Genomic DNA, 56591 nt, shown 5'->3' with positions numbered 1-56591 from the left:
GCGTAATAGAGCCAAATCTTTTCGACTTCCAGATTTCTTTTCACTACCAAGGCGCCTGGCCGCCACCTCCAAAGCCACCCAAGAGGGCGTCTTGATGCAATGAAATCCACACATCAAAAGCCCCTCCTCTACCGCTCAGTCAATACCCGAACCCATGGCGTGTGCCACGGCAGCTATTGCGCCTACCGGTATGAACGACACACCAAAAGCGGAAAAGACAAACTGTCAAAACGCGGGTCGATGCACAGCCATCAACGACACGGCCTTGATTACACCCCGCTCTTCCGGTTTCTTCTATCCAAGGTCGGCCAGCCATGGGATCAGGTTTTCAGCGAAGCCAAAGCCCGATTGGATCGCCCAGAGCCTATATTCTGGATGGTTGCGCTACATGAAAGCGACAAACAGGATTACGTGAGAACGGATGAAAACAGCTACTACAGCGGCCTGTGGGTCGACGAAGCCGGGCTGTTGCAAAAGGTCAATCCACAACTGACACCTGAGCAGATGGAACCCTTTTACGACGGCTACACCCACACTTTCAACGGTGTGGTGTTCACATAGCCTTTACGGCGCAAACGGCTAGTTACAGCGATACAAGCATTAGGGCCTGCCCGGCATACCGAGGTGACCCCATCGCAGCCTCGCTCAGGCTCGGTAGCCCCCCACAGGGGATCGAAAGTGCGGTTTTTCAGGTGTTCTCAAACACCAACCGCGCACATAACCCGCCCCGCTCCCGGTTATGCAGCGCCAACCGACAACCGATCTTGCCGACGATCATCTGCACGATCGCCAACCCCAACCCCGCACCATTGGCATTGCCTCGGCTGTAAAACCGCTCGAACAGGCGTTCCATGTGCGCCTCGTCAATGCCCGGGCCTTGGTCTTTCACGCTCAGGCAATGGGCACCAATCACCACTTTCACTTCACTGCCCGCAGGGGAAAAGTTGAGGGCATTGGTGACCAGGTTCTGGAACGCGATGGCCAACGCCACCGGCTCGGTTGCTACCCAGCAATCCTGATTGCCTTCGAGCACCAGGTCCACGCCTTTTTCCATGGCCAGCGGGGTCAACTCGGCGAGTTCTTCGCGCACCAGTTCGGTCAGTTGCACACGCTCACACACGGGGTTGTTCAGTTGCGGTTCGATCCGCGCCATGGTCAGCAGCTGGCTGCCGATGCGGGTGGCGCGGTCGACGCCGTTGACCAAAAAGTCCAACGCCTCGCGCCGTTGTTCCTCAGTGACGGCGCTCTGCGCGTTCTGGGCGTGAATGCGCAGGATCGCCAACGGTGTGCGCAGTTCATGGGCGGCGTCGGCGATGAAACGCCGTTCACGTCCCAGCAACTCGTCCACTTGGACCAACAGGCGGTTAAGCGCGGTCTGCATGGGTTCCAGGTCGTTGGGCAAGGGCTTGAGGTGAAAGGGTTGCAACGTCTCGGCGGTTTGCCCACGGATGTACAGGGCCATGGTGCGCAAAGGCTTGAAGCCCCAGCCGATCACCAGCCAGATCAACAGCGCCAGCAGCGGCACGCCGATCAGGGTCGGCCAGAGGGTATGGCGCACAATGCGCTGGATCAGGTCCTGGCGAATATCATCGCGCTCGCCCACCCAGATCAACAGGCCTTGTTGCGGGTCGGCCAGGAGGAAAGCGCACCAGTCGTTGCCGTTGTCCAGTAAGTCGTGGGAACCGAGGGTCGTGGGCGGCGCCGCCAGCACCGGGGCTTCAGCGGAACGCACGAGCAACTCACCCGCGCTGTTCCATATCTGGAACGTCAGGCGGGTTTCATAGGGATGGGCCACGCCATCCTCGCCCACTCGGCTCATGGCCTGGTCAAACGCCTGGTAAAGCCGATCCCAATCCGCTTCCCCGGGGTCACGCTGGCGCAACACGCCTTGCAGCAGGCGCGCACTCTGGGCGAGCTGGGCGTCATAGACTTCTTCGATTTCGTGGTGGCTGTCACGCAGCACCAGCCAACTGATCAGCGCGTCACCTGCCAGGATCAGCAGTAAGACGGGGATGAGGATGCGCGCCCGAACCGATGTCATGGTTTGAGCGCCAGCACATAGCCAACACCGCGCACGGTGCGGATCAACTCGGTGGATAACTTTTTGCGCAGGTTGTGGATCAGCACTTCCAAGGTGTTGCTCTCGACCCGATCCTGCCAGCCATACAACGCACGGGACAGGCGCTCGCGGGTCACCACCTTGCCGGGGCGCACCATCAGTTGGTGCAGCAGTTGGTATTCCATCGGGGTGACGATGATGTCGGCCTCCTGATAGCGCACTTGCTGGGTGGCCGGGTCGAGACTGATACCCGCGTGTTCCAACATCGGTTGCGCACGCCCCTGACTGCGGCGCAACAGGGCGCGCACGCGGGCTTTAAGCTCTTCGACATCGAAGGGTTTGACCAGGTAGTCATCCGCGCCGGCATCCAGCCCGGCAATGCGCTCGGCGGTGCCGTCGCGGGCGGTAAGGATCAACACCGGCACGTCATGTTGCTCGGCGCGCAGTTGCTGCAATACGTCAAGGCCATCGAGACGCGGCAGGCCGAGGTCGAGCAGCAACAGGTCGAAGCTCTCCGTGCGCAGGGCATGCAAGGCAGCAAGGCCATCCTGTAACCAATCGAGGGTGTAGCCTTCGGCGCCCAACGCCACGCGAATCCCCTGGCCAAGGGCACGATCATCTTCGACGAGGAGTAGGCGCATAACAAAATCTCTGTAGGAAACGGCGGCATCATGCCGGGTTCTGGCCTTGGCTATTTCGGCAAAGATGTTACGGCGCATTGCCAACTAAGGTTGCGCTAAGGTTGGTTTTGCACTGTGAAACCTCCCACATTCGCTGAGAGCTTTTCCATGCGCAAAATTCTCCTGCTGTCCCTGATTCTTGCCAGCCCACTGGCCGTCGCCGGCCCGCAGTGCACCACCGCCGAGCGCTCGCAGTGGCAAGACGAAAAAGCCTTCCAGGACAAGCTCAAGGCCGAAGGCTACACAATCAGCAAGTTCAAAGTCACCGACGGCAACTGCTACGAGATCTACGGCTTCGACAAAGACAAGCGCAAGGTCGAGATCTACCACGACCCCGTCACCGGCAAAGCCGTGAAGACTGAGATCAAGGGCTGATGCCAGGCGACTCCCTGCGCCTCTGGGACCCGCTGGTCAGGCTGTTTCATCTGTCCATCGCCGGGGTCTTCATCGCCAACTACTTCTTCAATGAAGCCGGCGATGCCTGGCATGTCTGGCTGGGCTATTACGCCATGGCCTGGCTGCTGGTGCGCACGGTGTGGGGATTCGTCGGGCCGCGCAGTGCACGTTGGGTCGACTTTTGGCCTACGCCAAAACGGCTGAATGCCCACGTGCGCTCCCTGCTTAACGGCAAGCCACACCATCGATTGGGCCATTCGCCGCTGGGTGCGCTGGTGATGTTGTTGATGTTGTCGGCCCTGCTGACCATCGGTATCAGCGGCTTCCTGATGCAGGAGGTAGACGCACTATGGGGCGCCGACTGGCCGCTGCAAGTCCACGAGACCGCCGCCAATGTGCTGCTGGCGCTGGTGTGCGTGCATGTGCCGGCAGCCGTGTTTGAAAGTATCCAGGTAAGGGACAACCTGCCGTTATCCATGCTCACCGGCCGCAGGAAGCGCTTGCCGGATGAACGTGCGCAGTAATCCTTTTTCGACAGGTTCTCTATGCGCTCCGCCTTAATCATTTGCAGCCTGCTCGCGGTGTTTTTCGCCGCCTGGCAAAGCCATCCACCCCACACGTTGGCGCCGTTTGCCCAAGCCGGCCAGAGCGGTACGCCAGCCACGACAACCCCGCATTACACCAGCCGGTTTGTGTCCTCGCAGATCACTGATTTTGTGCACTCCTCCTCCGTGACAGCCCTGCCCGGCGGCGATTTGATGGCCGTGTGGTTTGCCGGCTCCCGCGAAGGCGCTGACGATGTGCAGGTGCGCGCCGCGCGGTTTGATGCACGCAGCGGCGAATGGGGCGCCGAGCAGGTAGTGGCCACGCGTGAAAGTACCCGCGATGGCACCCAGCGCTACATTCGCAAGTTGGGAAACCCGGTGATCGCGCTGGGCCCGGACCAACGCCTGTGGATGTTTTACGTGTCGGTGTCGGTCGGCGGCTGGGCTACCAGCGCGATCAACGTGATGGTCTCGGACGATCTGGGCGCGAACTGGTCGGCGCCGCGTCAACTGGTGACCTCGCCCTTCTTCAACATCAGCACCCTGGTGCGCGCCGCGCCGGTATTTCATGCCGACGGCTCCATCGGCCTGCCGGTGTACCACGAGTTCATGGGCAAGTTTGCCGAGTACCTGTACCTGAGCGCCGACGGTGCGGTGATCGATAAATTCCGCATCAGCCGCGGCAAGCACTCCCTGCAACCGACCATCGTGCCGCAGGATGGCCAGCGCGCCGTGGCGATGTTGCGCTATGCCGGTGAAACTCATCACCGGGTACTCGCCAGCCGCACCGAAGATGCCGGGCAAACCTGGAGCGAACCCTACCCACTGGCGCCGGCCAACCCCAATTCCTCACTGGCGGCCGTAGCGACCCAGGACGATGGTTTGCTGGTGGCCCTCAACGACCTGCAGGACGGTCGTTTCAAGCTCAGCCTCTACGGTACCGACGCCCGGCTCAGCCAATGGCGCACCGTGGTCGAGCTGGACCAGTCCCCTGACCCACTGGGCCAGCCGTTCGCTCCCGAGGTGTACAAAGAGATCATCGGCGAAGGCTTTCGCGCTTCCAGCGGGGCCAGGCGCTTGCCGCTGGAACAACGTTTTCTCAGCAACCTGGATTACCGCGTGTGCAAACCCCGTGGCTGTGAATTCGAATACGAGTACCCCTACTTCAGCCGTAGCCCGGACGGCATGTATCACTTGGTGTACTCCTGGAATAACACCTTTATCAAACATGTCAGCTTCAACGAAGCCTGGCTGGCGGAGCGTCTGTGATGATGTCGTTGTGGCAGGCCCATTTGAGTTTTGTACTGCTGGGGTTTGTGTTCTCGAGCCTGTTTGGACTCACCAGGCGATGGCGACCGTGGCTGTTGCCGCTGTGGGCAGTGCTCAGTTTCATCCAGGTGAATGAACTGCCGTTGGCGGCCTATTTGCGCAGCGTGACCGATGACTTGGCCATCAGCACGTTGGTGTTGCTGGGATGGGTCGCGCTCTGTCGCTTGGGGGTGCTGCAGCCGCTTGAGCGTGCGCATCAACTGCAACTGTTGCTGCTGTTCGGTGGGCTGAGCCTGCTGCTGTATCCGGCCACGATGGGGCTGACGTATTTCGATCCCTACCGCTGGGGTTTCAACCCTCGACCGATGATCGTGATGGTGGCAGCCGCCGCATTGTTGATGCTGTGGCTGCGTAATGCCCTGGCCGTATGGATGCTGGTGTTGGGCACGCTGGCGTTCGCCGTGCGACTCAAGGCCTCGGAGAACTACTGGGATTATCTGGTCGATCCGCTTTTGACCGGTTACTGCTTAGTCGCGGGAGTACTGCAACTCAAACCGTGGGAGCGGGCTTACGCGCAATGGCGGCGGGTCAGTCAGCGCCACAGTGGCTGATCCATCGCTAGCGGGAGCTTCCTCCACGTGGAGTTTGCATCGATTTAAAGAATGGGGATGAAAATGGGTGCGTTGCAATCACGCCGCCTGCGCTACGGCGTGGGGGCGATCGGGCTGGTGTTTGTGTTGCTGGCTGCGCTGCGGCTGGTGTTTGTCGTGGGCTTTTCGGGGCTTGATTTGAACACCCCTGGGCTGATGGAAACCCTGGGCATCGGCCTGCGTTTCGACCTGCGCCTGGCGGTGCTGGTCTTGTTGCCACTGGCCGTGCTGGCCTGGCTGCCACGCTGGAACCTCGTCACGCTGCCGGCGCTGCGCTGGCTGGTGCGTGGCTATCTGGTGGTGGTACTGGCGATGGTCGGCCTGGTGTACATCATCGATTTCGGCCACTACGCCTACTTGGGTACACGCATCAACGCGACCGTGTTTCGTTACCTGCAAGACGCGCAGATTTCTCAACAGATGGTGTGGGAAACCTACCCGGTGTTGTGGATAACCGCCTGCTGGCTGGCCGCCGTGGGGCTATGGGTGTGGGCGCTGGTCTGCCTGGAACGGCTGACCCTGGATCGCGCGCCCAAAGCCATCGGCAAACCGGCGCTGGCGTCGGCTTCAGTGATCGGCGTCATCGCGGTGCTGCTGGCTCTGCTCGGCCGCGTCGCCAACCTGAACCTGGAAAACCCGGTGCCCCTGCGCTGGAGCGACGCGTTCTTTTCCGGTAACAACCAGGTGGCCGCCGTGGGCCTGAACCCGGTGCTGTTCTTGTACGACACACTCAAGGTCGGCCAGTCGCAGTTCGATGAAGCCAAGGTGCGCGAGCTGTACCCACACGTCGCTCACTACCTGGGCGTCGACCAACCCGACGCCGCGCAATTGAATTTTACCCGAGAACAAACCGTACAGCCCTATCGCCTGGCCGGCGAACGGGCACCCAACGTGGTCTTCGTGATGCTCGAATCCCTTGGCACCAGCGCCGTGGGCGCCTACGGCAACCCGCTGAACCCCACACCGAACCTGGACAAACTGGCGACACAAAGCTGGTTATTCAAACACTTCTATGTGCCCGTCACCGGCACTGCAAAAACCGTGTGGGCGAGCATCACAGGGGTGCCCGACGTGACCCGGCAGGAGACTGCCACACGCCACCCGCTGCTCACCCGCCAACACACGTTGATCAATGCGTTCGAGGGCTACCAGAAGTTCTACATGATCGGCGGCAACGCCGGTTGGGCAAATATCAACGCACTGATCCGCCAGAGCATCGACGGCGTGCAATTGTTTGAGGAGAGCCACTGGCGCTCGCCCCGCGTGGATGTGTGGGGCATTTCCGATCTGGACTTGTTCAAGGAGAGCGACCGGCTATTGCGCGCCGTGCCCAAAAACCAGCCGTTCTTCGCCTACCTGCAAACCTCCGGCAACCACCGCCCCTTCACCATTCCCAAGCAAAACGATGGTTTCCAGTTAAACGACGTCACGCTGGAACAGGCCCAGGCGGCCGGCTCGCGCAGCGTCGAGCAATACCAGGCGGTGCGGCTGCTGGACTACAACATCGGCCGCCTGATGGAGATCGCCAAGGCCGGTGGTTGGTACGACAACAGCATTTTTGTGTTCTTCGGCGACCACAACACCCGCATCAGCCAGATCCCGCACATGGCCCCGGCTTTCGAGCAACTGGGCCTGGAAAGCAACAACGTGCCCTTGCTGATTCACTCTCCAGGCCTCAAGCCTCGCGTGATCGAAGAGGCGGTGGGCCTGGCCGACCTGCTGCCCACCGTGGCCGGTATGGCCGGCGTGCCGTTTTCCAATCGCGCGATGGGCCGGGATATCCAGCAACCGGCACCGGAAGGCGAACGCATGGTGCCGCTGGTGCTGCAGGAAGGCACGTTCCCGATTATCGGCGGGGTCACCCAGCACTTCCTGCTGCAAATGCAGCACGACGGCAGTTCACCCACGCTGCATGACCTGGCCTCGCCAACGCCCCGGGAAGATGTCGCCAAGCAGCACCCCGAAGCGTTTCAACGCCTGCAGGTGCTGACGCGTGGGCTGCACGAAAGTGCGCGATTGATGCTGTTCAGGAATGTGCGCGAGTGATCACTGGGCCTGGAAGGTTTCCAGGTACGCCAGGATGTCGTCGATTTTTTGCGGGTCACTGATGCCCCAGAAAATCATGCGCGTACCGCTGACGACCTTTTTCGGCGACTCGATATAGGCAGCCAGTTTGTCCCGGGTCCAGACTACCCCGGAGTTTTTCATCGCGTCGGAGTACTGATAGTCAGCGGTGGTGCCGGCCGGCCGGCCGATAATGCCGTTGAGCTCTGGGCCAAAGCCACCCCGTGCGCCTTCGCCGACGCTATGGCAGCCGCCACAGGTCTTGGTGAAGAGCTTGCCGCCCGCCTCGGCATCGCCGGCAGCGAAGGCCGGGCCGGTGGCGAGCATCAGGGCAAACGTCAATAAGGCGTACTTCATGGTCGGCTCCACATCAGGTGTAGCGCACGATTATGCCTGTTTGTCGTCCACCCCTGCCTATCCAGATCAAGGGTGACGGCCTTAAGAGGGCCTGATAGCGGCCCTCCTTGAGCAACCCTGGCATATGACCACTCATCGCTTTGGATAGACTTGATAGAACCTATTCAAGCCTGCCCCACTCCATCTAGTTATCCCCAGATGGTGAAGTAAGAATCATGGCCCAGCCATCAATTTTAGTGTTGGAAGACGACGAAATCATTCGGTCGTTGATGGTGGATGTACTGGAAGATTTCGGTGCATTGGTAACGTCGTTTTCTTCGGCAGATGAAGGAATGATTTACCTGGAGCGCGGCGATGATCCGGTGGACCTGATTGTCAGCGATATCCAAATGCCGGGTTTGCTCAATGGGTATGACCTGAGCAGGGTCGTTGCCCATCGCTGGCCGTCCGTGCCGGTGGTGTTGACTTCCGGCAATACCAAATTGGCGGCTCAATTGGGCAAGTCTGTGCGGTTCCTGCCTAAACCGTGGAGCGTCGAGCATTTGCTCGAGTGCGTGCAAGTGGCGCTGACCCGGCAGGGCTTGTCCATGCATTAATAGCACCGCGACATCATCTGGCGCGAACTTCGTGGTCCGAACTGCGGTCATTAATGAAGCTAGGGGCGATTTTTCTGATCCGCTGGTCAGTGTTTTCGCCTTTCGCGCAGAACCCGGCTACGAGTTGTGTAGAATCGTCGCCCATTTCCGCGCGTCATTCATGGCCGAGAGGCCCACAGTTCGAGCTTATTGAATGCATTCACAGGCCCATGACGTCAGTGCGCCCTCATTGCTGGAAGCGCTGCGCACAGGCACTGGCTTGCTGCATGTCGCGCTGGAAAAGCGCTTGCCCTTTTTTTCCGAACGTTTGGACGCACCGTGGTACCGCCGCCTGCTCCAGGCGTATTACGGATTTTATGCGCCGATGGAAGCCGCACTGTACGCAAGCGGCTTGATCCCCGAGGGCTTTGACTCGGCACGGCGTGTGAAAACGCCAACACTGATAGGCGACCTGAAAGCCCTCGGCTTGAATGACGCGGCCATTCGCGCCTTGCCCTACTGCCGCGAACTCCCGACTTTCGACACGCCCGCCGCCTGCCTCGGCGCCCTCTACGTGCTGGAGGGCGCGACGCTCGGCGGCCAGGTCCTGCGCCGGGAAATGGCCCAGCGCCTGGCGGTGAACGCCGACAGCGGTGGCGCATTTCTTAACGTGTACGGCGCCGAGACCGGTCGACGCTGGAAAGACTTTCTCGATTACCTGGGTTGCCTGCCACTGGACGCTGACGCTAAAGAGCGCGCGGTCATTGCTGCCCGCTCGACATTCAGCGGCTTTGAGCAATGGCTCGAGAGCCAGGAGGTACTGCTATGAAACCCGATGATTTTGAAGAATTGCTTGCCAACTGTGCCAACGAGCCGATCCGCTTCCCTGGCGCGATTCAGCCCCACGGCGTGCTGCTGACCTTGTCGGAACCGGACCTGAATATTATCCAGATCAGTGCCAACGTCGGCAGCCTGTTCGGCCATGCGCCTGAGTCGCTGCTGGGCCAGCCGTTGCAGACTTTGATCGGGATGGAGCACGCCGAGGCCGTACGGTCGATGGCCGAACACAATACGTTTTTCGACGCAGCACCACTGCACATCACCTTCAAGGGCGAGCCATTCGAAGGGCTGCTGCATCGCCACCAGAACGTATTGGTGCTGGAATTCGAACCGCGACTGGAGCATTTCAAACCGCACGCGCTGAACGGCCGCACCAGTGACCTGGGCAAGATGCTGCAACGCCTGCAATCAGCGAAAACCCTGCAAGCGCTGTACGAAATCAGCGTGACCGAAATCCAGGCCATGACCGGCTACGACCGGGTATTGATCTATCGTTTCGAAGAAGAAGGCCATGGCCAGGTGATCGCCGAGGCTTCGGCCCCGTCCATGGAGCTTTTCAACGGGCTGTTTTTCCCGGCGTCCGACATCCCGGAACAAGCCCGCGAACTGTATCGCACAAACTGGCTGCGCATCATCCCGAATGCGGCCTACGAGCCGGTGCCCTTATTGCCCAGGTTGCGCCCGGACACCGACCAGCCGTTGGACCTGAGCTTCGCCACTCTGCGCAGCGTGTCGCCGATTCACTGCCAGTACATGCAGAACATGGGCGTGCTGTCGTCCATGAGCATCTCGCTGATGAAGGGTGACAAGCTTTGGGGACTGATCAGTTGCGGCAATCGCGAGCCGCTGCTGGTACCCAACGAGCTGCGCACTGTCTGCCAGACCATCGGCCAGGTGTTGTCATTACAGATCAGCGCCATGGAAGCGTTGGAACTGAGCCGGCAGCGCGAAGAAAAAATCGCCGCCCTGGCCACCCTCGATAAAGCGATGAGAGCCTGTGAAGGCAACGTCTTCGATGGGCTGGCCCAGCAAGCTCAAGTGCTGATGGACCTGACGCTTTCAGGCGGTGTGGCGATCATCGAAGACAAACAGTTGCACCGTTACGGCAATTGCCCGGAGCCGGCGCAGATCCGAGCACTGCACAAATGGCTGCAAGAGCGTGACGAACCGGTTTTCTCCAGCCATAACCTGATGGCGGTCTACCCACCCGCCGCAGAGTTTCAACAGGTCGCCAGTGGCGTTTTGGCCATGAGCCTGCCCAAGCCTGTGGATAACGGCGTGCTGTGGTTCCGCCCGGAAGTGAAGGAGAACGTCAACTGGAGCGGCAACCCGAACAAGCCTCTCGACCTGGAAAGCGGCGACGCTGGATTGCGCCTGCGCCCGCGCACCTCATTTGAAATATGGAAGGTGGAAATGGCCGGTATCTCCACCAAATGGAGCCACGGCGATCACTTTGCCGCCAACGACCTGCGCCGCTCGGCCCTGGAAAACGATCTGGCGCGCCAGGTACTGCGTGAACAACAGGCCGTGCGGGCCCGTGATGAACTGGTGGCGGTAGTGTCCCACGACCTGCGCAACCCAATGACCGTCATATCCATGCTCTGCGGCATGATGCAAAACGCCTTCAGCTCTGATGGCCCGCACACGTCGCGACGGATATCGTCGGCCATCGATACCATGCAACAAGCCGCCACCCGTATGAATACGTTGCTGGAGGACTTGCTCGACACCTCGAAAATCGAGGCCGGGCGTTACGTAGTCAAGCCGGTTGCACTGGATGTCAGCCAGATGTTCGAGGAAGCCTATTCACTGCTGTCCCCCCTGGCGCTGGAGAAAGGTGTCGACCTGTCGTTCAACACCGAGCCCGGCCTGAAGATAAATGCCGACCCGGAACGTCTCTTCCAGGTCTTGTCGAACCTGATCGGCAACGCCATCAAGTTCACCCCGCGCCAAGGCAATATCGGTATCAGTGCCATGAGCAATGGCGAAGAGATCGTGTTTTCGGTACGCGATTCCGGCGAGGGCATCGGGCCCGAACAACTGCCTCACGTATTCGACCGTTACTGGACCAACACCGAAAACAATCCCACCGGCAGTGGCCTGGGGCTGTATATCACCCAAGGGATTGTCCAGGCTCATGGCGGCAAGATCGTTGCTGAAAGTGAAGTGGGCCGTGGCAGTGAGTTCCGCTTTACGGTGCCAAGAATCAGCGACGACGCTCAGGCCTGACCCAAACGGTCGGGCGCCGCTTGTGCACGCCCACCCTTGGTAATGATGCCGAAGGCATTACGCGTGACCCGGGCGAGCGCATGCTCGCCACGTGCGGCAAGGGAAAAGTGCTCCAACTGCCCCCACAGCTCAATGTCACCCACCAGGTAGGCGCGATGCCTGGCCCGGGTCAGCGCCACATTCAGCAGGTTCGGTTTGGAGGCGGCCCATTGCGCGCCTCCCGCGTGGTCCTTGTCTGCGCCCAGAAGCATGAACACCGTGTCCTGCTCTTTGCCCTGAAACGTATGCACCGTGCCGACGTTACGCTTGACCCATTCTTTAAGGTCCCCACGCCGAGGCGCGGCGCCCGCCCATTCGATTTGCATCAGGTGCTGGCGCAGCGCCTGGCGGACGGCCTTGAATGGCGACACCACGTACAGCTTGGGTAACGCCTGGTCACGCTGGAACAGGCACACGATCACCTTCGCCATGAATTCAATCTGCTCGTACACCACTTGCTTGCGGGTCACGTTGCCGCGTATGTCCACCCAACTGCTGGGCAGGTCGATCAACGGAGTGTCCGGGGCGTTTCGCTGGGCAAGACCAAAGACCATCTTGTCGTCATACGCCATCCGGTTGGCCAGGGAAAACATCGGGTCATGGCAACGCCGATGCACGCGCAATGGGCTGCCGATCCAAAGACGCTTACCCATCATCGGCGCATACGTGCCAAATCGGCTGGCTTGATCAGCCAGCCGTTGCACCGAGACCTGATGGGGGGCATAGCTGTCGTCGTGGGTAAACGGTGACAGTTGCCCCAAGGCCGTGATCAGTTGCCGTGGCAGGGTAAACACCGGTTCAATTTGCAGCGGGTCACCCACCACCACGCAGCGTCGGGCGCGCCATAGCGCACCCACGGCGGCCTGGGGCACTGCCTGGCCGGCTTCGTCGATAAAGACCCAACCCAGCGCAGCGCTTTGCAAGCCACGAAACTGATTGGCAAAGGACGCGAACGTGGTGGAAACCACCGGCACAATCATGAACAGGTTTTGCCAGACAGGCAGGACGTGGCTGGCGTCTTCCGGCTGCTTGTTGTTCAGCAGGTGAGAGATGGCCCAAAGGTTGGAGCGCATTCGGTTTTTTGGCTGCCCGGCCTCATGCAACCAGGCTTGCTGTAATTGCAGGGCTGCCGCGAACAACGCCGAACGCAGTCGAGCAAACTGAGCATCGTGCCACAGGCCTTTGATCTGAAACTGCGGCAACTCCAGGTCAGCCAAGGTGGCAGGCAGCACAGGGACGCCCAGGCGCTGCTCGAGTGCCGCACGCTCTGCCGTTTTGGTTTCCCAGTCGCGCGACCTTTGCGCCAGTTTCCGTTCACAGGCCTGCCGTTGACCTTCAAGCTTCGCGAGCTGGCTGGAAAGAGTCAGCGCTTCGCTTTTGAGGGTTCTGAGCCGAGCATGAGACTCGAGTTGCAGCTTGGCATTCTCGGCACACTGGCGGGTGTAGGCCCTGGCAGCCTGAGTGTGCCAGAACCGCGCCCACCAACCGGGCGATGTGCGATCGATCAGCCGTTGCTGTTCGACGAGCGACAGACACTCCTGCTCCTCCACCTGCTGGCGCCGCAAGTTCTCACGCACCGTCGCGTCAGCGGCCTCCACGCACGTCTGCAGGTGCGTATGCGCTTGCTGCGCCTGCGCCACGTAGCTGGCCTGGGTACCATCGCCCAGTTCTTCGAGCAATTGCGCCAGGCGCTCTCGCTCGGCCAGTGCGGTGCTGACGGCCTTGTCAGCCAGGTTGAAAGCGGCCCGCGCCGACGCAAAACTTGTCGGCTGCTCCTGGTCGAGCCACTTCCAAAGGGTCAGCGGTCGCTCCGTTTTGTCGGACTTGAACGTGTTGAAAAACAGCCCCTCGCGAAAACGGCGCCGATTAGTGGCGTTGCCCAACGCACAACTGACCAGGCCCCAGGGGATGTCCTGGTCCTTGGGAAAAACCGGGCCAGTTTTCTTGACCTTCACGGCCAGGTTATGGGCCACCGGCTGCAGATAACCAACCGATCGCCAGGTGGCATCCAGGGCGTTGCGCTTGGTCAGGTCCACCGAGATGTTTTCCACCGCGGCATTATTCGACGATGCCACGACCATCTCGAAACCGGTCAAGGCCTCGATCAGAGGCCATACCTGCCGCTCCTCATCCTTGAAACGAACGGTCAGCGGCTGCTGGCTGAACGCGTCATTGACGCTCGACAAGCCCGACAATACCCGCGCACGGCGCACGATGTTGTCCGCAAACAGGTCGCGCAACAGCGTTGTCTTGCCGGTACCCGGCGGCCCGTTGACCGCGAACAGGCCGCTGTAATGCAAGTCTGCGCCTGCCTGATTGAGCGCAAACTGTTGCATCAGGCTCATCGGGTGATCAGCGTTGCCCAACCAGTGGCCGATGCTCAAATGGCGCGGCCGCAGCCGCTGATACAGCAGCTCCCGCCCGGCGTCGGAATACAGGTCCAGGCGCTGATCGTCGGCAAGCGGGGTCAGGTACTGGCGCAGTGCTGCGGGCACATTGCCTGTGCGCACGCTGTGCATCGCCCGCTCGAGGTCGCCGATGTAAAAACTGTTGAGGATGTCGAGGTCGTCGACGGGGTCATCCTCGTCCTCTTCTTCCTGGAGTGCCGTGGGTTCCTGATCGCTCGCGACATCAGGCTCCTGGGTGGCCCTGGCCTTGGTCTTGACCTCAAGCACGGCCAGCGGCTGGTCAGCCCCGGGGTAAAAACCCGCCCATTCACACAGCGTCTGGTGCAGCGAAAGCACTTCACCCGCCGTCAGCGGGCCACTGGCATTATCAAGACGGGTGGCGAAAAAGTTGTTGAACAGGTTGATCAGGTAGCCGCTGGCAGACTCGAACTCGGATGCCCCCAGCGCTCCCAATCCTTGGGACAACGTTTGGCCCAAAGCCCAGGGTGCGGTAGAAATAGAGATGGAGTCGGCGAGGGGGCAACCGGACTTATCCAGGCCGATCTTGGCAAAACAGGTCTGCCCCTCGAGGTCGGCACGCGCCTCTTCCTCGAAGCGCGCAATGTCGCTCAACGGTGCAGGAACCGGCAACAGCGTCTCACACACCGTGAGCACTGCAGACTTGTCGAACACCCCCAGAAAGAGGCTGTAGCCGGTGACTTCCTTATCAACGGGCACATCGATGTGGTTCCATTGGGTAGAGCCTGCCTCGAGACAGGCTGCCTGCAGAACCACCTTCGATTGCCAGCCCTCCAACTCATCCAGGCGCTGATCCAGGCCATAGGGCACGAAAAATTCGACCTTGTGCCAATAATCCAATATGGCCAGAAGTCTTTGCTGATCAAAGGGTGCCAACGTCCTGTATCCCGAATATCCATAATCGAGGGGTGAGTGTACACGCCCCTCTTCTCAACGGAGCAGCGCCATGGTCACTCTCGGTCATCTTTTGACGTGAGACGTTTATAGTCCAGTCGCCCAGTGCTCTGTAGGTTTGGTGCGCGTCGACCCCGCTCGACGCTTACCCACCTACGGAGAAAACCATGATTGATGTATTTTTCAGCGTCTCCCCCGACTATTCCTCCCTTCATCAGGATCGCAGTGTCACGCCTGACCGGCAGCCGCCCGCCAAACCGAAGCCCGCGCCCGGCCCATCCATTGATTTCAGCGACCGCCGAAAAAAACCGGGCCGCCCAGGCGATCTGGATAGCCTTGGCGGCGGCGCAGTCCTTTAACCGTGTCAACCGCTGAGGTAGCGCAACTCAACGGCGCCTCAACTGCAGCGGGTTTGCCCTGACGCCAGTCGGCCAGGGCTTGCCCCACAGAATCGGCAGGGTTTCACCTGACAAATAATGGCCTATAGCCACAAGCCTAAAGCAGTATCCTCGCCCTATTCAAAGCCCGCAGCCCCCGAGGTACAGTAGCGCCAACCACGGAGTATCGGCCTCAACCACGACTGGCGTTAAAAGCTGGTCCAAGCAGGGAGCGCGCATATGGGCGATACATCCGACGACAATCCGCTGAGAAATGACTTTTCCGACCTCAACAGCGACATGTTGCATGCGGTCATGGAATTGGTCAGCGATGGGATCTGGGATTGGAATGCCAATACCGGCTTCGTCTACCGCAACCCCGGCTGGTACGAAATGCTCGGCTACCCCCGTCACTCCATGGAGAACACCGTGTTCACCTGGGAGAACGTGATCCACCCCGATGACTACCCGCAAGTCATGACACTGTTCGACGCCTACATTCATCGTCGTGCGCCCCTCTACCGAGCCGAATACCGCTGCCGCAAGGCCGATGGCACTTATCTGTGGATCGAAGACCGTGGCTACATCATTGCGCGCAATGCAGACGGTTCGGTCGCACGCATGGTCGGCGCCCATCGCGATATCCAGATACGCAAATCCTCGATCGAACAGCTTGAGCAACGCAACCAGTCCCTTGAAGCCCTGGTGGCCGAACGCACCCGCGAGCTGTCACGGGTCAACCAGCAACTGCAAGTGCAACTGGACGAAAACCGCTCCCTGGCTGAACGCGATACCTTGACCCACGTGGCTAACCGCTACTGCCTGGAGAAAGTGCTGCTGGAAGAATGCGAGCGCGCCGAACGCTTTCGTTTGCCGCTGGCGCTGGTGGCCATGGATATTGACGACTTCAAGCCGATCAATGATCGACACGGCCACGCCGTCGGTGACCAGGCCCTGGTGCGCGTGGTGGAAAGCCTGTTGGCCTGCGTACGAGAGGACGACCTGTTGGCGCGCTGGGGAGGCGACGAGTTTATGTGGGTCTTGCCCAAAAGCTCGCTGGAGGTTGCCAAGGCGCTGGCCGAGAAGGCTCGTCACGCCATGCACGAAATACCGGCAGCAGGCGACTTCACCCTTTCATTGAGCCTGGGCGTGGTCGAACGTCGTCCGGGTGAGCCCCCAGCCGCCTTGATGGCAAGGGCCGATCAAGCGTTGTATCGGTCCAAGGCGGCGGGGAAGGACAGGGTCTCGGAGTAACGCTCAGCGCACCGGCGGCGCGTACTGGATGCCGCCGTCACTCCACAGTGCATTAAGCCCGCGCTTGATCTTCAATGCGCTGCCCTGGCCGATGTTGCGCTCGAACACTTCGCCATAGTTGCCCACCTGCCTGACGATCTGCACCACCCAATCCTTGCGCAGTTTCAAGTCCTTGCCATACTCGCCGTCGGCGCCGAGCAAGCGTGCGACGTCCGGATTCCGGGTGGTCCTGGCTTGCTCTTCGACGTTCTGCGAAGTGATGCCCATTTCCTCGGCATTGAGCATGGCGAACAGCGTCCACTTGACGATGCTGAACCACTCATCGTCACCCTTGCGCACCAGTGGTCCCAACGGTTCCTTGGAGATCACTTGCGGCAGCACCACGAACTCGTCCGGGTGAGCCATCTTGATGCGCTGGGCGTAGAGGCCCGACTGATCGGTGGTCAGCACATCGCAGCGCCCTGCTTCCAGCCCCTTGGCACTCTCGTCGGCGGTATCGAAGGTGATCGGCGTGTACTTCATGCCATGGGTACGGAAGTAATCGGAGACATTGAGTTCCGTCGTCGTGCCGGCCTGGATGCAAATGGTCGCACCGTCCAGTTGCTTGGCGTCGGTCACGCCCAACTTGTTGTTCACCAGAAAGCCGATCCCGTCGTAGTAGGTCACGCCGGTGAACACCAGGCCCATGCCTGAATCACGGGAGCTGGTCCAGGTGGTGTTACGTGAAATCACGTCGACTTCACCGGATTGCAGCGCGGTGAATCGCTCCTTGGCGGTCAACTGGCTGAACTTCACTTTCGAGGCGTCACCAAATACCGCGGCGGCCACGGCATGGCACACATCCACATCGATACCCGTCATCTTGCCCTGGCTGTCCGGTACGCCGAAACCCGGCAAGCCGTCGCTGACACCGCATTGGATAAAGCCCTTCTTCTGGATCGCGTCCAGTGTTGCACCAGCGTGCGCAGTACCGGCCAGGGCCAATGCTGCGGTGGTGCCGATCACGGCCAAGGTGGTTTTGAATGGGTTCATGCAAGGCGCTCCCTGTCATTCCTTTTTATTCGGCGCTGCACAGCCCGCGCCGGTTTATAGTGATGCCGGGCAGTATCGACAGCTTTCCCGCCTGCCACAAACGACCTTTAGGCAAAGGCTCCTTCCGATTTGGAATGAACTGCATGATTTCAAAACGCTTGACCCCTTCGATGACCGCCTTGCAATGCTTCGAAGCGGCCGCCCGCCACCTGAGTTTCACCCGCGCCGCTGAAGAACTGCACCTGACCCAAAGTGCAGTGAGCAAGCAGGTGGCGCAGCTGGAAGAGATGCTGTGCCACAACCTGTTCGAACGGGTGCGCCAGCGCTTGTACCTGTCACCGGCAGGTTCGCTGTACCTGGCCGAAGTGCACAAGATCCTGACCCAGGTGGACATCTCCAGCCGCTATATCCTCACCTACGGCGGCGAGACCGAAGTGCTGCGCATCGCCACCCAGCCAACGTTCGGTGACCGCTGGCTGGTGCCCAAGCTCAAGGATTTCGCGGCGAAGCATCCCAATATCCACTTGGACGTGCGCAATGAGCTGGAGCCTTTTGACGTGCTGCAGGCCAAGGCCGATATCGCGTTTTTCTTCGGCCAGGGCTCATGGCCGGGGGCGACCTGCATCGAGCTGTTCCGCGAAGCGGTCGTGCCGGTCTGTGCCCCCGGGTTCGTCGCCGAGGGCAGCGACGCCTCTTCGCGTCATACCCTGTTGCAATGCACCTCGCGCCCGGAAGCCTGGCACGAGTGGTTCCTGGAGCAGGGCCTGCATTCGCAGAACAGCTACCACGGGCCGCGTTTCGACACGTTCTACATGTGCATCCGTGCCGCGCAGTCGGGTTATGGCGTGGCGCTGGTGCCGCAGTATCTGGTGGCCGAGGAGTTGGCCAACGGCAGCCTGATGATCCCGTGGAACTACGCGATGCCCAGCGCCGGTGCGCACTTTATCGCCCATGCCGAACACGCCGGCGACATCCCCAAAGTGAAAGCCTTCCTGAACTGGATGGTCGGCTACCTCGCGGCACATCCTGACTTTTAATAATGACCCGGCGACTTTATTTCGTTTGCGGCAGGGCCGGGCGCACGGCTTAGATAAAAAGACGCCCGCCACTGCCGAGTCCGAGAGTCATGAACCACGACACCATCAGCCAGTCGATTTCCATCGTTCACCCTATCAGCCTCAGCCACGGCAAGAACGCCGAGGTATGGGACACCACGGGCAAACGTTATATCGACTTTGTCGGCGGCATCGGTGTGCTCAACCTCGGCCATTGCCACCCTGGCGTGGTCGAAGCGATTCGGGAGCAGGCGACGAAGCTGACGCACTACGCGTTCAACGCCGCGCCCCACGCGCCCTACATCGAATTGATGGAGCGCCTCAGCGCATTCATTCCGGTGAATTACCCGGTGAGCGGCATGCTCACCAACAGCGGCGCGGAGGCCGCTGAAAATGCCTTGAAGATCGTCCGCGGCGCCACCGGCCGTACGGCGGTGATTGCCTTTGACGGCGCCTTCCACGGCCGCACTTTGGCCACCCTCAACCTCAACGGCAAAGTGGCGCCCTACAAGCAAAAGGTCGGGGTACTGCCAGGCCCCGTGTACCACCTGCCCTACCCCAGTGCCGATAATGGCGTCACTTGCGCTGAAGCGCTGAAGGCCATGGACCGCTTGTTCAGCGTGGAAATCGACGTCAACGATGTCGCCTGTTTCATCATCGAACCGGTGCAGGGTGAAGGCGGCTTCCTGGCCCTGGATATCGAATTTGCCCAAGCCTTGCGGCGTTTCTGCGACGCGAAAGGCATCCTGCTGATTGCCGATGAAATCCAGTCCGGCTTTGGCCGTACCGGCCAGCGATTTGCTTTCTCGCGACTAGGCATCGAGCCGGACCTGATCCTGCTCGGTAAAAGCATCGCCGGGGGGGTGCCATTGGGCGCCGTGGTCGGCCGTAAAACCTTGCTCGACAGCCTGCCCAAGGGCGGCCTGGGTGGCACCTATTCCGGCAACCCCATCGCGTGCGCAGGTGCATTGGCCACCCTTGATGCAATGACCGATGCACACCTGAAAACCTGGGGTTCACAGCAGGAAGAAGCCATCGTCAGCCGTTACCACACCTGGCGTGCACAGGGCGTTTGCGCGGTTCTGGGCCGCATGACCGGCGTGGGGGCCATGCGCGGCATCGAGTTGGTCAATGCCGACGGCACGCCTGCTTCCCAGCAACTGACCCAACTGCTGAGCCTGGCCCGGGAGGCGGGCTTGCTGCTGATGCCCAGCGGCAAGTCGCGGCACATCATCCGCCTGTTGGCACCGCTGACCATCGAGCCTGCGGTACTGGAGGAAGGTCTGGATATCCTGGAGGCGTGCCTGCGGCAGTTGGCTTAGTAAGGCGCGTCAACGGGCTTGCCACCGTTCCAAGCGCGATTGCATCAGTCCTTTGATCGCCTGGCGTGGGACAGCCCCTGGGCGCAGGTGCGTCTTTTATGGGTTCGTCAGGCCTCTGTGTTGCAGCGGATTTGAAGAGATGGCGTTTTGATGTGGTTCAGGGTCAATTCGAGTGCTGCCTTGACCTGATCCCCCCGCCCCTTGAAAATGCGCGACGCTTTTTTGTCCCGCTTACTGAAGTAGTGAAATTTCAATGTCCGATTCGCACACCGAAGAATCCGTAGTCACCTTGCAATCCAAAGCTGAATACGAAAACGCCATCAATCTTTCACAGCATGTGCCAGCGGCCAAGATCATCAGCGAGATGGTGCTGGACGCGTTCCACACCTCCAAGGAAAGCGACCAGATCCGCGAACTGCGCACCGCCATCCGCCAGGCCCATGATGCCTTCGACGATGACAAAGCCTACGAACTGATGGGCCAGCTCAAGCAACTGAAGGACGCCGAGGCTGCCGACAACGCCGCTCTGGAAAACCTCAGCAGCCAGTTTTCGATCAGCCGCATCCTGTCCAGTTTCAAGGACGACCCCGAGTTTCAGGAGCTGGTCTACGGCCTGGCCCTCAAAGTGCTGAACCAATCGCACCAGGCCATCAGCAACCCAAGCGCCGCCAAGGGCAAGGCTGCACGCGCCAAGAAAGACACCGAAGTGTTTGTGATCAGCAAAGATGGCATCAGCGTCACCCTGCCGCTGCGCACGCCGCGCTCCAAACTGAACGTTGACCGTGAGGCGCTTGAGTTCCTCGGTTTTGCGTTCGTGGGTGAAGGCAGCGAAGCGGAGCTGGAAAGTGAAACCTTCGTCGACAACAGTGGCGTGGAGCAGCCGATCACGCGCAAAAGCATCGTGACCGCGCTGCAACAGCAAAGCGCCTTCGACGGTTACACCATCGCCGCGCAATAAGGCCCTGAGGCCGGTGAAGTTCATGCCTGTGGCGAGGGAGCTTGCTCCCGCTGGGCTGCGCAGCGGCCCCAGCTTTTGGTTTGAAAAGACTGGGCCTGCTACGCAGTCCAACGGGAGCAAGCTCCCTCGCCACAGCCGCAGCGTTGCGCCTTTGGCCAACTAAGCCTTCATCACCTGCGCCGCGAACACTTCACGAAAGCGTTCCATCTCCCGCTGGGTGCCGACCGTTACCCGCACCCATTGCGGCCAGTTTTTCCAGACCCGCCCGACCATCACGTTCTGTGCGGCGAGCCGCTTGATGGCATGCTCTGCGGGCTGTTTTACGTCGATCATGAAGCAGTTGCTGTGCGACACCGTGCAGGTAAAGCCATGGGTCTTGAACCAGGCTATCGTTTCCTCGCGTAACTGTGCATTGAGTGCCTTGCGTTGTGGCAGCAACGCGACATCTTCCAGGCTCGCCCGCGCGCCGAGCAAAGAGGATGCTGCTGGCACGTTGTCCCCCCCGAACACCGCCAGCCGCTCCAGCAATGCAGGGTGGCCGACCGCCAACCCCAGACGCGCTCCAGCCATGCCGTAGATTTTTGAAAACGTGCGCAGCACCAGCAAGTCGTCGTGCTCCTTGACCCAGCTCACGCAGCTGGGTGCATCGGAGAAATCGATATAAGCCTCATCCACCACCAGCACGCTGCCTCTGGGTTTGTTTGCCAGCGCTTGGCGGATCGCCTCAGTGGGCGTCAGGGTTCCGGTAGGGTTGTTGGGGTTGCACAGATAAAACATACCCGCCTGGGGATCAGCGGCGAGCATGGCAGGCACATCGTGGGCGTGCCCGGCGTCGAGGTTCACTTCGTGCACCGGCGCCTGATTCGACTCGGCCGCCTGGCGTGGGACTTCGTATGACGGCGTAGCCATCACCAGGCCGCGGGTTGGACTGGTGAACGCCAACACCGCGTAACGCAGGGCGGCCATCGAGCCGGCAAACACCGCGACGTTTTCCTCGTTGATGCCTTGCTGCTGGGCAAACAATGCTGCCAACGCGTACATGTCCGGGTAGGGATAACGCCCGGACGTTGCGATCCCACGCTGCATCGCCTCACGGGCCGCGCTTGAAGGGCCGTAGGGGCTTTCGTTGTAGTTGAGCAGCACCTTGTCAGACTTTTTCGGCGGCGGGCCGGCGAGCGCCCAATCCAGGTGTCCCAGAACGGGCAAGGCCGCGCCGAGGGCAAGAAGGGAACGACGACTCACACTGACCATGGTAACGACTCCTCGTATACGGGGGATGGGTTCGCTCAGTTCGTACAGAGGAGTATGACGAGGAGAATGCCGGCTGATTTAACCGGGCAGTTGAGAATCAGCGCTCCAGGTAGTCGGTGATGGGATAGCTCGCGCACAACGTTTGCACCTGCGAACGCAACTGTTCACACACCGCTGGTTCCTGCCGGTAATCCTGCTCGTCCAGCGGCGTCACGCTGTCGAGTATCCGACACACCAGTTCGACAACCTGCCGGCAGCCCTGGGGATCGATCATGCGTTGCGCCATGGAACCGGTGCCCAGGCACAAGCCGCTGGTGACCGATGACGGTCGCGTGTCGCCCGGTACGCGATGCTTGTTCACCACAATACCGCACCCCTCCAGCGCCGACTCCGCGATGGCGCCGGTCATGGCGCCACGCAACCTGATCAGCACCGTGTGGTTTTCGCTCCGTCCACCCACCACTTCGTAACCATGCGCCTGAAAAGCACGGGCCATTTCGTCGGCAAGCGTACGAACCCGCCCCATGCAGGCGTCGAACTGCGGTGACTTCGCGTAACCCAGGGCAGCAGCTTTAGCAGCGATCATATTGACGGCCGGTGCTCCCTGCATGCGTGGGAATACGGCCTGATCGAGGACACGGCTGAAGGTCGACTTCAAACCGGGCACCTTGGTATTGGCATCGCGCCCGGACAGAATCAGCCCACCGCGAGGGCCGCCAAGCTGCTTGTGCGTGCAGGTGATGGTGACATGGGCGGCGTTGATCGGGTTCGGATGGCGTCCTGTCACGACCAGCCCGGCAATGTAGGAAATATCCGCGAGCAGGATCGCGCCCGCCTCATCGGCAATCTCGCGAAACCGCTCGAAATCCACCACCCGCGAGTAAGCCTGCGTACCGCAGATGATGATGCGCGGGCGATGCGCGAGGGCCAGGCTGCGCACCTGCTCGTAATCGATCAGGCCTTCGGCCGTGGTGCCGTAGCGGATGGCTTTGTAGTAGGCCCCTGTGAGAACAGCCGGGCTGCCGAGGGCGATATCACCGTCATGGTCGTGGGCCATACCCAGCAAGGTATCTCCAGGCTCAAGCAACGCTGAGAGGACTTGGGAAATCGCGATGGATGCCGAGTGAGACTGCACGCCGGCGTAGTGAGCGTCGAACAGCTCCCGCGCCCTGCGAATGGCCAAGGCTTCGACCCGATCGACGTTCTCGCAGCCGGGGCGATAGCCTCTGCCCGGCAGGCCTTCAGCCGTGACATTGACCAGTGCCGAGGCACAGGCCATCAGCGTATACGGCTTGACGGCGCAAGACGAAGGGACCAGCGATAAGGTGCGGTGCTGTCGCGTGACTTCCGCGTCGAGGATGCTCGCCAGCTCGGCATCTTCAGCGTGCAGGTCCGCCAGGCCACGACGCAGCAGGTCGGCCTGGTCTTTCAGTAGTGCGGTGTTGAGTGCCATCAGTGCGGTTCCCTTCCAGCGTATCGCGGGCCGATTCGTCCTGAACCGGGCGTTCAATTAAACAGAAATTTAAACGTTTTCCCATTTAAATGTTCATTTTTACCGATCTCGATCACAGGAAACGCCGAGGCAGCGCATTCGCACTTTATTGTTGTGGCCCACGCGTGCAACACTCCCGGCGCCGCTAGCCGGTGGTGTGAAAAGTGGACGTTTATAACTAAAGGGAAGTGGTGAGCACGTGATACACAAACGGGAAAAAACCGAGCACTTGAAGAGCAACATCAAGTACTTGATCAAAAGCCGTGGCGAAACCCAGCTTTCGTTAAGCAACGCCGCCGGCCTGACCAGGACCACGATCTACAACATCCTGGAAGGCAAGGTCGTCAATGTGCAGCAGTCGACCATTCGCAAGATTTCCGATTTCTTCGGCATCTCCTACGACGAAATCGAAACTGTCGATTTCGAAGCCAAGGAAATCCTCGAGAGCAGTGTTTCCCCCCAGGGCAACATGAACCCGGCGGCGGTGCCGATCCTCAAGGAAAGCCTGGTCATCCAGAACCTGGACAAGCGCATCGGCGAGCTGGCCACGGTGTATCCGCTGACCTACTACTTCGGTACGTGCTGCAACCTGATTGGCGTGCGCCTGGAGCACGGCATTCCCGGCATCAACGAAGCGGGTGACTTGTTGATCGTGCAAAAAGGCACGTCGAGCCCCGGCAAGGAAAAGTTGGTGTACGACAGGGCTACCCGCAAGATGTTCATCACCCTTGAAGCCTGTAGCAACTCAGAGCGCCTTTGCGTGGTCGGTGACATCGTCGAGGAGCGCTTCAATGACAACGTATGAAGCGGCCGTCGAAAACAGCAAATACAAACTGCTGGGGTTTGAGAATGACAAGAGCCTGGCGATCATCATGGTGATTGCCACCGGCAAGGTCATCAAGATGAAGCTGAGCGAAGTCATCAGCAGCGAAATAATGGACAACCTGAACAAAATGGAAGTTAAGAACATGTACAAGAAGTTCTATTCACAGGGAGGAACACTGACCGCCTATGACCTGAATGACCGTAACGAAAGCTCCTGGATGATCTACATCATCCTCAACCTGCTGTTGTTCACGTTCTATATTTTCACCAGTATCGCCGCGACCAAACCCATTTACCTGGAGTCGCTGGGCATCATCGTGACGCCGGGGACCTTCCTGTACCCCCTGACCTTCTTGATCGTCGACCTGTTGAACGAGCAGTTCGGCCTGCGACTGGCCAGAAGGGCCATTCTGTTTGCGTTTGCCAGTAACGCGATGATCATCATCCTGCTCTACGGCTCGACCTTCCTGCCGGGGCTGCCGGGCTGGAAACTGGATGGGCCGTATAACGACGTGATCATTCAAGTGTCCTCGGTGCTGGTCGCCTCCTCGGTGTCGTTCCTGGTGTCCGAGAATATAAACTCGTACTTGCTGTGCAAGATCAAAGAGCTGACCAACTCCAGGTACCTGTACCTGCGCATCTTCCTCAGCACGTTCTTCGCGGTCATCATCGACAGCTTCCTGTTTTGCTTCATTGCCTTCTACGGCGCGATGCAAACCAGCGACATCCTAAGCATGATCTACGTGCAGATCGCGATCAAAGTCGGCTTTGCGTTCTTCAATATCCTGCCGGCCTACGGTGCGCGGGCGCTGTTCAAGCGCTGGATCACCGGCACCACGGCAACACTCTAACCTGTGGCGAGGGAGCTTGCTCCCGCTGGGTCGCGTAGCGGCCCCAGCTTTTGGTTTGAAAAGACTGGGCCTGCTACGCAGTCCAGCGGGAGCAAGCTCCCTCGCCACGGGTGAGCGGTTGCTCGCGGGAATGACTTAATTCAGCTGCAACTTCTGCTTGAGGCTCTGCATCACGTCGGTCTTGTTCTGCAGGTACTCATTCAAGCCGCGAGCGCGCAGGTTGCACGCGTCACAATGACCGCAACCCGTGCCGATGATGCCGTTGTAGCAAGTCAGGGTGTTGTGGCGGACCAGCTCCAACTGGTTGTGATAGTCCGCCAGTGCCCAGGTCTCGGCCTTGTTCAGCCACATCAACGGGGTGTCCAGGCGCAGTTTGTATTCCATGCCCAGTTCCAGCGCTTTGTTCAGTGCCTTGACGAACTCATCGCGACAATCGGGATAACCCGAGAAGTCGGTTTCGCATACACCGGTAATCACGGTTTCGGCCTTCACCTGATAGGCGTAGATCGCCGCCAGGGTCAGGAACAGAATGTTGCGCCCCGGCACAAAGGTGCTCGGCAGGCTCTCGCCCGAGCTGTTGACGGTCGGCACCGGGATGTTGTCGCGGGTCAGGCTGCTGATGGCCAGCTCGTTGAGCAAGGACACATCCATCACTTTGTGAACGGTGGCGCCCAACTGCTTGGCAAGCTGCTGGGCGACTTCAATTTCCGCCACGTGGCGCTGGCCGTAATCGAAGGTAATGCAGTGCACTTCGTCATACAGTGGCAATGCCTGAATCAGACAGGTCGTCGAATCCTGCCCGCCACTGAATACCATAACGGCTTTTTTACTCATCTCTGCGCTTCCTGCATTTGTAGAATGTGGGTGTAGGAGCGAGCTTGCTCGCGAAAAACGGCAACGATAACGCAGCGTGCCCGGTTTGGCACGACACCCTCAGGTTTTTCGCGGACAAGCCAAAATACAAAAAACCCCGCGCTTCTTGCGAAGGCGGGGTCGTTTTTCATCCATCGACTCAGTGTGCGTAGGTCAGCAACAGCTCTTTCGGTACTTGGAAATCCAGGGACATCATCACGCTCAGCGCGGTGATGGTGAAGATCGAGAACACGAACAGCTTGCGCGCCCAGACGGTGTCATCCACCGCCTTGTAACCGGTCCAGGCCATGTACAACCAGTACATGCCCATGGCGGCCGCAACGGCGAGGTAGCTCATGCCGGCGTAGCCACTGAAGGTCAACATCAAGGTCGCCAGGAGGAAGGCCAGGATGTAGAGCAGGATGTGTTTCTTGGCCACCTGGATGCCACGCTTGACCGGCAGAACCGGAATCGACGCAGCCAGGTAGTCATTGAAGCGGAAAATCGCGATGGCGTAGGAATGCGGCATCTGCCACAGGCTGAACATCACCAGTAGCGTCAGCGCGGCCATGTCGAAGCTATTGGTCACAGCCACATAACCAATCACCGGTGGCATCGCCCCCGACAGACTGCCCACCAGCGTGCCGTGAACCGACTTGCGCTTGAGGTACAGGCTGTAGAGGCCGACGTAGATGACAAAGCCGATCACGGCAAACAGCGCCGCCAACGGGTTGGCCACCTTGTACAACAGTGCCACACCGGCAACACCCAGGACGGTCGCGTAAACCAGTGCCAGCTTCAGGGAAATAAGCCCCTGGACCAGCACGCGGTTCTTGGTGCGCTCCATCTTGATATCGATGTCACGGTCGATGCAGTTGTTGAAGACACAACCGGAAGCTACCACCAGGGACGTGCCGATCATTGCAGCCAAGAAAATGGCCAGATCGACATGCCCCTTGGAGGCCAGGAAGAAACCGCCCGCCACAGAAAGCACGTTACCGAAAATGATCCCCGGTTTGGTGATTTGGATAAAGTGCTTAAGCGACATCGGGTCTTACCTCACTTCGCCATCATGTAGGTGTGGATGCTGAACATGATCCACAGCGACAGACCAACCAGCAGAACGATCACCAGGCCTGCGAACACGAACGCAATCACGTTCTCACGCTGGGCCGCAGAGCGGTCTAGGTGCAGGAAGTAAACCAGGTGAACCAGAACCTGAATCACTGCGAACGCCAGGACGATCATCAAGGTGATCGACTTCGGCAAGGTTGGGTACATCACCAGGCCGAACGGGATCAGGGTCAGGATGACCGACAGGATGAAGCCGATAGCGTAAGACTTGACGCTGCCGTGGCTTGCATCGTGGCTGTCATGGGAGTGTGCATTAGCCATTACAGAGTCCCCATCAGGTAGACAACGGTGAATACGCAGATCCAGACCACGTCCAGGAAGTGCCAGAACAGGCTCAGGCAGCTCAGGCGAGTCTTGTTGGTGTTGGTCAGGCCGTGCTTATTGACCTGATACATCATCACCGCCATCCACAGCAGACCTGCCGATACGTGCAGACCGTGGGTGCCTACCAGCGTGAAGAACGCGGACAGGAAGCCGGAACGGTGCGGGCCGTAGCCTTCGGAGATCAGCAGGTGGAACTCGTTGACTTCCATGCCGATGAAGCCCAGGCCGAACAGGAAGGTCAGTGCCAGCCAGCTCAGTACGCCTTTCTTGTTGCCCTTGTAGAAGGCCAACATGGCGAAGCCGTAGGTAATCGAACTGAACAACAGCAAGGCGGTTTCGCCGAGCACATAAGGCAGTTCGAAGATGTCGTGGCCCGACGGGCCACCGGCAGTGTTGTTTACCAGTACCGCGTACACCGCGAAGATCGACGCAAACAAGATGCAGTCGGTCATCAGGTAGAGCCAGAAACCGAAAACGGTCATTGGCCCCGAGTCGTGGTGATGGTCATCGTGCCCATGGTCATCGACATGGGCGTGTCCAGCATTGGTCACTAAGTTCGACATGGTTTAAGCCTGTTCCAACGAGGTTTCTACACGGTTGGCCGGAATCTTCTTCTCGGCTACCAGGCGAGCGTGCTGCTCGGCTTCGATGCGCTCGATCGTCTCGACCGGCACCATGTAGCCTTGATCATCACGGGCAGCGTGGATGATGAAGTAACCGATAGTGCCGACCAGGCTCACGATTGCCAGCCACCAGATGTGCCAGATCATCGCGAAACCGAACACGGTCAGCAGGCCGCCCATCACCACGCCAGTGGCGGTGTTGTTTGGCATGTGGATCGGTTCGTAGTGCTTGGGCTTCTGGTACGCAGTACCGTCTTCCTTGGCTTCGGTGAACGCATCAATGGTGTTCGCAGTAGGGATCACGGCGAAGTTGTAGAACGGAGGTGGCGACGAGGTCGACCATTCCAGGGTGTGGCCGTTCCATGGGTCACCGGATTCGCACATGTTCTGCTTGCGATCACGCACGCTGACGTACAGCTGGATCAGCTGGCAGGCGATACCTACGGCGATCATCACCGCACCGAACATGGCGACGTACAGGTACGGCACCCACTCAGGGTTGGTGGTGGCGTTCAGACGACGGGTCATTCCCATGAAGCCCAGTGCATAGAGCGGCATGAACGCGACGAAGAAGCCCGAGATCCAGAACCAGAACGCAGCCTTGCCCCAACCTTCGTGCAGCTTGAAGCCGAACGCTTTAGGGAAGTAGAAGGCGAAACCAGCGATGTAGCCGAATACAGCACCACCGATGATCACGTTGTGGAAGTGAGCGATCACGAACAGGCTGTTGTGCAGTACGAAGTCAGCACCCGGAATGGCCAGCAGTACGCCGGTCATGCCGCCGATGGCGAAGGTCACCATGAAGCCCAGGGTCCACAGAACCTGGCTGGTGATACGCAGACGGCCGTGGTAGATGGTGAACAGCCAGTTGAATAGCTTCACTCCCGTCGGGATGGAAATCAGCATCGTCGCCAGGCCGAAGAAGGCGTTGACGCTGGCACCCGAACCCATGGTGAAGAAGTGGTGCAGCCAAACCATGAAGCCCAGGATCGAGATCGCGCCGGAGGCGTAGACCATCGAGTGGTGACCGAACAGGCGCTTGCCGGTAAAGGTCGAGATCACTTCGGAGAAGATACCGAACGCTGGCAGGATCAGGATGTACACCTCAGGGTGACCCCATGCCCAGAACAGGTTCACGTACATCATTGGATTGCCACCAAGTTCGTTGGTGAAAATGTGGAAATCCAGGTAACGGTCAAGCGACAGCAGCGCCATGGTAGCGGCCAGGATCGGGAACGAAGCCACGATCAGGACGTTTGCCCAGGTGCAGGTCCAGGTGAAGATCGGCATGTCCATCAGTTTCATGCCAGGGGCGCGCATTTTCAGGACGGTGGCCAGGAAGTTGACCCCCGTCAGCGTCGTCCCGAGCCCTGATAACTGTAGCGCCCAGATGTAGTAGTCCACACCCACGCCCGGACTGTACTGAATGCCCGACAATGGCGGATACGCAACCCAACCGGTCTTGGCGAATTCGCCGACGCCCAGGGAAACGTTGATCAGCACCACGCCGGAAACCAGCAGCCAGAAGCTCAGGGAGTTCAGGAACGGGTAGGCAACGTCACGCGCACCGATCTGCAGCGGCAAGGCAAGGTTCATCAAGCCGGTGAAGAATGGCATCGCCATGAAGATGATCATGATCACACCGTGGGCGGTGAAGATCTGGTCATAGTGTTCAGGCGGCAGGTAGCCAGGCGAACCCTCGGTGGCCATGGCCAACTGGGTACGCATCATGATGGCGTCGGCAAAACCACGCAGCAGCATGACCATGGCAACGATGACGTACATGACGCCGATTTTCTTGTGGTCGACCGAGGTCAGCCACTCGGTCCACAGGTAGGACCACTTCTTGAAGTACGTGATACCCGCAACAAGGGCCAGTCCACCCAGCGCGATCATGGCGATAGTCACCATTACGATCGGCTCGTGGAACGGCACCGCATCCCAACTTAATTTACCAAACATCGTTTACTCCTCTGCCCCAGCAGTTGAATGCGAGCCCATGTCAGAACCTTCAACCACGGCCACTTCTTTCTTCTCGTGCTTGACCGGCTTGCCTGGCTTCATACCTTCGTACTTGTCGACGATTTTCTGAAACAGGTTCGGCTCATACGCGGAGTACAGAGCGACTGGGTTGTTCTGGCTTGGTTTGGCCAGGGCGTCGTATTCAGCTTGATCAAGCTGTTTAGGTGCGGCCTTGACTTCGGCTACCCAGGCGTTGAAATCTTCCTGGCTCGTCGAGATCGCTTTGAATTTCATGCCGGTGAAGCCAGCGCCGCTGTAGTTGGCGGAGATGCCTTCCATTTCAGCTTTCTGGTTGGCGATCAGGTGCAGCTTGGTCTGCATGCCTGCCATCGCGTAGATCTGACCGCCCAGGGCTGGGATGAAGAACGAGTTCATCACGGCGTCGGAGGTGATCTTGAAGTTAACCGGGGTGTGCTCCGGGAATACGATCTTGTTGACGGTGGCGATACCCAGGTCCGGGTAGATGAACAGCCACTTCCAGTCCAGCGCGACCACTTCGATGTTGATCGGCTTGGCGTCGGATTCCAGCGGACGGTATGGGTCCAATGCGTGGGTGGACTTGTAGGTCACATAACCCAAGGCAATGATGATGAGGATCGGGACCAGCCACACCGCGATTTCGATCTTGGTGGAGTGCGACCACTTCGGCGCGTAGGTAGCGCTGGTGTTCGACGCACGGTATTTCCAGGCGAAGGCGAAGGTCATGATGATCACAGGGACCACGACCAGCAGCATCAGCAGGGTGGCGGTGATGATCAGGTTTCGTTCATCCAGACCGACCTGTCCTTTTGGGTCGAGCAAGGTCCACTTGCAGCCTCCCAGCATTAACAGCATGCCAAGCAGCGGCAAAAAGCCTAGTAATCGGGGGTACCTGTTTTTACTCATCTCACGACCTCTAAAGCAGCTTGCGCAATGCAGTTGGGTTTTGATCGCCAACACTTCACCCTGCCAAGGGTTGGCATTTCTCTTCGATTGAATAAGAGCCTGCCCATCACGTCATATATGAGCGTTTCACGGACCTGCAGTGAGTTCTTATTCGATTTCGTGGCTAAAGGCCTTGTTACAGACCAATTCCATTTGGTGCGGATAGTTGAAAGGCTGCCGGAACCTGGGGTCGCACAGAGCCTTCCATCTGCTCCTCGACCGCTCCAATGCTCAAATATTGAACAGCACCGGACATTCAGTGCGGGCGATTGTAGTTAGCTAGCGATGTATAAACCATGTCTTATAAAGAAATAATTTTTATCGATTCCAGCAATAATCATTCACCATTCTTGCAAAGGTTCGCGATCTTATCGCGTTCGATTCTCAACAAAAACCACAAAAATTGCCGTGTTATTAGGCAAAGGGCCACATCCCTTACAGGCTGTAAGGGCATGGTAAACGCAAGCAAGTCCCCATAAAACAAGGCATTCGCCGACGCCCCTGGCGCTGGAACCCAGCGAGCTTTGTGCTGTCCCACACGCCACGAACTGACAGCACAATTTGCGCGCCAGGCGCAAATTTAATGGCCCGTATGGCGGCTCAAAAACGTCCTGCGACAGCATCCGTGTGACAACATGTCGCATGCTGCGCACACCTGAAATTGCTCCTTGTCACGGCAGTTTCACAAAATCCCTACAAAGCAAAACGCCCCGGCCTTCCTTCAAGGAAGACCGGGGCGTTTTACGTGTGTGACTCAGTTGCTGCGTTGGCGGTTACGGTAAATGCCCAGAGGCACCAGGATCACCGTCAGCACGAACGCCACCAGCGCCCATTGCGCCAGGGACAGACCGAGTATCGGCGGGTACGGCGTGCTGCAAAAGCCATCCACCTGGAAACCCAGGGGGAACACCTTCGCAAGGGGCAGTTCATCGACAATCGGCTGCAGTACATCCACACCGCAGCTGACCTCGGGGAAGAACTGGGTGTACACATGATGGCCAGCGGCTGCGACGCCGCCCAGGGCACTGAGCACCACCAGCCCTTCGAAAAACGTGAGCGCCCCCCGGGTGCGCATGGCTGCGCCGATGAACGCGAACACCGCGATCAACAGCAAGGCATAGCGTTGCAGGATGCACAGCGGGCACGGAGCCTCACCCAACACCACTTGCATGTACAGCGCCCCGCCGATCAGCGCCAGGCAGATGATGCCCAGCAACACCAGAAAGCGTCGCTCCCTGCCTAAACGCAATTCGTCACTCATCCCCGTTTCCCTTTTTCGTTGTGCCAATGGCCGCAAGTTTACACACAGGCCACCGTTTAAACAGAGCACGGTTAACAGGGGATTAATCGAGAGAAATGCCGAACTGAATGTGGGAAGGGGCTGCCCTCCTCCCACATGATTTTGGACAGTGCCGAGCTTCAGCGCTTATTCCAAGGCCGCCGCCGGACCGAAGAATTCGTAGCGGCTTTGGTTTTCCGGCACACCCAACGCCTTGAGGTGGCGCTTGATCGCCGCCATGAACCCTTTAGGGCCAAGGAAGTAAGCATCCACATCACGCTGCTCGGGTAACCACGCCGCCAGTTGCTCCTGGGTCAGCATGCCCACTTTGTCCGCCACGCTCACACCGTCATCCTCGGCATAGCAATAGAAGCGCTTGAGCTGCGGATGCCGGGCCGCCAGGCCATCCACCCAGTCACGAAACGCATGCACCCCGCCGTTACGTGCACAGTGAATAAAATGCACCGGCCGCTCTGTCGCCAGGGCCGCTTCGAGCATCGGCAAGGTCGGTGTGATGCCCACCCCACCGCTGATCAGCACCAGCGGCTTGGCGCTGGCCGCCAGGGTGAACTCACCCGCAGGCGGAAACAGGTCGATGGTCGCGCCGACGTGTATCTGGTCATGCAGGTAATTGGAGACCCGCCCATTGGCTTCACGCTTGACGCTGATGCGGTACAGGCCGTTATCGGTCAGGGCCGACAGGGAATAGTTGCGGCGCATTTCCTCGCCGTCGAGCACCAGCTTCATGCCGATGTATTGCCCAGGTGCGGCCGCCAGGATCGGGCCATTGTCCACCGGGGCGAAATAGAAGGAGCTGATCTCGTCGCTCTCCTCCACCCGCTTGACCAGGATAAACGGCCGCGCACCGCGCCAGCCGCCCGGGGCCTGGGCTTTTTCGTCGTAGATGGCGGCTTCGGCGCCGATCAGGATGTCCGCCAACTGACCATAAGCCGCGCCCCAGGCACTGATCACTTCAGGGGTGGCGATCTCGCTGCCCAGCACTTCAGCGATGGCGCGCAGCAGGCAGTTACCGACGATCGGGTAGTGTTCCGGCAAAATCTGCAAGGCCACGTGCTTGTTGATGATCTTCGCCACCAGATCGCCGAGTTGATCCAACTGATCGATATGCCGCGCGTACATCAACACGCCATTGGCCAGGGCCCGAGGCTGGTCGCCGCTGGCTTGGTGGGCCTGGTTGAACAGCGGGCGAACCTCTGGATACTCGCTGAGCATCATGCGATAGAAATGGGTGATCAGGGCTTCGCCGCCGCTTTCCAACAGGGGCACGGTGGATTTGACGATTGCACGGTCTTGGGCACTAAGCATGGCTGACTCCTGGGTATTTTTACTGATTACCCTGTCTTACTCAGTATTCGTGCCAAGTTATTTATCTTTATTTTTCAATGAGTTAAATATTATGTAGTCAGTATGACTTCCGACACTCTATAGTCATAAAGACTACAAGGAGTCATTATGACTGCACACTCGTTGCTCACAACCCTGCTGCCTCTGGTCGCCGACCTGTCCCGCGAGTTGCCCGAAGGCGAACGCTACCGCCGCCTGCTGCAAGCCATGCGCGCCTTGCTGCCGTGCGATGCCGCCGCGTTGCTGCGCCTGGACGGCGAATGGCTGGTGCCCTTGGCAGTGGACGGCTTGAGCCCCGATACCCTGGGTCGGCGCTTCAAGGTCAACGAACACCCGCGGTTTGCCGTACTGCTGAGCAGCCCTGGCCCGACCCGCTTCGACAGTGACAGCGAACTGCCCGACCCTTACGACGGGTTGGTCGAGGGTTTGCACGGGCATCTGCAAGTACACGACTGCATGGGTTGCCCGCTGTTTGTCGGCGACCGCCCCTGGGGCCTGCTGACCCTTGATGCGTTGGATACCGAGCGCTTCGAGCGCGTTGAATTGGAGGCCCTGCAAGCCTTCGCCAGCCTCGCGGCCGCCACCGTCAATGTGGCCGAACGTATCGAGCATCTGACCCTGCGCGCCGAGATCTACCGCGAAGCCAGTGGCCAGCAGCACAAGGAAATGATCGGGCAGAGCAAACCCCATAAACGTTTGGTGGAAGAGATCAAGCTGGTGGGCGGCAGCGATCTCACGGTGTTGATCACCGGCGAAACCGGGGTTGGCAAGGAACTGGTGGCCCAAGCTATCCATGCGGCTTCGCTGCGTGCCGACAAACCGATGATCAGCCTCAACTGCGCTGCCTTGCCGGATACGCTGGTGGAGAGCGAACTGTTCGGGCATGTGCGCGGTGCCTTTACCGGTGCACTGAACGAACGCCGGGGCAAGTTCGAGCTGGCCAACGGCGGGACCTTGTTCCTCGACGAAGTGGGCGAATTGTCGCTGGCCGTGCAAGCCAAACTGCTACGCGTACTGCAAAGCGGCCAATTGCAGCGCCTGGGTTCCGACAAAGAACACCAGGTTGACGTGCGCCTGATCGCCGCGACCAACCGCGACCTGGCCGAGGAAGTGCGCAATGGCCGCTACCGCGCCGACTTTTATCACCGGCTGAGCGTGTACCCGCTGCAAGTACCAGCGTTGCGCGAGCGTGGCCGCGACGTGTTGCTGTTGGCGGGGTTCTTCCTGGAGCAGAACCGCTCACGCATGGGTTTGGGCAGCCTGCGCCTGAGCAGCGATGCCCAGGCGGCACTGTTGGCCTACAACTGGCCGGGCAATGTGCGGGAGCTGGAGCATTTGATCGGGCGCAGCGCCCTCAAGGCCCTGGGTCATTATCGTGAGCGTCCGAAGATCCTGAGCTTGAGTGCGCAGGACCTGGACCTGCCCGACATCAGCACGCCGCCGGTGATCGAAACGCAGCCCGAACCCGCCCCTGGCGTCACCGGCGACCTGCGCCAGGCCACCGAACACTATCAGCGCCAGCTCATCGGCGCCTGCCTGGAACGCCATCAGCACAACTGGGCAGGCGCCGCCCGTGAACTGGGCATGGACCGCGCCAACCTGGGCCGCATGGCCAGGCGCCTGGGGCTCAAATAGCGCGCTTACCTCGGTCAAGATGTGGGAGCAAGCCCGCCTCCCGCATCAGATTTGCTGTGCCCTGAGGCCGGCGTTAAGCGGCTTGGGCTTTCTGAACACCAGCACATTGCCCAACATCACCAGCACCAACCCCATCAACGCCGGGGCGGTCCATTGATAGCCTTCGGCAAACGCCGACACATTCAGCGCTACCACCGGAAACAGCACCGTGCAGTACGCCGCGCGCTCCGGGCCCATGCGGCCGACCAGCGTGAGGTAGGCGGTAAAGCCGATCACCGAACCCGGAATCACCAGGTACCACAGGGCGCCGATATAACGCGCGCTCCAATCCATATCGAACGGTATACCGCGCACGACACAGTAGGTCGCCAGCATCGCCGAGCCATACGCCATGCCCCACGCATTGGTGGTCAACGGCTTGAGCCCGGCCTTCTGCTGCAGGCTCGATAACAGGTTGCCCGCCGAAAAGCACATCGTGCCGAGCAAGGCCAAGCCCAGGCCGAGCAAGGTCTGCGGGCTGGCGGTATGCCCGACCACCTCCGGCCAGAACAGCAAGCCCAGCCCCAGCAGCCCCAGCGCCCCGCCCATCAACACGTTACGCGCCACCCGTTGGCCGAAGAACACTCGGGCATTCAGCGCATTCCACAGCGTGGCCGTGGAAAACACCACCGCCACCAACCCGCTGGGAATCCACTGGCTGGCGGTAAGAAAACACATGAAGTTGACGCAGAACAGGCACACCCCCTGGGCCAGGCAAATCAGGTGCCCGCGCCGGCTCATCACCTGCAGCTTGCGGCTGAGCAGCAACAGCGCAAACAACACCAACGCCGCCAGGCCGAAGCGATAGACGATCGACACCGGAATCGCCACCACGCCCAACTGCCACTTGAGGGCGATCCAAGTGGTGCCCCAGATCAGCACCGTGAGTAAATACAGGAAAAGGTTCATAGCGGGCTCCGTCGATAGAGCCACAGTGTCACCGCCTATCCGCGCAATGCACTTGCAGATTCTTGCGCTTTTGTCGGGCGGTGGGATCACAGCGCCAGCCGCCCGGAGTAGGATGCAAGGCGTCGGAGAATACGCCATGCCAGCCCTGGAAACCCTGCAAGTCTTTCAGTCCCTTAACCGCTCGCCCAACGCACGCCTGGAAGCCTGCGCCGAGCTCGGTGACGGTTTGTCTGCGGCCGTGTGGAGCAACCACCACGATGCCCAGGATTACCAGGCGCCCGGCCATCACACCCTGTCCTGCTACATCGGCGGCGGCACCGGCACGTTTCGGCGTGACCAGCCGGGCACCAAGGGTGGCCCCGACAAGCTGTGCATCCTGCCCGCCGAGCACCAGTCGGCCTGGGTGATCAACGGCGAAATCCGCCTGGCCCATGTGTATTTCAGCCCGGAGCAATTTGCCCTTGGTTGCGTCACCCTGCTCGACCGCGAGCCGCGCGCGCTGCAATTGCGCGAAAGCACCTTTCTCGAGGACGCCGCCCAGGCCCGACGTTTTCACCAGTTGGTCGCCCTCAACTGGCATGAGCCCGCCGAGCGCCTGCTGACCAGCAGCCTGGCCCATGAAATGCTCAGCCATACCCTGCTCAGCCAGGTCGGCGCACGCGACGGACTGCGCTTGAAAGGCGGGCTGGCGGCCTACCAGCGCCGGCTGTTGACGGCGTACATCGACCACCACCTGGAAGACGCGATCAGCCTGGGGCAACTGGCCGGACTGTGTGCGCTGTCGGAATACCATTTTGCGCGGATGTTCCGTCAAAGCTTCGGCCTGCCGCCCCATCAATATCTCTTGGCGCGACGCCTGGCCCGCGCGCAAGCCCTTCTGCGTGGCGGTGCGTTGCCATTGAGCGAAATCGCCTGGATGTGCGGCTTTTCCAGCGCCAGCCACTTCACCCATCGTTTTCGCCAGGCGGTGGGCGCCACGCCCGGAGAATACCGCCAGGCATTGCGCGCCTAGGTCATCAAGCCCAACGTCTTGGCTTTGGCCACCGCCTGGGTGCGCCGCTCCACGCCAAGTTTGCTATGGATGCGCCGCGCGTGGGTCTTGACGGTGTGCAGGGAAATAAACAGGCGGTCGGCGATTTCCAGGTTGGAGTTGCCCAGGGCGATCAGCTGCAACACTTCCAGCTCACGCTGGCTCAGGGGATTGTCCGTCGCGCCCGTCGGTGTCGCGTGCGTCTCCAGGCCCAATTCGCTCAACAGCCCGGGCGAGCGCAAGCGCAGCTCGCGCAGCGCCTGTTGTATCTGGCAACGCTGCGCCAGTGCCTGCCCGGTTTGCAGCGCATGGCGAGCCAGGGTCGAATCGCCCAACTGCCAGGCCACTTCACCCAGCGCCAGGTGTAACTCGGTTTCCAGGCACAGCATGCCGCGTTGTCGAGTGGTGTCGAGCAAGGCATTGAGCCGCGCGATGGGTTGATCGGCGCAGCCCAGCTTGACCTCGGCCAGCACCAGCAGGTATTCCAGGCGCGGCACCAGTTCCAGGGTGGCCGGCGGCGCCTGGAGCGCCCGGGGGCCACGAAAGTGACGCAATACCCGACGCACCGCTTCCACCGTCAATTCAGCCCGCCCCTGCTGCAGCCAGAAGTGCCCACTGACCAACAACAGCACGGCGCGGTACACCGTGTCCGGTACCTGGCGTTGCTGCATCAATCGCTCGGCGTCACGCAACTGGATAAAAGCCTGGGCGTAATCGCCACGATTGGCCGCCAGCAGCGCCAAGCCGAGAAACCCATACAGCACGCGCTTGTCGTGGCTGTGCAGGCACAGGTTCAAGCCTTCAGTGAAACACTCGCTCGCCAGGGCGTCTTGCCCTTGGCGCAACGCCAGGTGCCCACGTCGCAGAGCGATACGCCCGGCCAGCGGCCCGGCCTTGAGGCGCTGGCGAACCAGCATCGCCTGTACCGTTTCCAGCAGGCTTTGTGCCCGATATGGCGCACCGCGCTGCTCCAGCAGTTGAGCGTGATCCAGCTCAAGCAAGGCCTCCAGGACCAGCGAATCATGGGCGCGGGCCAGGCACAGGGCCTCGCGGCTCAAGGCTTGGGCCACGTCCAGTTCGCCGCGCAGCAACGCTTGCTGGGTCAGGCCCGACAGGCACATCAAACGCGAGGTCCAGGCGCTGTCGGGCAAGGCTTGCAGCGCCTCCAGAAAATGTTCGCGGGAGCGCTCGGCATCGCCGCCCAAATGCAACAGCCAGCCCCATTGCGCCTGCCAGCGCGCCAACAAAAGGCGCTGTTGCGCTGCCGTCGGCTGCGGAGCAAACCGTGCAAGCTGGTCGATACACACACCCGCTTGTTCAAAGCGCCCGGCAAACAGCAACGCTGCCGTCACCAACCCGACCAGTTGCGTCGAGCCCAACATCAATTCATCACCGTGCTGCTCATGCAAACGCAACAACAGCACAGCGTTTTCCCCACGGAACAAATCCTCGAAACTGAAATGCTGCAACAAGCTCACCGCCACTTCGTACTCTTCAGCGAGCAGCGCCTGTTCAAAAGCCGCTTGCCAATCACGCTCGCCGGTAAACCATTGGCAGGCGCGCCGATGCCAGGAGCGTTTGGCCGGCCAGGGCGCCTCGCGCAGCAATCGCGCCAACGGCGGGAACACCTGCAGCCAGTCCGGGGTGTCTTCCCAGGGCTGGATAAAGGCACCGAGGGCCTGCAACTCCCGCAGGTAGTGGTCACCGTCACCAAAGCCGAACAGGTGCTCACACAACCCCGGATTGAATCGTGGCAAATGCGCCAGCACGCGCCAGGCTTCGGCCAGCTCGGGCGTCAAGGTGCTGAACAGCTCATGTTGCAGGTAGTCGAGCAAGGTTTTGTCGGGATGGCCGTCGCCTAGCAACGCGATGCGCACCCCGGCGCACCAACCGCCACTGAACTGCATCACACGGTCCAGGGTATGCCCGGCGCCGAGCAATGGCTGGATTTCCGCAGAGCTGAACAGCAGCTCATTGCACTCCAAGAGTTCATCGTCGAGCAGCAGGCGTGACCAGTTGCACGCCGGTCGCCGCCGCGCGCCGAGCCACCAGGTGAGTGCCGGGCCGGCGGCGCTGAGCAGGCGGTCAAGCAAGGCGTCCAGCTCGGGGGCGGGCAGACGGCAAAAATCATCGAGGAACACCCAGCCCGGGTGCTGCCAGCGGCCAAGGTCGAGCAACAACGTGGCCTCGTCGATAAAGGACACGCCCAGGTTCTGCGCCAACCGTCGGCAGAAATCCAAAGGCGTGAGAGCGGCGCCATTGAGTGGCAGCCAATAGACCTGGCACCCCGCCGGCGCCTGCAATGCACACTCGGCCAACAGCGCACTTTTGCCGCTGCCACCGGGGGCACACAGCAGCTTGACCCTCGCCGACGCGGCCAGCAACGGCTCGGCCAGGCGCGGGCGCAACAGATGATGGGCGGACAGCCGTGGCATGAATCCGGGACGGTCCAGGCAGCGTGTCATGGCAGTCATTGCTGCATCCTGCTTTTTATTGTTATCTGTGCCCTACCCTAGTCCTGTGGTCGGTGGTTGTTGAAGAAGTATTCAGCACGCTGATTGTCAGCCATGCATGGAACCCAATGTGGGAGGGAGCAAGCCCTCTCCCACACGTCGATTGCATTCACATCGCTATTACCGGACGCCCTCGGACCGCAACGCCGCCGGGGTGTAATCCGCCGCCTTGGCCGCAAAGCCGAACACGAAACTGCTCTTCTCCTCGTTCTTCATGCCCAGGGCGATGTAGCGCCCGGCGATGATGTCGTACAGGGTTTCCACGGTGTAGGCCGGCACCTGGTGGTCGTAGTAGAACTGCGCATGGCCTTCGGCGACGCGCCACAGTTGACCACGGCCGTCGTAGTGGTCCACCAGTGCGACTTGCCAACTGTCTTCGTCGATATACATGTGGCGCTTGGCATAGATGTGCCGCTCGCTCGGCTTGACCGTGCCGACCACTTCCCACACCCGGTGCAGTTCGTAGCGTGTGAGGTCCTGGTTGATATGCCCGGCCTTGATGATGTCGTCGTATTTGAGGGTCGGCGAATCGAGCTTGTAGCTGTTGTAGGGGATGTACATCTCTTTTTTGCCGACCAGCTTCCAGTCATAACGGTCGGGAGCGCCGGAGAACATATCGAAGTTGTCGGTGGTGCGCAGGCCGTCGGAGGCCGTGCCCGGGCCGTCATACGACACTTGCGGCGCACGCCGCACCCGCCGCTGGCCGGCGTTGTAGATCCAGGCCAGGCGCGGCTCTTTCACTTGGTCGAGGGTTTCGTGCACCAGCAGCACGTTGCCCGCCAGGCGTGCCGGCGCGGTCACCGATTGCTTGAAGAAGCTCAGTACGTTGGCCGCCTTGGCCGGGTCGATATCAGGGATGGCCTGGGGCACCGCCACTTCTTCCTCGAAGCGGATCGGCGTATAGCTGCCGTTGGTCTGCGGGGTGGCCTGGGTGATGATGCGCCGCAGATTACCGCCGTGGTAACGGGTGATGTGGTTCCACAACACTTCCACGCCGTTCTTGGGAATCGGGAACGCGTAGTAACGGTTGCCGGTGAAGTTCTCCAGGCCGTTGCCGTCGTTGATGGTGTGCACGTTCAGCGCACTGCGCTTGATCGACTCGTAGATGTCCGGTGGCAGGTTGACCGTGCGGTGACTCGGGTATACCGGGATCTTGTAGGTCTCGGGGTAGCGCTTGAACATCGCCACCTGGCCTTCGGAGAGCTTGTCCTTGTACTTATCCACGGTCGCCGCGGTGATCACGAACAGAGGTTTTTCACTGGCGAACGGGTCGGCCAGGAAGCCCTTGCTGTCCACCGCTCCGGCATTTTTCGGGATGCCGCCGGTCCACGCCGGGATCGAGCCATCGGCGTTGCCGGCTTTCTCCGCGCCGACCGGGGTCAGGGTCGTGCCCAGCTTGGCGGCTTCTTCGGGCGATACCGCCGCCATCACGTTGGCGGCCAATACACTCAGCGCCATCACTGCAAATAGCTTACGCATAGGTTCTTGTCCTTCCTTAAAACCAGATCAGAAGTTCACGCCGAAGCTGAGGGCGATAAAGTCGCGGTCGGTCAGGGTGTTGTAGTCACCGCCAAAGAAGTCGGTGTAGCTGAGGCTGGCGGTGTAGGTGTTGCGATAGTCCGCATCCACCCCGACGCTGATCGCCTTGGCGCCTTCGTTGAAAATACCGTTGGGGCCGTAGCCACTGACGTCATGCGACCAGGACAGGTTGGGCTTGAGGTTCACCCCGGCAAACACGTTGTTGTAATCGAGGATCGCCCTGGCGCGGTAACCCCAGGAATTGGCGGTGACGAAACCGTCGGTATCGCCTTGGAACCCATAGGCACCGAACACCGAGTCGCGGCCGTAGCGCAGTTTGGTTTTGGCTTCCAGACCGCCGACGTGCACGAACGCCGCCTCGCCCACCAAGGTCAGGCGTTCGGCGCCCAGTACCTGGTCGAAGAATTGGGTCATGGTGCTTTGGATCTGGGTGATTTCCTTGCGGCGATAACCTGAGTTGTCGGAGCCGAACGAGCTGCGGATCGGCGACGCGGTGTTACCGGCAATCGGGTTGACCAGGGCCAGGGTCAGGTCGGTGGTGTTGAGCTGCACCGGAGCATTGGGACGGTAGCTGATCTCTCCGGTCCAGGCCGTGCCGGTGGGCAAGGTGGTGGAGAAGCTGGCGCCATACAGGCGGATGTCTTCGGGATAGTCGAGGTAATACTGGCCGCGACCGAGCATGGTGCTCTGGGCCAGCCCCGCGCCGGTGCCGGGTGCAATGGCGTTGGCGGCGTTGGCGATACGCCCGATGGTGGCCAGGCTGGTGTTGGCGGTGAGGGTTCCCACGGTGGGCGTGCGGCTGTGGTAGTTCATGAAGTACAGGCCGTATTCCGTGTCATCCCCCAGCCAGCGCAAGGCCGCACCGAACTGGCCGCCATCCCGCGCCTCACGGTCTTTGGCACGCTGCACCACCACGCCTTCGCGGGTGACCTGGAAACCCTGGCCGAATGCCGCCGCCACCGGTTGCAACGGCGCGATCGCCGGGCTGCCGACGGTGTAATTGTTGTTGCAGCCATGGGCGACCACATCGTTGCCGAAGAAGGTGCCGCAGTTATCCACCACGGTATTTTCCCAGTTCAACTGGTAGAAACCTTCCACCGACAGCTGATTGGTCAGGCTCTGGGAGGCGAACAGCATGTTGACCGGGATCAGCCCTTCCTTGATTTCAGCGCCCGGCCGGCGGAAGGCCGAGACGTCGATGGGGTTGATGCTGTTGATCGAGTTACCGATAAACGTACTCTCGCCCCAGCTCACCACCTGTTTACCCACGCGTACAGCGCCTGGCAGGTCGCCGATGGAATAGTTGTGATACACGAACGCATCGAGCAGCTCGTAGCCGGAAGAACGCGCGCCTTCGTCGCGGTGGTTATTGCTGATCTGTTTGAATTCGCGGTTTTCGTCTTGCAGCTCGAAGTCGTACCAGTACTTGCCGCGCACGAACACGCCGCTGTCGCCGTACTTGAGCTCCAGGTCGTGAATGCCCTTGAAGATCTTGGAGAAGGTTTCGCCCTTCTTGAAGTTCAGCCGCCCGTCATCCCCGGTGGATGCCTGCCCCGTGCCGCCGTTGGGAACCCCAACCAGCTTCTTGTCGGCATCGCGCATGCCCCAGCTGGCGCCGACCGACAGCGAAGAATCGAATTGCCCTTCGATCTCGCCGATATTGAACGAAACAGCCTGGGCCTGGGCGCAGCAGCCCAGTGCCACCGCTGCAGCGAGCGCCTGTGGCGTGAAGATGGCGCGCATTGTTGTTTTTGTCATGCGTCTTCCCCGGTGAGTGACAGAAGGCTCCACCCTACTGCCGCCCGCCAAGGGGGATAAGCGCACCAAGGAGGTATTCGCGTTGTCGCTCGAAAGGATGAACAGGCGCTCTGGCCGGGCTGCGTACAGGGCCATGGATTGGATAGATGACGGGTTATCAGAGGGATGGATGGCCTATGGACGACTGTTGCCAATCTGGTAACAGTCCTTGTCCCGAACCGCTATTACTCATTTCGTTACAACGGACTATTCTTACCGGGCTTTCAGGGCAAACAGCCCGCTCCCAGCTTCGGGAGACAAGCCTGATTTCAACGGATTGGCTAATACATTCAATCTGTTACCGGTGTTCACCGACGTTGATTTATCGCTCCTTGATCCAACGTCTTACTTTGGCCGCTGCTTTTGCAGCGGCCTTTTTTATGCCTGCAATAAAACGGGGCGCTATGAGCGCCCCGTTGGATTGAGTGTTTTTCAAACAACGATCAGAGGCTGAATTTCTGCAAGTTGGCCATCATCTCCTTCAATGCCTCGATATTGTCCTTGGGGTGTACGGCGCCCTCAAAGTCGCAAATCTGCGCCCAGTGCGCCGCCACATCATCCGGCGAGAAGCCGGCTTCGGGATCAAAACCCACTCCCAGGCTGCGCTCCCAGCGGGTTTTGCCGATCCAACCGCCCCCCACTTCGAACAACCCGGAGGTTTCCTGGCAGGCCTCGCTGCCCAGGTACACCACCAGCGGGCTGACCAGTTCCGGCTTGAGGCGTTCGAACACCTGCGGCGGGATCAGCCCTTCGGTCATACGGGTGCCGCCGGTGGGGGCGATGGCGTTGACCAGGATGTTGTTCTTGCGCCCTTCCAGCGCCAGCGTGCGGGTCAAGCCATACAAACCGAGCTTGGCCATGCCGTAGTTGGACTGGCCGAAGTTGCCGTAGATGCCTGAAGTCGAGGCGGTGAAGATCACCCGACCATAGCCTTGTTCACGCATATGCGGCCAGGCTGCGCGGGTGACTTTATAGGCACCTTCGACATGCACTCGGTAAACCAGGTCCCAATCGCTGTCGTCCATTTTGTGGAAGGTCTTGTCGCGCAGGATGCCGGCGTTGTTCACCACCACGTCGATGCGACCGAAGGCGTCGAGGGCGTTCTGAACGATCTTGTCACCCTCGGTGACGGAGTCATGGTTGGCTTCGGCAATGCCGCCCGCCGCACGGATTTCAGCCACCACCCGGTCAGCCGCCGAGGCATTGGCGCCTTCGCCCTGGGTCGAGCCACCCAGGTCGTTGACCAACACTTTGGCCCCATGTGCGGCGAACAGCAGCGCATGGGCCCGGCCCAATCCGCCACCGGCGCCGGTGACGATCACGACCTTATCCTGGAACTGCACTGACTCACTCATACCGAACTCCGCTGGCGACAATGGGAATGGCCTTAGTGTCAGGCACGCAGCCTCTGGTCACAATAAAGTCAGCCGAGGCTGAATGGTGCGCGATAAGGCAGCGGGATGATTACGCCGCTCAGGAACAGGCCGCACGTGACTCAGACGAGCCAATGCGCTCGCGAAACGCCAAATAGTGTTTGAGCACCTGCACGGGGGCTTCGATCTGCGGGTAATGGCCGATCTTCGCCAGCAGCACCGTATCGGCGTGGGGCACCAACTGCTGATAACGCGCCACCATATGGGCACCGGAGATCGGGTCGACTTCGCCGTCGATCACCCTCAGGGGCACCGCGTCACGTTGCATCGCGCCCACCCAGCGCTCACGCAGGCGGCGGCGCTGTGGGATGTAAGCGATCAGTTTGTGCAGGATGCGCGGGCCGTCGTTGCAATTGAGCAGGCTCCAGAAATCATCCAGCACGCTTTCACTGGGCCGAGTGTGCGGGCCAAAAATCTGATTGAAACTGTTGGCCATCGCATTGCGCCCAAAGGTGCGGCCGATCATCCAGCCGAGCGGGCTCAGCAACAATTTCTGCACCAAGGCCGCCCGATGGGTTTCCGGAAACAGCCCACCATTGAGGAACACACAACTGGCCATCTGAAACCGGCCTTCGTAATGGCGCGCGAGCAATTCCTGGGCGACGCTGTCGCCATAGTCATGGGCCAGTACATGCACGGGTCGCTCTATTCCAAGGTGTGCGAGCAACGCCTGCTGCAAATCCGCCTGTTCCAACAAGCAATAGTCGTGGTCCAGCGGTTTGGCCGAGTCGCCAAACCCGAGCATGTCGCAGGCGATCACCAGGTTGCGCTGGGCCAGGGGCTGCCACAGGTAATGCCAGTCCCAGCTCCCCGTGGGGAAGCCATGGATCATCAAGAGCGGCTCGCCCTGCCCCGCCACCCAGTAACGCACCGGGTAGCCACGGAAGACGAACTCCTGGCTACGTTTGCGCCAGGCTCTGAGCGGGATTTCGGCAAGAGGCATCAGCTTTTATACCCAGGATCCTGCAGGTCTAATTTACGCAACAGCGCCGGCCACGCCAGTGCACCTCCCATACCCTGGGCGCTCTTTGTGACAGCCGCCACCATCGCCTTGGCCCCGGCAAGGATTTGCGGCTCGATGGCAATCAATTCGGCGCTGCCGTTTTGCGCCAGTACCTGGATATCGCAGGCACGCTGGAAGGTGAACATCATCAGGAAGGTGTCGGCAATGGTACTGCCACAGGTGAGCAACCCATGGTTGTGCAGCATCAGAAAGTTGTTTTCACCCAGGTCGGCCTGCAGGCGGGCCTTTTCCTCGTGGTTCAGCGCCACGCCTTCATAGGCGTGATAGGCCAGGCTCGACAGCACGAACAAGGATTGCTGGCTGATGGGCAGCACGCCTTGCTTCTGCGCAGAGACGGCAACACCTGCAGCGGTGTGGGTGTGCAGCACGCAGACCACGTCGTGGCGCACTTCATGGATGGCACTGTGGATGGTGTAGCCCGCCGGGTTGATCTCGTAGGGGCTGTCCATCCGCTTGTTGCCGGCCTGATCGACCTTGACCAGGCTCGAAGCGGTGATTTCGTGGAACATCAACCCATACGGGTTGATCAGGAAGTCATCGGTGCCCGGCACCTTGGCCGAAATATGAGTGAAGATCAGGTCATCCCAACCATGCGACGCCACCAGGCGATAGCAGGCCGCCAAGTCGACGCGGGTCTGCCATTCGGCAGCGCAGACCTGATCTTTGACATTCTGTGACGTTTGAATGGGAGCTAGGCTCACGGCAACGACCTCCTTGGCGCACTTCTTATTATTTTTTGAGTGAAGGGCCAGTCTAGCCAGACGTCGTGGCACACGGAGTTGCCTTGCCAGCCAGCTTGATGACTGAACGAGTCAGCCATGAGAATAGTACAAGTCGTGTCAGAGAAACGCCGCCAATAAAGGCGCGGCGGGCGTCATCGACCTGGCTGGCGTTGTGGCAGGCGTTGGCGGTCAACCGCGCAGAGCGGTGACCAACTCGGCCAGCCACGGTTCGGCGTCGGCTTCGGGGGTCACGCTTTCGCTGGCGTCCAGGCGCAGCATCGGCAGGACCTCGCGTACGCCCAGCTCAGCGAACAGCTCACGCATTTGCTCGCCACCGCCGCAGAACGTGTCGCCATAACTGGCGTCGCCCAGGCCGATCACGGCTCCGGGCAGGCCGCGCCAGGCGGCGGGCAGTTGGTCGCGAATGCTCGAATACAGAGGTTGCAGGTTGTCGGGCAGCTCACCCATGCCAGTGGTGGAGGTCACCGCCAGAAACGCTTCGGGGGCAAATGCCTGCACGTCGGCCAGGGTGGCGCGAGGGTTATGCCAGGCTTCAAAACCGGCCGCGTTGAGGATGCCGACGGCGTGGCGGGCGACTTCTTCAGCCGTGCCGTAGACCGAGCCGGAAAGGATGGCGACTTTCATCAATCTGATCCTGTAGTTGAGCGAAAACGTGGGATATTAGCAGCTGACACAAATTTTTCAGCTTACCCCGTCTAACATTCAAGACTTGCCATAAACTCCAAGTTCCAAAACAAGCCCTGGACCGCTCGATGATTAACGCCAAGCTGATGCAAATGGTCGTCAATGCTTCCAACGACGGTATCGTCGTCGCCGAACGCGAAGGCAAGGATAAACCGCTGATCTACGTCAACCCGGCGTTTGAGCGCCTGACCGGCTACGCGCTGGACGATATCCTGTATCAGGATTGCCGATTCCTGCAGTCGGGTGACCGCGACCAACCCGCCCTGATGGCCATTCGCGAAACCCTCGACAACGGCGGTGCCTGTCGGGAAATCCTGCGTAACTACCGCAAGGACGGCAGCCATTTCTGGAACGAGCTGTCGCTTTCGACGGTGTACAACGAGGCCGACGGGCAGACGTATTTCGTCGGCGTACAAAAAGACGTCACTACCCAGGTCAAAGCCCAGCAGCGTGTGGCGCAGCTGGAAGCGCAGGTGGCCGAGCTTAAAGGCGAACTGGCGGCACTCAAGACGACAAGCGGATTTAACAAACTGTAAAAAATGCAGTCTTTAGAGCGATAATGGCCTTTTAATGCTCCCTCATTGAGCTACATCAATGCACCGCGATGCTCTATTGACGCAGGACGAACTGGACTTCATCCAAGACATGCAACATAACCCGCAGCTCAACCTGCGGGATGCCGGGTCGAGCCTGACTGTCAACGGTGGTGCACAGATCCGCGATTTGCTCACACGGCTGGCCGCTCACGACCACGTCACCATCCAGGCGCAGTTCGACAACCAACAGCTCACCTTTCCCCTGCAATTGGTTGAAGACGAGTTTCACGCGGTGCATCTGCGCCTCGGTGTGCCGAGCATTTTCGAAGACGGGCCGATGGTTCGTCCTTGGCGCCTGGCCCTGGAAGCACCGGTGCCGCTGGAAAATGTGCGCGGCAACCCGGGTGCGCTCTGGGTGCATGAGGTGTCGTTCAAGGGTGTGCTGGTGGAGTTTCGTGGCCGGGCCAAACCGCCGAAAACCTTTTCCCTGTGGTTCAGCCCGTCAGGTTACGAACGCATTGCCTTGCGTGGCACGCTGGAGCGGGAAACCGCCCGGGGCTTGTTCGCCTACCGCCTGAACCAGAGTAACGCGGATGAAATCGAGCGCTTGCGCCAGTTCATCCTGCATCAGCATCGACTGGTCCACCCCCACGTACATGCCTGAGTTCAGGTATCCAGCTGCCCGTTGAGAAACTGCCGTAAACGGCGCTGCATCAGGCGCCCTTCATTGCCCAGGCATCCGATGGAGGAGCCTGCGAGGTCGTCTTCGGCCAGTTCCGAGGCCGCACCGGCAAGAAACAGCGGGCAATCCATCGTCAACGCCAAGCGGTTCAAACGCCTGTGCAGGTCATGATTGGGTGAGTGGTTGGAGAAGACCACCAGCGCGCAGGGCTGGGTCTTTTCACAGACCAGTGTCAACTCATCAAAAGGCTGGCCCATCCCCAGCACCTTGACGGCCAAATCGTCACGACTGATCAGCAATGCCGCGACCAGTAACTCCAATTCACGACATTCGCCGGGAATCGCGGCCATCACCACACGCGGCGCCGGGGAAGTACATGCCAAGTGCAGGCGCTGCGCGACCTGCGCGCAGAGGAAGGCATCGTAGAACAGCCACTCGCTGGCCTGGCCGAATTGGCTTCGATGGCGCGACAGCTCCTCCCAGAGCGGCATCAGAATGTTCTGAAACGCCACACTGAGGGGGTAAGTGCCCGCAATCTGCCCATACAGCCGCTCCAGCATACGATCATCGAAAGCGCTGACGGCTTGCCTCAGGCGTGCCTGCCATTGCGGCCATTCAGCGTCTTCGACCGTGTCCTGCTCGGAACGCACGACTGTTGCCTGCTGATCGTCGCGGGCGAGGATCTTGCCGACCTTGCTCACCGCCACGCCCCGTCCTATCCAATCGAGAATGCGATGGACGGTTTCAATATCGGACTTGGAGTAGAGACGATGCCCGCTTTCGGTGCGTGTGGGCTGAATCAGGCCATAACGGCGTTCCCATGCGCGCAACGTAACCGGGTTGACGCCTGTCAGTCTCGAGACTTCACGAATCGGAAACAGCTGATCGGAATCAGCCGGATCTTGATGCGAAGTACTATCTAACGGAGCAGTAATCACGGGCATTTTGAGCCAAAACCAACGGTAACCGGGCGCTCATTTAACGCCTTTAGATCTGTCTTTTTCAAGGTCTGCGCGCTTTAGACCAATGTCATTGGCGTATTTTTCTAAAACAGGAATAATCCTTGCCTGTTTTTTCCACGTAGCTGCAGTACCCCGCAGCTTCGTTCGTGCGCCACCTACCCGGTTCCGCGCACCCGTCTATTTGGAGATACACAATGTCTACCTCCCCCGTCACCTTGATGGTTGCGCGTCGCGTGGCCAAAGGACGCTACGAAGAGTTGATGGCCTGGCTGCGCGAAGGCGAGCAATTGGCCACCGACTTTCCCGGCTACCTGGGTTCCGGTGTACTGGCGCCGCCCCCCAACGATGATGAATTTCAGATCATATTCCGCTTCGCCGACGAAAAAACCCTGCATGCCTGGGAGTTCTCGGCTTCGCGCAGTGCCTGGCTGAGCCGCGGCAGCGAGTTGTTCGCCAACCCATCCGAGCACCGGGTACGCGGCATCGATGGCTGGTTCGGCGCCGTGGGCGCACGCCCTCCCCGCTGGAAACAGGCGGTGGCGATCTGGCTGGCATTTTTCCCGGTTTCACTGCTGTTCAACTTCGGCCTTGGGCCACTGCTCAGCGAGCTGGACCTGCTCTCCCGTGTGCTGGTCAGCACAGCGGCACTGACGCCGTTGATGGTGTACTTCTTTATCCCGCTGTCGACCCACCTGCTGGCGAATTGGCTACATCCCACGCCGCCGCGCAAGGTCACCGAAGCCCCCGCGTGAGTACAGGGGGGCCGGTCGCTGGTATAGTTCCAGCCTGCCAGCGATTTGAGCCCCCCAATGACTGCAACCAACGCCCCGATCCTGATCACCGGTGCCGGCCAGCGCGTAGGCCTGCACTGCGCCGAGCGGTTGCTGGATGACGGTCATGCGGTGATCTTCAGCTACCGCAGCGAACGCCAAGGCGTCGACACTTTGCGCGAGCGTGGCGCCATCGGCCTGTTTGCCGACTTTTCCAGCGAAGTCGGGATTCTCGCGTTTATCGCACAATTGAAGACTCACACCGACAGCCTGCGTGCAATCATCCACAACGCCTCGGCGTGGGTCGCGGAAACGCCGGGCGACGAAACCCGCGCGTTCCATGACATGTTCAGCGTGCACATGCTTGCGCCCTACCTGATCAACCTGCATTGTTCTGCTTTGCTGCAGCGCTCGACACCTGCCGATATCGTGCATATCAGTGATGATGTGGTGCGCAAGGGCAGCCGCCAGCACATCGCCTACTGCGCCACCAAGGCCGGGCTCGACAGCCTCACGCTGTCGTTTGCCGCACAGTTTGCGCCGCTGATCAAGGTCAACGGCATCGCCCCGGCGATGGTGATGTTCAACGAGGACGACGACGCGGCCTACCGCGCCAAGGTCCTGGCCAAGTCCGCTCTGGGCATCGAACCCGGGCCGCAGGTGATCTACCAGAGCGTGCGTTACCTGCTGGACAACCCGTATGTCACCGGTACCACCCTGACCGTCAACGGCGGGCGGCATATCAAGTAAGCCGTTTGTGAGGATGTCGTATGACCTTATCCCTGCCCCACCACTACCGCGAGATCCTCAAGGGCCTGGGCGAAGACCCGCAGCGCGAAGGCTTGCTCGACACGCCCAAGCGAGCCGCCAAGGCCATGCAATACTTGTGTCACGGCTACGAACAGAACCTGGACGAGATCGTCAATGGCGCGCTGTTTGCGTCCGATAATGACGAGATGGTGATCCTCAAGGACATCGAGTTGTATTCACTCTGCGAGCACCACTTGCTGCCCTTTATCGGCAAGGCCCATGTGGCCTATATTCCGACCGGCAAGGTGCTCGGCCTGTCGAAGCTGGCGCGCATTGTCGACATGTATGCGCGGCGCCTGCAGATCCAGAAAAACCTCACGCGGCAAATCGCCGACGCGATCCAGCAGGTCACCCAGGCCGCCGGCGTGGCGGTGGTCATCGAAGCCAGGCACATGTGCATGATGATGCGCGGCGTGGAGAAACAGAACTCAACCATGAACACCTCGGTGATGCTCGGCGCGTTCCGCGAGTCGAACACCACCCGCATGGAGTTCCTGCAACTGATTGGACGGAGCAAGTAGCAATGCCACAACTTCAACCAGGCATGGCGCGCATCCGGGTCAAGGACCTGTGCCTGCGCACGTTTATCGGCATCAACGAGGACGAAATCCTCAACAAGCAGGATGTGCTGATCAACCTGACGATCCTGTATGCCGCCCAGGAAGCGGTGCGCGACAACGATATCGACCACGCGCTGAACTACCGCACCATCACCAAGGCCATCATTGCCCACGTCGAAGGCAATCGCTTCGCCTTGCTGGAGCGCCTGACTCAGGAACTGCTGGACCTGGTGATGAGTAACGAATCGGTGCTGTACGCCGAAGTCGAAGTGGACAAGCCTCATGCGCTGCGCTTTGCCGAATCGGTGTCGATAACGTTAGCTGCAAGCCGTTAGCGACAAGCGACCAGCAAAGGCCAACCCATTACAACTTACAGCTTGAAGCTTGAAGCTTGAAGCTGTCTCAAAGAGATCCCCCATGACCGATCAACAACGCCTCGAACTCGAAGCCGCTGCCTTTCGCCGTTTGGTGGCACATCTGGACAGCCGCAAGGATGTGCAGAACATCGACCTGATGAACCTCGCCGGCTTCTGCCGTAACTGCCTGTCCAAGTGGTACAAGGCCGAGGCTGACGAGCGCCAGATCGAGCTGAGCCTCGATGACGCACGTGAAGTGGTGTACGGCATGCCGTACGCCGAGTGGAAAGCCCAATACCAGAAAGAAGCCAGCGCCGACCAACAGGCGGCGTTCGCCAAAGGAAAAACCCATGACTGATTTGAACACCCTGCGTGCCAGCCTCAAGAGCGGCGAACATGTCTTTGCCGACACCCTAGCGTTTGTCGCCGCCGGTTATGACTACCAGCCGCAAGCATTCACCAACGGCAGCGTGGAAAACGCCGCGGGGCAGAACGAAGGGTCGTGCAAGACCTTGGGCCTGGCATTGCTGGAAGGCCTGAGCGACCAGGAGGCATTGCTGGCGTTTGGTGAGCATTACCGTTCGGTGTTGGCGACGCCTGAGGGCAGCGACCACGGTAATATCCGTGCGTTGATCGCCAATGGCTTGGCCGGTGTGAAGTTCAGCGCACAGCCCCTGACTCGCCGCTCCTGAGTCAGGCATAAAGCAAAATGTGGGAGGGGCGTTGCGCCCCTCCCACATTGGTTTTGCAGCGTTGGTTAGAACGAAGCGTTCTGCAAGCCGTCGAGGTAACGCTCGGCGTCCAGTGCCGCCATGCAGCCGGCGCCGGCCGAGGTGATAGCCTGGCGGTACACGTGGTCGGCCACGTCACCGGCAGCGAAGATACCTTCAATGTTGGTCGCAGTGGCGTTGCCTTCACGGCCGCCCTGCACCACCAGGTAGCCATCTTTGGCTTCGAGCACGCCTTCGAACAACGAAGTGTTCGGAGTGTGGCCGATGGCGATGAACACGCCGTCGACTTTCAGCTCGTCGAAGCTGCCGTCGTTGTTCTTCAAGCGCGCACCGGTCACGCCCATGTTGTCGCCCAGGACTTCGTCCAGGGTGGCGTTGAGCTTGAGGATGATCTTGCCTTCAGCCACACGGGCATGCAGCTTGTCGATCAGGATTTTCTCGGCGCGGAAGGTTTCGCGGCGATGAACCAGCGTCACGGTGCTGGCGATATTGGCCAGATACAGCGCTTCCTCAACGGCCGTGTTACCGCCACCGACGACGGCGACCGGTTTGTTGCGGTAGAAGAAACCGTCGCACGTCGCGCAGGCGGAAACGCCTTTGCCCATGAACGCTTCTTCCGACGGCAGGCCCAGGTAACGGGCGCTGGCGCCGGTGGCGATGATCAACGCGTCACAGGTGTACACACCACTGTCGCCGGTCAGGCTGTAAGGCTTTTTGGAGAAGTCGACCTTGTTGATGTGATCAAACACGATTTCGGTTTCAAAGCGCTCGGCGTGCTCTTTCATGCGCTCCATCAGCACCGGGCCGGTCAGGCCGTGGACGTCGCCCGGCCAGTTGTCGACTTCAGTGGTGGTGGTCAACTGACCGCCCGCCTGCATGCCGGTGATCAGCAGCGGCTTGAGGTTGGCCCGGGCAGCGTAGACGGCAGCGCTGTAACCGGCAGGGCCGGAACCGAGAATAATCACTCGCGAATGACGGGTATCAGACATGACTCACTCCTATCGACCACCCGGACAACAAGGCGGCTGGAATAAAAAAGGACCGCGAAGCACTTGGGGAAGGCTTGAACTCGCAGGCCCTGAAAATAATGGGTGCAGCGTATCGAGGGGGGCAAGATTAAGGAAATACGGAATAACAATCCAGCTCATAGGTGGTCTCTATGCAGTCGACTCGATTAATCGAGACGTTTGTTACTGCTGATGTCGCCGCTTTCACCCAACCTGCAAAGCCGGTAAGGTCGGCGCGTTTGTCCCACTGCTCGGAGTTCTCCATGCCCGCCCCTGCTCTTTCCGGCCCGCAATACCTGCGTGAGGGCCTCAAACTGGTGTTGAGCCCCGGCCTGCGCTTGTTTGTGCTGCTTCCGCTGGCGATCAACCTGGTGCTGTTCGTCGGCTTGATCTATTTCGCCGGCCATCAGTTCAGCCTATGGGTCGACAGTCTGATGCCGACGCTGCCCAGTTGGTTGAGCTTCCTCAGCTACATCTTATGGCCCCTCTTTGTGGTGCTGGTGGTGTTGATGGTGTTTTTCACCTTCACCATGCTCGCCAATATCATCGCGGCGCCGTTCAACGGTTTTCTCGCGGAAAAGGTTGAAGTGGTGGTGCGCGGCACCGATGACTTCCCGCCATTCAGTTGGAGTGAACTGGTCGCGATGGTGCCGCGCACCTTGGCCCGTGAAATGCGCAAACTGGGCTACTTCCTACCACGGGCCATCGGCCTGTTTATCCTGTCGTTCATCCCGGTGGTCAACCTGATCGCGGCGCCGCTCTGGCTGCTGTTCGGTGTGTGGATGATGGCGATCCAATACATCGACTACCCGGCCGACAACCACAAGCTGGGCTGGAACGAAATGCTCGCCTGGCTGCGCCAGAAGCGCTGGCAGAGCATGAGCTTCGGCGGCATCGTCTATCTGGTGCTGTTGGTGCCGGTGGTCAACCTGCTGATGATGCCGGCGGCCGTGGCCGGGGCCACGTTGTTCTGGGTGCGCGAGCAAGGTGCCGAGGCGATGACCCGGCAAAATATGACCACGTCATAAATCCATCATCCCAATGACACAATGACGACATGGCCCACGGTGACACTGTGGGTCATGACGACAGCCTCGCTTCATATCACTTTAATTACCGAAACCTTCCCGCCGGAAATCAACGGGGTGGCCAATACCCTCGGCCGCCTGTGCGAGGGCTTGCGTGCGCGTGGCCATCAAGTCGAACTGGTACGCCCCCGCCAGGGCACTGACCAGAGTCGCCCCAACGATGAACAATTGCTGCTGTGCCGCGGCTGGCCTCTGCCGGGTTACCCGGGCCTGCAATGGGGCCAATCGTCGATGCATAAATTGCTGCGGCGCTGGACCCGTCAACGCCCGGACGTGCTGTATATCGCCACGGAAGGGCCGCTGGGTTTATCGGCCCTGCGTGCGGCACGTCGCCTGGGCATCAGTGTGGTCAGCGGTTTCCACACCAACTTCCAGCAGTATTCGAACCAATATGGCTTAAGCCTATTGAGCCGCATGGTTACTCATTATCTGCGCTGGTTTCATAACCGCTCGACCTTGACCCTGGTGCCGAGCGCCAGCCAACGCCTGGAGCTGGAGCGTCGGCATTTCGAGCGTCTGGGCATGCTGTCGCGCGGGGTCGACAGTCAATTGTTCCATCCGGCCAAACGCGATAACGCGCTGCGTGAAAGCTGGGCCTTGAACAGTGAACAAATCGCCGTGCTGCATGTAGGCCGCCTGGCGCAGGAAAAAAACCTGGGGCTGATCAAACGCTGCTTCCAAACCCTGCAGGACACTTATCCACTGCGCCAGATGAAGCTGATCATCGTCGGAGATGGCCCACAACGGGCAATGATGGAAAAGGCACTGCCCGAGGCGATTTTCTGCGGCACCCTGCGGGGTGAGGAATTGGCCCGGCATTACGCGTCGGGCGATGTGTTCCTGTTTCCCAGCCTGACCGAAACCTTCGGCAACGTAGTGCTGGAAGCCATGGCGTCAGGGTTGGGGGTGGTGGCGTACGATCAGGCGGCGGCGACCCAGCACATCCGCCACGGTTACAACGGTGTGACCGCGATGCCAGGGGACGAAGTAGCATTTTGCGATGCGGCCAACTGGCTGCTTGAAGAGCGCGAGACGCTGCGAACGGTACGCCTGAATGCCCGCCAGCATGCCAGTCGCCAAGGCTGGCCCGCCATTATCGAGCAGTTCGAGAACCAATTACGGGGGGTGTGCGCGCAGGGTTTTGATCCATCCAAACCCGCCGCACCTGCACTGAAGGATCTGCGGGTGCCATGAGTCAGTTCGCATATCCTGCAGGCTCAACCCCAAAAAACAGGCCATGAATCCAAATTCGGACGTCCCGGATGGGGGTCCATCGCCCTATTCTGAATAGCCCAAAGGCTGGGTATCTCCTTACCCAGCCTTCCTCGGCAAACGCTTCAACTGTTACTCAAACCAACGTCGTCAATGCCTCACGACTGAACGGCAGGATATCGCCCTCGCGCCCTTCGCGTACTTTGACCGCCCAATCCGGGTCCACCAGCAGTGCGCGTCCTACAGCCACCAGGTCGAACTCGTGGTTGTTCAGACGCTCCAGCAGTTTTTCCAGGCTCGCCGGCTGTGCAACTTTGTCGGTGTTGACCATGAACTGCAGGAACTCGCCATCCAGGCCGACACTGCCGACGGTGATGGTCGGCTTGCCGGTGAGCTTACGAGTCCAGCCGGCCAGGTTGAGGTCGGACCCTTCAAATTCCGGCTCCCAGAAACGACGGGTGGAGCAGTGGAAAATATCCACGCCAGCGTCGGACAGAGGCTTGAGAAACTCACCCAGCGCTTCAGGGGTCTGCACCAGGCGCGCAGTGTAGTCCTGCTGCTTCCATTG

55 protein-coding genes (2 of these 55 cut by a window edge) are annotated in these 56591 nt (G+C 60.0%); 29 read left to right on the top strand and 26 right to left on the bottom strand.

Annotation, left to right across the window (positions count from 1 at the left end; all coding sequences use genetic code 11):
• A protein-coding gene (locus M5B97_RS12000; protein WP_248731578.1) for a colicin E3-like toxin immunity protein crosses the window boundary here: on the top strand, window positions 1-95 show its 3' end. The gene continues 193 nt to the left of window position 1, outside the view; 95 of the gene's 288 nt are visible here — the last part of the coding sequence; its start codon lies off the left edge, out of view; the stop codon is at window positions 93-95.
• Window positions 96-99: 4 nt separating this feature from the next.
• Entirely contained in the window at window positions 100-561 is a 462-nt protein-coding gene (locus M5B97_RS11995) for a hypothetical protein (RefSeq protein WP_248731577.1), read from the top strand.
• A 127-nt stretch (window positions 562-688) separates the two neighbouring features.
• On the opposite strand, the gene M5B97_RS11990 is transcribed toward M5B97_RS11995, so the two are convergent.
• Complete coding sequence (locus M5B97_RS11990; protein ID WP_248731576.1) at window positions 689-2041, bottom strand: sensor histidine kinase; 1353 nt, start codon at window positions 2039-2041, stop codon at window positions 689-691.
• Window positions 2038-2700 (bottom strand): response regulator, encoded by a 663-nt coding sequence (locus M5B97_RS11985; RefSeq protein WP_123715319.1) that lies wholly within the window; start codon window positions 2698-2700, stop codon window positions 2038-2040. The genes M5B97_RS11990 and M5B97_RS11985 overlap by 4 nt, the downstream gene beginning before the upstream one ends.
• 147 nt (window positions 2701-2847) lie before the next feature.
• On the opposite strand from M5B97_RS11985, the gene M5B97_RS11980 reads away from it, so the two are divergent.
• From M5B97_RS11980 to M5B97_RS11960, 5 genes are all read left to right on the top strand, one after another.
• On the top strand, window positions 2848-3114 hold the full coding sequence (locus M5B97_RS11980; protein WP_015885790.1) for a PepSY domain-containing protein: 267 nt from the start codon (window positions 2848-2850) through the stop codon (window positions 3112-3114).
• Window positions 3114-3659: a cytochrome b/b6 domain-containing protein gene (locus tag M5B97_RS11975; RefSeq protein ID WP_248731575.1), complete on the top strand. Its 546-nt coding sequence runs from the start codon at window positions 3114-3116 to the stop codon at window positions 3657-3659. Before M5B97_RS11980 ends, M5B97_RS11975 begins: the two co-directional genes overlap by 1 nt.
• A gap of 21 nt (window positions 3660-3680) precedes the next feature.
• Window positions 3681-4949: a sialidase family protein gene (locus M5B97_RS11970; protein WP_248731574.1), complete on the top strand. Its 1269-nt coding sequence runs from the start codon at window positions 3681-3683 to the stop codon at window positions 4947-4949.
• Window positions 4949-5560: a hypothetical protein gene (locus tag M5B97_RS11965; RefSeq protein ID WP_248731573.1), complete on the top strand. Its 612-nt coding sequence runs from the start codon at window positions 4949-4951 to the stop codon at window positions 5558-5560. The genes M5B97_RS11970 and M5B97_RS11965 overlap by 1 nt, the downstream gene beginning before the upstream one ends.
• 63 nt (window positions 5561-5623) lie before the next feature.
• Window positions 5624-7645 carry an LTA synthase family protein gene (locus tag M5B97_RS11960; protein WP_248731572.1) on the top strand — a complete coding sequence of 674 codons (2022 nt, stop codon included), beginning with the start codon at window positions 5624-5626 and terminating at the stop codon, window positions 7643-7645.
• Here the strand turns inward: M5B97_RS11960 and M5B97_RS11955 are convergent, their stop codons facing one another.
• Window positions 7646-8020 carry a cytochrome c family protein gene (locus M5B97_RS11955; protein ID WP_248731571.1) on the bottom strand — a complete coding sequence of 125 codons (375 nt, stop codon included), beginning with the start codon at window positions 8018-8020 and terminating at the stop codon, window positions 7646-7648. It abuts the gene before it with no gap.
• 215 nt (window positions 8021-8235) lie between these two features.
• Between M5B97_RS11955 and M5B97_RS11950 the strand changes: the two genes are divergently transcribed.
• The 3 genes from M5B97_RS11950 (at window position 8236) to M5B97_RS11940 (ending at window position 11664) form a co-directional block, all read left to right on the top strand.
• Window positions 8236-8616 carry a response regulator gene (locus tag M5B97_RS11950; protein WP_123715314.1) on the top strand — a complete coding sequence of 127 codons (381 nt, stop codon included), beginning with the start codon at window positions 8236-8238 and terminating at the stop codon, window positions 8614-8616.
• Window positions 8617-8809: 193 nt separating this feature from the next.
• Window positions 8810-9424: a biliverdin-producing heme oxygenase gene (locus M5B97_RS11945; RefSeq protein ID WP_248731570.1), complete on the top strand. Its 615-nt coding sequence runs from the start codon at window positions 8810-8812 to the stop codon at window positions 9422-9424.
• Window positions 9421-11664 (top strand): ATP-binding protein, encoded by a 2244-nt coding sequence (locus M5B97_RS11940; RefSeq protein WP_248731569.1) that lies wholly within the window; start codon window positions 9421-9423, stop codon window positions 11662-11664. The genes M5B97_RS11945 and M5B97_RS11940 overlap by 4 nt, the downstream gene beginning before the upstream one ends.
• On the opposite strand, the gene M5B97_RS11935 is transcribed toward M5B97_RS11940, so the two are convergent.
• Entirely contained in the window at window positions 11655-14969 is a 3315-nt protein-coding gene (locus M5B97_RS11935) for a DEAD/DEAH box helicase (protein ID WP_248731568.1), read from the bottom strand. The genes M5B97_RS11940 and M5B97_RS11935 overlap by 10 nt on opposite strands.
• Before the next feature lie 221 nt (window positions 14970-15190).
• On the opposite strand from M5B97_RS11935, the gene M5B97_RS11930 reads away from it, so the two are divergent.
• Together M5B97_RS11930 and M5B97_RS11925 are read left to right on the top strand one after the other, a co-directional pair.
• Window positions 15191-15382, top strand: coding sequence for a hypothetical protein (locus M5B97_RS11930; protein ID WP_134660212.1), 192 nt, complete (start codon window positions 15191-15193; stop codon window positions 15380-15382).
• A 258-nt stretch (window positions 15383-15640) separates the two neighbouring features.
• Complete coding sequence (locus M5B97_RS11925) at window positions 15641-16654, top strand: diguanylate cyclase (RefSeq protein ID WP_248731567.1); 1014 nt, start codon at window positions 15641-15643, stop codon at window positions 16652-16654.
• 3 nt (window positions 16655-16657) lie between these two features.
• On the opposite strand, the gene M5B97_RS11920 is transcribed toward M5B97_RS11925, so the two are convergent.
• Window positions 16658-17686: an amino acid ABC transporter substrate-binding protein gene (locus tag M5B97_RS11920; RefSeq protein ID WP_248731566.1), complete on the bottom strand. Its 1029-nt coding sequence runs from the start codon at window positions 17684-17686 to the stop codon at window positions 16658-16660.
• Between the two features lie 143 nt (window positions 17687-17829).
• Here M5B97_RS11920 and M5B97_RS11915 point away from each other — a divergent pair, with 143 nt between their 5' ends.
• From M5B97_RS11915 to M5B97_RS11905, 3 genes are all read left to right on the top strand, one after another.
• Window positions 17830-18723, top strand: a complete 894-nt coding sequence (locus M5B97_RS11915; RefSeq protein ID WP_248731565.1) for a LysR substrate-binding domain-containing protein — start codon at window positions 17830-17832, stop codon at window positions 18721-18723.
• 89 nt (window positions 18724-18812) lie between these two features.
• Window positions 18813-20063 carry an aspartate aminotransferase family protein gene (locus M5B97_RS11910; protein ID WP_248731564.1) on the top strand — a complete coding sequence of 417 codons (1251 nt, stop codon included), beginning with the start codon at window positions 18813-18815 and terminating at the stop codon, window positions 20061-20063.
• Window positions 20064-20316: 253 nt separating this feature from the next.
• A complete protein-coding gene (locus M5B97_RS11905) occupies window positions 20317-21021 on the top strand; it encodes a hypothetical protein (protein ID WP_123715305.1) in 705 nt (234 codons plus the stop codon).
• A gap of 159 nt (window positions 21022-21180) precedes the next feature.
• Here M5B97_RS11905 and M5B97_RS11900 read toward each other — a convergent pair whose 3' ends face one another.
• Both M5B97_RS11900 and M5B97_RS11895 read right to left on the bottom strand, forming a co-directional pair.
• On the bottom strand, window positions 21181-22272 hold the full coding sequence (locus M5B97_RS11900; RefSeq protein WP_248731563.1) for a pyridoxal phosphate-dependent aminotransferase: 1092 nt from the start codon (window positions 22270-22272) through the stop codon (window positions 21181-21183).
• Window positions 22273-22369: 97 nt separating this feature from the next.
• Window positions 22370-23725 carry a serine hydroxymethyltransferase gene (locus M5B97_RS11895; protein WP_248731562.1) on the bottom strand — a complete coding sequence of 452 codons (1356 nt, stop codon included), beginning with the start codon at window positions 23723-23725 and terminating at the stop codon, window positions 22370-22372.
• A gap of 238 nt (window positions 23726-23963) precedes the next feature.
• On the opposite strand from M5B97_RS11895, the gene M5B97_RS11890 reads away from it, so the two are divergent.
• Together M5B97_RS11890 and M5B97_RS11885 are read left to right on the top strand one after the other, a co-directional pair.
• Window positions 23964-24569 carry a helix-turn-helix transcriptional regulator gene (locus tag M5B97_RS11890; protein WP_134660222.1) on the top strand — a complete coding sequence of 202 codons (606 nt, stop codon included), beginning with the start codon at window positions 23964-23966 and terminating at the stop codon, window positions 24567-24569.
• Entirely contained in the window at window positions 24556-25440 is an 885-nt protein-coding gene (locus M5B97_RS11885; protein ID WP_123715298.1) for a queuosine precursor transporter, read from the top strand. Before M5B97_RS11890 ends, M5B97_RS11885 begins: the two co-directional genes overlap by 14 nt.
• Before the next feature lie 135 nt (window positions 25441-25575).
• Here the strand turns inward: M5B97_RS11885 and queC are convergent, their stop codons facing one another.
• The 8 genes from queC to hmpA form a co-directional block, all read right to left on the bottom strand.
• Entirely contained in the window at window positions 25576-26274 is a 699-nt protein-coding gene (gene queC / locus M5B97_RS11880; RefSeq protein ID WP_134660223.1) for a 7-cyano-7-deazaguanine synthase QueC, read from the bottom strand.
• A gap of 178 nt (window positions 26275-26452) precedes the next feature.
• Entirely contained in the window at window positions 26453-27340 is an 888-nt protein-coding gene (gene cyoE, locus M5B97_RS11875) for a heme o synthase (protein WP_060754363.1), read from the bottom strand.
• A gap of 11 nt (window positions 27341-27351) precedes the next feature.
• Window positions 27352-27687, bottom strand: coding sequence for a cytochrome o ubiquinol oxidase subunit IV (cyoD, locus tag M5B97_RS11870; RefSeq protein ID WP_060754364.1), 336 nt, complete (start codon window positions 27685-27687; stop codon window positions 27352-27354).
• Entirely contained in the window at window positions 27687-28313 is a 627-nt protein-coding gene (locus M5B97_RS11865; protein WP_123714348.1) for a cytochrome o ubiquinol oxidase subunit III, read from the bottom strand. Before M5B97_RS11865 ends, cyoD begins: the two co-directional genes overlap by 1 nt.
• Window positions 28314-28316: 3 nt before the next feature.
• The gene (gene cyoB / locus M5B97_RS11860; protein ID WP_134660224.1) at window positions 28317-30335 is read right to left on the bottom strand and encodes a cytochrome o ubiquinol oxidase subunit I; all 2019 of its coding nucleotides are present in this window, start codon (window positions 30333-30335) and stop codon (window positions 28317-28319) included.
• A 3-nt stretch (window positions 30336-30338) separates the two neighbouring features.
• Complete coding sequence (cyoA, locus tag M5B97_RS11855; protein ID WP_123715956.1) at window positions 30339-31280, bottom strand: ubiquinol oxidase subunit II; 942 nt, start codon at window positions 31278-31280, stop codon at window positions 30339-30341.
• Between the two features lie 793 nt (window positions 31281-32073).
• A complete protein-coding gene (locus M5B97_RS11850; RefSeq protein WP_123715954.1) occupies window positions 32074-32580 on the bottom strand; it encodes a disulfide bond formation protein B in 507 nt (168 codons plus the stop codon).
• A 165-nt stretch (window positions 32581-32745) separates the two neighbouring features.
• Window positions 32746-33924: an NO-inducible flavohemoprotein gene (hmpA, locus tag M5B97_RS11845; RefSeq protein ID WP_248731561.1), complete on the bottom strand. Its 1179-nt coding sequence runs from the start codon at window positions 33922-33924 to the stop codon at window positions 32746-32748.
• Between the two features lie 147 nt (window positions 33925-34071).
• On the opposite strand from hmpA, the gene norR reads away from it, so the two are divergent.
• Window positions 34072-35598: a nitric oxide reductase transcriptional regulator NorR gene (gene norR, locus M5B97_RS11840; protein WP_123715952.1), complete on the top strand. Its 1527-nt coding sequence runs from the start codon at window positions 34072-34074 to the stop codon at window positions 35596-35598.
• A gap of 45 nt (window positions 35599-35643) precedes the next feature.
• On the opposite strand, the gene M5B97_RS11835 is transcribed toward norR, so the two are convergent.
• Window positions 35644-36546, bottom strand: coding sequence for a DMT family transporter (locus M5B97_RS11835; protein ID WP_248731560.1), 903 nt, complete (start codon window positions 36544-36546; stop codon window positions 35644-35646).
• Between the two features lie 136 nt (window positions 36547-36682).
• Here M5B97_RS11835 and M5B97_RS11830 point away from each other — a divergent pair, with 136 nt between their 5' ends.
• The gene (locus M5B97_RS11830) at window positions 36683-37558 is read left to right on the top strand and encodes an AraC family transcriptional regulator (protein WP_248731559.1); all 876 of its coding nucleotides are present in this window, start codon (window positions 36683-36685) and stop codon (window positions 37556-37558) included.
• Here the strand turns inward: M5B97_RS11830 and M5B97_RS11825 are convergent.
• From M5B97_RS11825 to M5B97_RS11795, 7 genes are all read right to left on the bottom strand, one after another.
• Entirely contained in the window at window positions 37555-40050 is a 2496-nt protein-coding gene (locus M5B97_RS11825) for a LuxR C-terminal-related transcriptional regulator (protein ID WP_248731558.1), read from the bottom strand. The two genes, M5B97_RS11830 and M5B97_RS11825, sit on opposite strands and share 4 nt — an antisense overlap.
• Before the next feature lie 159 nt (window positions 40051-40209).
• On the bottom strand, window positions 40210-41568 hold the full coding sequence (locus M5B97_RS11820; RefSeq protein WP_123715949.1) for a DUF1329 domain-containing protein: 1359 nt from the start codon (window positions 41566-41568) through the stop codon (window positions 40210-40212).
• A gap of 27 nt (window positions 41569-41595) precedes the next feature.
• Window positions 41596-43371 carry a DUF1302 domain-containing protein gene (locus M5B97_RS11815; protein WP_134660273.1) on the bottom strand — a complete coding sequence of 592 codons (1776 nt, stop codon included), beginning with the start codon at window positions 43369-43371 and terminating at the stop codon, window positions 41596-41598.
• 497 nt (window positions 43372-43868) lie between these two features.
• Window positions 43869-44780: an SDR family oxidoreductase gene (locus M5B97_RS11810; RefSeq protein ID WP_123715947.1), complete on the bottom strand. Its 912-nt coding sequence runs from the start codon at window positions 44778-44780 to the stop codon at window positions 43869-43871.
• A 118-nt stretch (window positions 44781-44898) separates the two neighbouring features.
• Entirely contained in the window at window positions 44899-45801 is a 903-nt protein-coding gene (locus tag M5B97_RS11805; RefSeq protein WP_134660230.1) for an alpha/beta hydrolase, read from the bottom strand.
• On the bottom strand, window positions 45801-46583 hold the full coding sequence (locus M5B97_RS11800) for a class II aldolase/adducin family protein (RefSeq protein WP_248731557.1): 783 nt from the start codon (window positions 46581-46583) through the stop codon (window positions 45801-45803). The genes M5B97_RS11805 and M5B97_RS11800 overlap by 1 nt, the downstream gene beginning before the upstream one ends.
• 210 nt (window positions 46584-46793) lie before the next feature.
• On the bottom strand, window positions 46794-47249 hold the full coding sequence (locus M5B97_RS11795) for a flavodoxin (RefSeq protein WP_134660231.1): 456 nt from the start codon (window positions 47247-47249) through the stop codon (window positions 46794-46796).
• A 128-nt stretch (window positions 47250-47377) separates the two neighbouring features.
• On the opposite strand from M5B97_RS11795, the gene M5B97_RS11790 reads away from it, so the two are divergent.
• Both M5B97_RS11790 and M5B97_RS11785 read left to right on the top strand, forming a co-directional pair.
• On the top strand, window positions 47378-47845 hold the full coding sequence (locus tag M5B97_RS11790; RefSeq protein WP_123715943.1) for a PAS domain-containing protein: 468 nt from the start codon (window positions 47378-47380) through the stop codon (window positions 47843-47845).
• A 58-nt stretch (window positions 47846-47903) separates the two neighbouring features.
• Complete coding sequence (locus M5B97_RS11785; protein WP_134660232.1) at window positions 47904-48509, top strand: hypothetical protein; 606 nt, start codon at window positions 47904-47906, stop codon at window positions 48507-48509.
• 2 nt (window positions 48510-48511) lie between these two features.
• Here M5B97_RS11785 and M5B97_RS11780 read toward each other — a convergent pair whose 3' ends face one another.
• On the bottom strand, window positions 48512-49471 hold the full coding sequence (locus tag M5B97_RS11780; protein ID WP_248731556.1) for a MerR family transcriptional regulator: 960 nt from the start codon (window positions 49469-49471) through the stop codon (window positions 48512-48514).
• A 212-nt stretch (window positions 49472-49683) separates the two neighbouring features.
• Between M5B97_RS11780 and M5B97_RS11775 the strand changes: the two genes are divergently transcribed.
• From M5B97_RS11775 to M5B97_RS11750, 6 genes are all read left to right on the top strand, one after another.
• Window positions 49684-50241: an antibiotic biosynthesis monooxygenase gene (locus M5B97_RS11775; RefSeq protein WP_248731555.1), complete on the top strand. Its 558-nt coding sequence runs from the start codon at window positions 49684-49686 to the stop codon at window positions 50239-50241.
• A 57-nt stretch (window positions 50242-50298) separates the two neighbouring features.
• Window positions 50299-51009: a dihydromonapterin reductase gene (gene folM / locus M5B97_RS11770; RefSeq protein ID WP_248731554.1), complete on the top strand. Its 711-nt coding sequence runs from the start codon at window positions 50299-50301 to the stop codon at window positions 51007-51009.
• 20 nt (window positions 51010-51029) lie between these two features.
• Window positions 51030-51590, top strand: a complete 561-nt coding sequence (gene folE, locus M5B97_RS11765; RefSeq protein ID WP_248731553.1) for a GTP cyclohydrolase I FolE — start codon at window positions 51030-51032, stop codon at window positions 51588-51590.
• A 2-nt stretch (window positions 51591-51592) separates the two neighbouring features.
• Window positions 51593-51964: a dihydroneopterin triphosphate 2'-epimerase gene (folX, locus tag M5B97_RS11760; protein ID WP_003194073.1), complete on the top strand. Its 372-nt coding sequence runs from the start codon at window positions 51593-51595 to the stop codon at window positions 51962-51964.
• A gap of 82 nt (window positions 51965-52046) precedes the next feature.
• Window positions 52047-52343, top strand: a complete 297-nt coding sequence (locus tag M5B97_RS11755) for a DUF1244 domain-containing protein (protein ID WP_123715937.1) — start codon at window positions 52047-52049, stop codon at window positions 52341-52343.
• On the top strand, window positions 52336-52677 hold the full coding sequence (locus tag M5B97_RS11750; RefSeq protein ID WP_248731552.1) for a HopJ type III effector protein: 342 nt from the start codon (window positions 52336-52338) through the stop codon (window positions 52675-52677). The genes M5B97_RS11755 and M5B97_RS11750 overlap by 8 nt, the downstream gene beginning before the upstream one ends.
• A gap of 65 nt (window positions 52678-52742) precedes the next feature.
• On the opposite strand, the gene trxB is transcribed toward M5B97_RS11750, so the two are convergent.
• Complete coding sequence (gene trxB, locus M5B97_RS11745; protein WP_003176041.1) at window positions 52743-53705, bottom strand: thioredoxin-disulfide reductase; 963 nt, start codon at window positions 53703-53705, stop codon at window positions 52743-52745.
• 281 nt (window positions 53706-53986) lie between these two features.
• Here trxB and cysZ point away from each other — a divergent pair, with 281 nt between their 5' ends.
• Together cysZ and M5B97_RS11735 are read left to right on the top strand one after the other, a co-directional pair.
• Window positions 53987-54751, top strand: a complete 765-nt coding sequence (gene cysZ / locus M5B97_RS11740; protein WP_123715935.1) for a sulfate transporter CysZ — start codon at window positions 53987-53989, stop codon at window positions 54749-54751.
• A gap of 54 nt (window positions 54752-54805) precedes the next feature.
• Complete coding sequence (locus M5B97_RS11735; protein ID WP_248731551.1) at window positions 54806-56005, top strand: glycosyltransferase family 1 protein; 1200 nt, start codon at window positions 54806-54808, stop codon at window positions 56003-56005.
• Window positions 56006-56159: 154 nt separating this feature from the next.
• Here M5B97_RS11735 and M5B97_RS11730 read toward each other — a convergent pair whose 3' ends face one another.
• On the bottom strand, window positions 56160-56591 hold the end of the coding sequence (locus tag M5B97_RS11730; RefSeq protein WP_248731550.1) for an NADH:flavin oxidoreductase. 672 nt of this gene lie beyond the right edge of the window; the window shows 432 of its 1104 coding nt (coding positions 673-1104); its start codon lies off the right edge, out of view; it ends in the stop codon at window positions 56160-56162.

The organism is Pseudomonas sp. MWU13-2517, from assembly GCF_023242545.1.
In the GTDB taxonomy this organism is placed as follows: Bacteria; Pseudomonadota; Gammaproteobacteria; order Pseudomonadales; family Pseudomonadaceae; genus Aquipseudomonas.
The sequence above is the reverse complement of the archived record's forward strand: the minus strand, read 5'-3'. Positions and strand labels throughout refer to the sequence as shown.

Coding starts and splice junctions, on each gene's coding strand:
- M5B97_RS11990 (WP_248731576.1), bottom strand. CDS start 2,041: ATGACATCGGTTCGGGCGCGCATCCTCATCCCCGTCTTACTGCTGATC.
- M5B97_RS11980 (WP_015885790.1), top strand. CDS start 2,848: ATGCGCAAAATTCTCCTGCTGTCCCTGATTCTTGCCAGCCCACTGGCC.
- cyoB (WP_134660224.1), bottom strand. CDS start 30,335: ATGTTTGGTAAATTAAGTTGGGATGCGGTGCCGTTCCACGAGCCGATC.
- norR (WP_123715952.1), top strand. CDS start 34,072: ATGACTGCACACTCGTTGCTCACAACCCTGCTGCCTCTGGTCGCCGAC.
- M5B97_RS11850 (WP_123715954.1), bottom strand. CDS start 32,580: ATGAGTGACGAATTGCGTTTAGGCAGGGAGCGACGCTTTCTGGTGTTG.
- M5B97_RS11795 (WP_134660231.1), bottom strand. CDS start 47,249: ATGAAAGTCGCCATCCTTTCCGGCTCGGTCTACGGCACGGCTGAAGAA.
- M5B97_RS11825 (WP_248731558.1), bottom strand. CDS start 40,050: ATGACTGCCATGACACGCTGCCTGGACCGTCCCGGATTCATGCCACGG.
- folE (WP_248731553.1), top strand. CDS start 51,030: ATGACCTTATCCCTGCCCCACCACTACCGCGAGATCCTCAAGGGCCTG.
- M5B97_RS11955 (WP_248731571.1), bottom strand. CDS start 8,020: ATGAAGTACGCCTTATTGACGTTTGCCCTGATGCTCGCCACCGGCCCG.
- cyoA (WP_123715956.1), bottom strand. CDS start 31,280: ATGAGTAAAAACAGGTACCCCCGATTACTAGGCTTTTTGCCGCTGCTT.
- M5B97_RS11790 (WP_123715943.1), top strand. CDS start 47,378: ATGATTAACGCCAAGCTGATGCAAATGGTCGTCAATGCTTCCAACGAC.
- trxB (WP_003176041.1), bottom strand. CDS start 53,705: ATGTCTGATACCCGTCATTCGCGAGTGATTATTCTCGGTTCCGGCCCT.
- cyoE (WP_060754363.1), bottom strand. CDS start 27,340: ATGTCGCTTAAGCACTTTATCCAAATCACCAAACCGGGGATCATTTTC.
- M5B97_RS11940 (WP_248731569.1), top strand. CDS start 9,421: ATGAAACCCGATGATTTTGAAGAATTGCTTGCCAACTGTGCCAACGAG.
- folM (WP_248731554.1), top strand. CDS start 50,299: ATGACTGCAACCAACGCCCCGATCCTGATCACCGGTGCCGGCCAGCGC.
- M5B97_RS11750 (WP_248731552.1), top strand. CDS start 52,336: ATGACTGATTTGAACACCCTGCGTGCCAGCCTCAAGAGCGGCGAACAT.
- M5B97_RS11945 (WP_248731570.1), top strand. CDS start 8,810: ATGCATTCACAGGCCCATGACGTCAGTGCGCCCTCATTGCTGGAAGCG.
- M5B97_RS11810 (WP_123715947.1), bottom strand. CDS start 44,780: ATGAGTGAGTCAGTGCAGTTCCAGGATAAGGTCGTGATCGTCACCGGC.
- M5B97_RS11755 (WP_123715937.1), top strand. CDS start 52,047: ATGACCGATCAACAACGCCTCGAACTCGAAGCCGCTGCCTTTCGCCGT.
- M5B97_RS11820 (WP_123715949.1), bottom strand. CDS start 41,568: ATGCGTAAGCTATTTGCAGTGATGGCGCTGAGTGTATTGGCCGCCAAC.
- M5B97_RS11930 (WP_134660212.1), top strand. CDS start 15,191: ATGATTGATGTATTTTTCAGCGTCTCCCCCGACTATTCCTCCCTTCAT.
- hmpA (WP_248731561.1), bottom strand. CDS start 33,924: ATGCTTAGTGCCCAAGACCGTGCAATCGTCAAATCCACCGTGCCCCTG.
- M5B97_RS11805 (WP_134660230.1), bottom strand. CDS start 45,801: ATGCCTCTTGCCGAAATCCCGCTCAGAGCCTGGCGCAAACGTAGCCAG.
- queC (WP_134660223.1), bottom strand. CDS start 26,274: ATGAGTAAAAAAGCCGTTATGGTATTCAGTGGCGGGCAGGATTCGACG.
- M5B97_RS11970 (WP_248731574.1), top strand. CDS start 3,681: ATGCGCTCCGCCTTAATCATTTGCAGCCTGCTCGCGGTGTTTTTCGCC.
- M5B97_RS11985 (WP_123715319.1), bottom strand. CDS start 2,700: ATGCGCCTACTCCTCGTCGAAGATGATCGTGCCCTTGGCCAGGGGATT.
- M5B97_RS11865 (WP_123714348.1), bottom strand. CDS start 28,313: ATGTCGAACTTAGTGACCAATGCTGGACACGCCCATGTCGATGACCAT.
- M5B97_RS11920 (WP_248731566.1), bottom strand. CDS start 17,686: ATGAACCCATTCAAAACCACCTTGGCCGTGATCGGCACCACCGCAGCA.
- M5B97_RS11780 (WP_248731556.1), bottom strand. CDS start 49,471: ATGCCCGTGATTACTGCTCCGTTAGATAGTACTTCGCATCAAGATCCG.
- M5B97_RS11835 (WP_248731560.1), bottom strand. CDS start 36,546: ATGAACCTTTTCCTGTATTTACTCACGGTGCTGATCTGGGGCACCACT.
- M5B97_RS11885 (WP_123715298.1), top strand. CDS start 24,556: ATGACAACGTATGAAGCGGCCGTCGAAAACAGCAAATACAAACTGCTG.
- M5B97_RS11915 (WP_248731565.1), top strand. CDS start 17,830: ATGATTTCAAAACGCTTGACCCCTTCGATGACCGCCTTGCAATGCTTC.
- M5B97_RS11775 (WP_248731555.1), top strand. CDS start 49,684: ATGTCTACCTCCCCCGTCACCTTGATGGTTGCGCGTCGCGTGGCCAAA.
- M5B97_RS11815 (WP_134660273.1), bottom strand. CDS start 43,371: ATGCGCGCCATCTTCACGCCACAGGCGCTCGCTGCAGCGGTGGCACTG.
- cyoD (WP_060754364.1), bottom strand. CDS start 27,687: ATGGCTAATGCACACTCCCATGACAGCCACGATGCAAGCCACGGCAGC.
- M5B97_RS11925 (WP_248731567.1), top strand. CDS start 15,641: ATGGGCGATACATCCGACGACAATCCGCTGAGAAATGACTTTTCCGAC.
- M5B97_RS11960 (WP_248731572.1), top strand. CDS start 5,624: ATGGGTGCGTTGCAATCACGCCGCCTGCGCTACGGCGTGGGGGCGATC.
- M5B97_RS11950 (WP_123715314.1), top strand. CDS start 8,236: ATGGCCCAGCCATCAATTTTAGTGTTGGAAGACGACGAAATCATTCGG.
- M5B97_RS11900 (WP_248731563.1), bottom strand. CDS start 22,272: ATGGTCAGTGTGAGTCGTCGTTCCCTTCTTGCCCTCGGCGCGGCCTTG.
- M5B97_RS11735 (WP_248731551.1), top strand. CDS start 54,806: ATGACGACAGCCTCGCTTCATATCACTTTAATTACCGAAACCTTCCCG.
- M5B97_RS11910 (WP_248731564.1), top strand. CDS start 18,813: ATGAACCACGACACCATCAGCCAGTCGATTTCCATCGTTCACCCTATC.
- M5B97_RS11965 (WP_248731573.1), top strand. CDS start 4,949: ATGATGTCGTTGTGGCAGGCCCATTTGAGTTTTGTACTGCTGGGGTTT.
- M5B97_RS11895 (WP_248731562.1), bottom strand. CDS start 23,725: ATGGCACTCAACACCGCACTACTGAAAGACCAGGCCGACCTGCTGCGT.
- M5B97_RS11975 (WP_248731575.1), top strand. CDS start 3,114: ATGCCAGGCGACTCCCTGCGCCTCTGGGACCCGCTGGTCAGGCTGTTT.
- folX (WP_003194073.1), top strand. CDS start 51,593: ATGCCACAACTTCAACCAGGCATGGCGCGCATCCGGGTCAAGGACCTG.
- M5B97_RS11830 (WP_248731559.1), top strand. CDS start 36,683: ATGCCAGCCCTGGAAACCCTGCAAGTCTTTCAGTCCCTTAACCGCTCG.
- cysZ (WP_123715935.1), top strand. CDS start 53,987: ATGCCCGCCCCTGCTCTTTCCGGCCCGCAATACCTGCGTGAGGGCCTC.
- M5B97_RS11995 (WP_248731577.1), top strand. CDS start 100: ATGAAATCCACACATCAAAAGCCCCTCCTCTACCGCTCAGTCAATACC.
- M5B97_RS11785 (WP_134660232.1), top strand. CDS start 47,904: ATGCACCGCGATGCTCTATTGACGCAGGACGAACTGGACTTCATCCAA.
- M5B97_RS11905 (WP_123715305.1), top strand. CDS start 20,317: ATGTCCGATTCGCACACCGAAGAATCCGTAGTCACCTTGCAATCCAAA.